The sequence below is a fragment of the Bradyrhizobium barranii subsp. barranii genome (assembly GCF_017565645.3).
GTDB lineage: Bacteria > Pseudomonadota > Alphaproteobacteria > Rhizobiales > Xanthobacteraceae > Bradyrhizobium > Bradyrhizobium barranii.
Map to the genome: position 1 here is coordinate 56,126 of NZ_CP086139.1, position 57,671 is coordinate 113,796.

Sequence of the window (57,671 nt, forward strand, 5' to 3'; positions counted from 1 at the left end):
CGTTCCAGCAGCGCGACCTTCCGACCTGGATCCTCCGGCTGCTCAGCCAGGTCCGCGGCGTGCGCGCCGAAGAAATCCCTGGACTGCTCACCAATACGTTCGGCGGCTACTCCGCATCTCTGGCGAATCCGCACTGGATCCGGCAGGTCGAGAGCGACGTCGCATCGCTCGTCGACCGATTGCTGCAGGCCGGCCTTGCCGAGCGCGACGGCGACCTGATCCGTCTGACGCTGCTCGGTCGCGCCTGCGGATCCTCCTCGCTCGCCTTCGAGTCCAGCCTGCGCCTGATCGAGTTGATGCGTCAGTTGGACATCGCGCGCACGGACCCGGTCAGGGTGCTCGGGATCGTCCAGGTGCTTGCCGAGATGGACGCGATCTACACGCCCGTGATGAAACGCGGGCGCGCCGAGGGCATCCGCGCCAGCCAGGTCGGACAGCGCTTCGGGGCCGACATGGCGCACTTCCTGCAGCGCTATTGCGATGGCGAGTTCGAATTCCTGGCGAGGTGCAAGCGTGCCGTCATCCTGTACGACTGGATCGAAGGCGTCCCCGTCGACGAGATCGAGCGGCGCTACACGACGACCCCGTTCCAAGGCGCCGTCAGCTACGGCGACATCGCCCGCATAACGGACGGTGCCCGCTTCCATCTTCGATCGGCCCACCAGATTCTGTCTGCCCTTTTCCCTTCGCATCCCGACTTTCTGCTCGCGCTCGACGGGCTGCTGCGGCGTCTCGAGTTTGGTCTCCCGACGGACGCGCTTGGACTGATGAGACTGCCAGTGGCCCTGTCGCGCGGCCAGTACCTCGCGCTGGCGGCGACGGGCGCGCGGTCGGTCGATGCGGTCCTGTCTCTCGGCGCCGAGACGTTGATACGCTGCGTCGGGGATGCGGCCGCAGAGGCGATCGGCGTGATCGAGAAAGACGGGGCGTCGGCCTGATCGTCGGGGCACGATGCGGAACGCGGCGGGCGCTTTTTGGAACCCGAACCCTACCTTAGCACCGCATGTGTAAGAAATATGAAGCATATTTCTTACGCAGATTGACCCCTGTAAGAAATTTGATACATATTCCTTACATGAGGACCGCGACATGGCCAGCAGTACAGTAGCCCAGATCTATAATCGGATGAGCCACGATGCCCAGCCGAGCAAGGTATGGACCGCACGCGACTTCGCCGATACCGGCTCCCGGTCGGCCGTAGATGTCGCGCTCCATCGCCTCAGGAGCGACAACCGGATCCGACGCGTCGACCAGGGTCTCTACGACCTTCCGCGCACCAACCAGCTCACGAAGAAGATTTCCCCGCCCGACTACAGGTCGGTGATTCAGGCGGTCGCGCGACGGGACGGCGCCAAGGTGTTGGTCGACGGCATCACCGCCGCCAACAACCTGGGCTTCACCAACGCCGTGCCGGCCAAGGTGGTAGTGTGGACCGACGCGCGCGTGAAACCGATACATCTCGACAAGATGGTCATCGACTTCAAGAAGGTCGCGGCCAGCCGGCTTGTATGGGCGGACCGCCCGGCGGCTCAATTGGTACAGGCTCTGATCTGGCTGCGCGATGTTCTACCCTCGGACCACGACAAGATCGCGAAACGCCTCAAGGCTATCCTGAACGACGGCGATGACGGACAGCGCATGCGCAAGGACCTGCAGGACCACTTGGGCGATCTGCCGGACTGGCTCATTCCGCTGGTGAAGGATATCCTGAACGACGCGACGCCACCGGCTCCGCCACCGCTGGCTCGCACTCCGTGAGAGGCGATCATGAGCGACCTGCAGCAGATCATCCGGGCCAGCGCTGACGACCGCCGAGGTCTGTTCCAGACGACGGGACAACGCCTGTCGTGCGCACCGGAGAACGTCGAAAAGGATTTCTGGGTCTGCTGGACGCTCGATGCGCTCTACAACAGGGCGGGCATCGGGGAGCGCCTGCTGTTCAAGGGAGGCACTTCGCTTTCGAAGGCCTTCGATCTGATCCAGCGGTTTTCGGAAGACATCGACATCACGGTCATCCGCGACGACCTGCCGGGCGATCCGTTTCCCTCCGACGACGAACTGCGTGCCATGGGATCGAACAAGCGCAAGCGCCAGCTCGACGAGATCAAGGATCGCTGCAGCCGCTACATCCACGGCCCGTTCCAGGCCGCGCTCTGACCAAGTTTGCGGCCGCCGACCTCGAAGGGGTGAAGTTCAAGATCGAGCCGGATCCGGACGACCCCGACGAGCAGTCCATTCTCTTTCACTATCCGAGCGCGTTCACGGATTCCGACGAGGCGTACATCCGCCGCGTCGTGAAGATCGAGTCAGGAGCGAAATCGGCGCTCGATCCGCATGAGACCAAGACGATCGTTCCCTACTCCGCGTCGGACACAGATGGACTGGATCTCACCGTACCGAACGTGCTGACGATCAAGCCCGAGCGGACTTTTTGGGACGAGATCATCATTCTGCACGGACAGCGGCACTGGTTTCAGAACAGGGGCGAACTCTACAAGGACGGGCAGCGGCTGTCGCGGCACTACTACGACGTATTTCGCCTTCTCGCCTCCGAGCACGGCAACGCCGCGCTTGCGGATCTCGAGCTCGCGGATAGCTGCGTAGAGCACGCACGCCTCTACTTCGACCGCAAGCCTCTCGATCTCGACTTGGCGACGCCCGGAACGTTCGGCATCGTACCCGCCAACGGCATGCTCGATCCGTTGAAAGCGGATTACGAAAAGATGGCTGGCATGATCTTCGGCGACGTCCCGCCGTTCGACGACATCCTCGCTAAGATCGAGGCGGCCGAAGCGACATTGAACGCAGCGTGACCTGCTGCGCTCGCACTTCTCTCCGATGGCGCCGAAGCTCCTCCCGACGGCCTAGCCGACGGCAAATCCGTAGTCTGCACTTCGAGAGCGGCGGGCATTCATTGGACCGTGATCGCCCGCCGACGGATCGCCGAACGGTTGTCACCCGGCGCGCTTATGGTATCCAAGCGGCAAGAATTTGCTGCTGATTGACGTCAAGAACGGTTATCTCGCCCTTGAGCAACCGAAGGAGAAGGGGCTTAGCGCGCTCCTGTAGTCTACTCATCCATTCATTGTTGCACGCTCGGCAGACGACTTGAAGTCGCCGGCTCCGCAGATCACCGCCGACGGTTTTGCGGGTGAACTCGGAATGATGCTTATGAACCGTCGCCGAAAGATAGGAGTAGTTGACCGAGGTTTTTGGTATGTACCGCTTTAACCAGTCGGCCCAAACGTGCTCGCGTGTGGTGGGTTGAGACCCACAAAAGATGCAGTACTTGGAGGCGCGAGCCATGGCAAGAAAATCCAACGATCAATGTGATCCGACGTAAGCTAAACAGAACCCTTGCGGCCAAGCGATTTCTATTAGGTACTGGTGGAAGGGAAGCTCACCGACAGGCACTTCGCCTCCAAGATCCATTGCATTGACGACGAGATTTTCGAGTGGCTAGAGCGGCGTGAGTGCGAGACGAAGAGTGGGCACCAATGACTAAGGTGGTTTAATGGTCATCGGAGTCAGGGAAAATCACGCAGCTTTCCGGATGCATCAGAATGAGATATCCTCGCGGCAAAACACTGATCGGCCAAGTCTGCCGAGGTAGGTGACGTGCGCCTATTTGAGAGCCTGCCTCACTCATAGGCTGACTCGGCGTTGAATGTCACCGCGACGATCAAGATCGATCCCTCGCAGGGTCTGCAACGCCCGTACGAACGGTTCCAGAGCCCAAGCCGGGACGAACCCTTCGGGCTTCCAGACGCTCGACCCCACTCCCTGGAGATACAAATTGCTTTCGAACATCTCCTGATGTGCAGGAGCATCGAAGTGGTCCTTCCTGAAACCAGCGCAGATAACGCATCGTCCAGCCTTCTTGCGGGAGTTAGGTGCGTGCACTCTTGAGCATGAAGGCGCTCACCTGTTGGCGGTGGAACCGCAGCGTCCGCCACGCGGTCGCGGACGAGATCTCGCATCGCTTCGAGGCCTCCATTGGGAACCCGGGGCGGGCGCAGGAAAAAATCGGATGAAGACCAGCCGGGAAGTCGGGAAGAGCTTGAACTCCGTCGAGTCGCTTCGAAAAGCTGATCAATCAAATTAATGACAGAATCGCGATGCTCCTCCGACGAGCAAGGCTCGATCGCTTTGCTTGGAAGTTGAAGAGGAGGAACTCAGTTTGGATGGGCAGTTACAGGGGTTTATCGACGCGGTCGATCTGGCACGCGACGAGCGCTCCATTCGCAACGCGATCAAGAAGTTTGCTGTCTCATCCGGCTTCGATCGTTATGCCTACATCCATGTTCACGGCGACGATGCGGTTGTTTTCAGCGATTATCCTGCGGAGTGGTTGAGCCTTTATTTTGCAAAGCATTACACAACCATCGACCCCGTCGTGACGACCGCCAAGCGCACCATGCGGATGTTCGCCTGGTCAGCGGAGGAGCGCGAGCTGCGCAGGAGTTCGCGTGACATCAAGCAATTCTATTCCGAGGCAACTGACTTCGGCATCCGCTCCGGCGTTTCCGTTCCGATCAGGACAAGTTATGGCCGAACCGCGATGATCACACTCGCATCTGATCGGCAGCGGGTCGAGGTCCCGCCATGGGATCCGATGCAGGCGGCGCTGGCGCTCGCCTATATTCACGTTCGCCTCAGCCTGGCGTCTGGGTCGTCCTTCAAGACAGGGAACGTGACGCTGTCGACGCAGGAGGCGACCTCGCTCAGTTGGTCGTCACACGGCAAGTCAATGAATGTGATCGCGGACTTGCTTGGGATCAGGCCACGAACGGTCCAATTCTATCTGGACAATGCGCGCGACAAACTCGGCGCCAGCAATCTCCAGCAAGCCGTCCGTATCGCCATGGAGAAAAAGTTGATCTAGTCCACTGTGATACGTTACCGGACGACCCTGCTCTTCGATCAACGGCGACGCCCGGCCCAGAGTCGTTGCCATGACGATTATCCGGCGGGAACTTTGGGAACGTAGCCGAGGCGATCGATCAGGCTGTTGAGGACAAGCTGACGGGCCCGATGCTCGGTCTCCGCATGTTCATTGATTCGTTGGAGCTCCGCGCGGCGCTCGGGACAACAGTCTGCGTCAGCCTGTGCGGCGACCCGCTGCAATCGGGCCGTCTCGGCGAGCGCGACGCTCGCACGGTATTCGCGAATGGCGTCGATGGTCAGCCGTTCAAGTTCAGGTTGCGCCATTTCCCCGAAGATGTGCTCAAGCTCGCAGTTGAGCCCGGCTCCGGGCGAATCATCATCATTGTTCGATGTCACAAATTCTCTCGCAGACTAGGTCCGCGGTGCGCCCCCGCCGACGATAATCCCCTTGATCCCAAGCCGGGGGTTAGAAAACCGCGATTAGACGGTCCCTGTGACCTTTAGCACCGAGGCGCCTGGACATACGTCGCAGGCCCCCGGCCGTTAGGTCAGAGGATCCCGGTGCCGTCACGGCCGGCACCAACCGCTAATCGAGGGGTTTCTAAGCCCCGAGGCAGCGCGTACTGCCCTGCGGGTCTTTATAGATTGAAGAGGGATTCGGCGCCAGCCGTGGAGAATGCGGCGACTTCAACCAAAGTTGGTAGGGTCTGCGGCCAACAGCCCTGGCGACATGAAACGTGCACCGATGGTGACGTCCGTCGCCCGGCACGGGGCGCAGAGGAGAGAATGACGGGCTCGAGCGCGACCTTGCGTCGCCAAGCCTCGTGCGATTACCGATGTGATAGCCTAGCGGCGACCCCACCTCCGCAGATTCGGCCGGATGCGAAGCGCCTGCACACCACCATCAAGGATGCTCTCGGCCGACAGCGCTGCCGCCTATGCACTATATTTGGCTTTCCGGCCGAGGTCGTTGCAATCCGAAGGCTTATTTCGGTTTGTTGACGCCAATGCCGGTCAGATCGATCCTGATGCCCGCCTTGTTGGGATCATCCGGCGCTTTGTCCTGCAGGATCCCATTGTCCGAACGCTTCGCAGGCCTCGCTGCGTCATTCCCGTCCACGGCCTTGTCGTCAGCGTCGGACGCCCCCTTGTGAGGTGGCAGGCTATCGGGATCGGGCTCGTCGAATACATACTTCCCCTCGAAATACCCGCTCTTCCAGGCTTCGATCGCGTCGCCGAACGCCTCGTCGACCGGCGTGCCTGACGATGCGATAGACCTTGCCGAACAGCGCGGTGCCCATCCTGATATTGGCGCAGGCCTCGACGAGGTCGGGCTTGAGCTCGGCGACATCGGTGACGCCGAGGCCGGCCGGATATTGGGTTACCCCAACGCGGACCATCGCCTGGCCAACGTAACGGCGGACCAGCTCCATGGCGTCGTCCGCGGTCTTGGGCGGTGTCACCAGGATGACGCGGTTTCCGGTCCGGACCGTGACGGCAAGCGGATCGGGTACCCCGACCGCGCGGACGAATTTCTCGACGATCGCGGGCTTCAGAGCAGGATCGGCGCATTGGTGAATGGTGGCGGCATCGATCATCCGGATCCCCTTCAGGTGTTGAACGAGCGCACGAGCGGCAGCGCGAACAGGCGCGCCCAGGCTTGAGTGCTGGCTTTTTGAATGGCGAGGACGTTGGTGCCGGCGGTCCACCAATCGTTGCCGATGGCGACAAGTATGTCGGGCGACTGGAGCATCGACTGCAGGACGGGCCAAACGACCAACTGCTCGTAGCAGATCAAGGGCGCGACGCGCCGGCCGGCTGACTCGACGACGGGGTTGGCAAAGAAGCTGGCCCTGGCGCCGCCGCCCTGCCCCGTCCAGGCGAGCCAGGGTTGCCACATCGAGACCGGCACCGGCATGCGCTCGCCATAGAGCCGGCGAGCGCGACCGGTGCTGATCTCCACCATGGCATTGTCATAGCCTTCGCGATCGACGATCGCGGCACCGGCGATCACCGTGATGTTGGAGCGGCGAAGGCCGTCCATCCAGAAGCCGCTCGTGGTCGGCGTCCACATCCCGGCCGCACTCTCGGGAAGCACGACAACGCGCGCTCCCGCCGCGCCCGCTTCGCGCACGTGCTGGAGAAGCGCTTGGGATTGAGCGAGATCCGGAGTCCGCCCGAGTGCGCTGCCAAGCTTGGTATCGAGGCCAACCCATCCGCCCGGTTGCGACGGCACGATCCAGTGCGCGGCCGACCAGGCCGAGAGGCTGGCCGCGACGATCGCTGCGATGGGCCACGCGCCGGTCGTCATGGCGACCAGGATCGCCGCGGTCGCGGCCAATCCCCACCATCCCCAACCGGGAAACAAAATGCCGGCCGCGGTGATCGGCTGTGCCCATCCGACGATCCCAAAGGGAGGCGCGCTCATCAGGATCGCGGCAAGCCCAAACGAAAGCGTCCGCCCCCATCCCGGCCGACTCTGCCACAGCATGGTATGGACAAGGACGAAGGCGGCCGCGGCGCCAATCCACAAAGCGATGCCGACGCCGACATCCGTGCCGTAAAAATTGACGACGCCCTGCGGCAGCCCGCGCGATGCCGCGAGGAAATAGGCCGCGCTCACTGCCGCTGAGATCACCCGCGTGGGCGCGAACGCCCACAGCGTCGGAAAGGCGCAGGCGAGCGGCAGGGCGAGCGGGTGACCACACCAGGCCGCGGCCCCGACCGAAGCCGCGGCTACGACCATCGCCGCGGCACGCCAGGCGCTAGGGACCGAAGGTGAAGACGGGCCGGGCGAGGCCGAGAACGCCCGATGACGGGATCGGGCCAAAATAGCGGGAATCATAGGAGCCTGCGAAATCGGAGTGGAGATAGAGCTCGCCGTCGGGAATGACGCCGCCGGCAAAGGCTAAGAGAGGACGGCCGGCGGCATCGGTCTGCCGGACATCGGAATCGGGCAGCGGATAGCCGTCGATCGAGACCTGTTCGGCGACATCGACCTTTTGGCCACTGACGGCGACGACGGTCTTGATGAGCGGGCTTATGCCCCCGGCGCAAAGTCCGCGCCGGATGTAGCCGCGCGCGAAGGCGCGTTCGAACTCGGCCGTGTCGGGCGGACAGATGAAGACGAGATCGCCGGTGGCGGCGGCTCGATCCAGCGTCTCGATCCGCCAGAGCCCACGCGGGTAACTCGCCGTCATGTTGATGCGCAGTCCGGCGCCCCAGCCGGCGCCCGCCATGGCGGCGATGAGGCCGGCACCAGCCATCAGGATCACGAGAGGGAAACGCCGTATGCTCATTTCAGGGTCTGTCCCTGGCTCTGGGTCAGGCGCTGCCCCTCGGCCTGTTTGAGGGCCTGCGCGGTGCGCTCCCCTGCTGCGAGCTGCTGTGCCGCACGCATGGCTGGCCAGGCTTCTTTCAGCTGCTCGCGCCGCGCCGGATCCATGCCGGCGGCCGCCTTCTCGAAAGGCTGCCCGTTGGGTTCCCTGGCGGCATTCGACAGGAATGTCCGATCGCCAAAGCGCTCAGCGACGGCCTTGTTGAAACCGTCGATCTCCGCCTTCACCATCCTGTCCGCAAGCGCGAATTCGAGCGCGCTCGGCAGGTCGTTGCGGTCGATGGCATCGCGCACGCGCTCGAGCACGCGACGGGCGTCGCGCGACAGAGCGGGAATATCGATCGCCACACGATGCCGGACGGCGCGTTCCTCAGCCTCGTGCTTGTGCTCGGCCTCGGCGCGCAGACGCACGTAGCGCTCGATGTCGCGCTTGAGCGCCGACACATTGGCCTCCGCGCGCTGGCGCTCCTGCTTGTCGGCCTTGCTCGCCATCAGACCGGTCTTGCCGCGCAGAGCCCCGAAGGATTCTGGGCTCGAGGCAAGACGGGCGATCGTCGACGACGCCGCGGCGGCATCCTTCAGCATGGCGTCAAAATTCGTCGCCCTGAACGCCCGCTCGGGATCGGCAAAGACGAGGCGGAATCGGATGGACACATCCTCCCACTGCTTCTTGATGGCGGGGTCAGCGAGGATCCTGTCCTCGACGGTATCGATGAGGGATTTGGGGAACGTCGTTACGCCTGCGATCATGGGCTTCGCCTCCTTGTGTGCGGTGCTGATGATGGGTTTACGGCCATCGACGAGGCCGAGTTTTTCGGCGAGCGCACGCAGCCGGCGCGCGACCTCGGCGAGGCGCTGCTTCTGGCGAACCGTCCAGCGCAGGCGATCGTTCACGAGCGTGCGCGCCACCCGAACGACGTGCAGTCCACGGTTTGCGGCAAAGCGCAGCGCAGCGCGATAGAGGGCGCCGCGTTCGTAATCGAGCGTGGTCTCCTTGGCCCGGCGCTGCGACAGGATCGGGATCAGGCCGCCAGCTTTCTGGAACGAACGCCGGCCGTAATAGAGCGCGACATCCTCGCGATGGCGGGTCAGCGCGACATAGGCGAGGTGTTTGTCCAGGGACAGCGTTGCCAGCACCTTGACCCGGTCGACGGTGGCTCCTTGCGCCTTGTGCACCGTCGTCGCATAGCCGTGGTCGATGTTGCGATAGAAGCGCTGATCGACCTCGACGCGGCAGCGGCACTCGCCCTCCCCGATCTCGGCGACCAGGCGCGCAGTCCCGGCTTCCACAACTTTGCCGATCATGCCGTTCTTGACCCCGAGCGAGCCCTCGTTCTTCAGGAAGACGATCTGGTCGCCGGGCGCAAATCGGCGCTCGCCGTCCTCGGTCCGGAAGGCATGTCCCTGTTCGAGGAGACCGCGCTCGACGAGCTTGGCCCGCGCCATCTCGTTCAGCGCGCGGATGTCGCGGCGCAGATGCCCGAGGATCAAGGTCGACTTGGATGGATCGTAGTCCCGGTTCCAATCGGCGATGAGATTGTCAATCGCCTGCGCCTTCAGCTCCGAGCCAAACACACGTCCCTGCTGGCGATAGGCAGACAGAGCCTGCGCCGTCCGGCCACGGGCAAGATCGAGCGAGGCGTCGCGCATCCATTGCTGGCGCTGGCGATAGATCGTCTCGAGTTCGGCGTAGCCGATGCGTTCGACGATCGCGCGAAACGCCGCGCCGGCTTCGATCGGCTGCAGCTGTTCCGGATCGCCGACCAGGACGAGCTTGGCTCCCGCCTTTGATGCTGTTTCGACGAACAGCGCCATCTGCCGCGAGGCGACCATGCCGGCTTCGTCCAGGACAAAAACCGTTCTGTCGTCGAGGCCGTCGCGACCGCTTTTCCAGCGCAATTCCCAGGAGGCGAGCGTGCGGGATTGGATGCCCGCCTCCTTCTCCAATCCCTCGGCCGCCTTGCCCGCCAAGGCGCCGCCGACGACGCGGTAGCCTGCGGCCTCCCACACCTCGCGCGCGGCCCGCATCATCGTGGTCTTGCCGGCGCCGGCACGGCCGACAACCGCCGCGATCCGGATCCCGGACGCCAGATGCGCGATGGCGGCGCGCTGCTCGGCCGAGAGGTTGGCGTGACGCGCGGACATGGCTGCGAGGACCGACGGCTTGACCGGGAAAGCCCCACTGCCGGAGAGGTGGACCGCGCGCCGCACCATCTCGGCTTCGAGCCGGATCAGCTCGCGCGTCGTGTATTTTGCCGGCGCCCGCGCGCCCGTCGCGAAGTCGACCTGTTCCCCTTCCAGTTGGAGCACATCGGGGCTTTGCAGCACCCGCGCCATCAAGTGCTGGAAGGTTGCGGCATCGTCGACATAGCGATGCAGGAGCTTGCCGACATCTCGTTCGTCAAAGACGCTCTTCTCCCGCGAGATCATGTCGAGCACGATCTCCGGACGGCGCTGGATCCGCCGCAACGTCTCGGCCCGGTTCTCGTTGAAGACGCGCAGCCGTTCGAGGTTCGGATCGCGCCCCTCGCGCTCCGCCCGGCGCTGGATGGCCTTGGCCGCGACGCCGATATGGGTGGTCGGCACGACGTCGATCCCGCGCTCAGCGTAGGAGCGCCCATCGACCCGAATCTCGTGGCCGTTCAGGGCGAGGTGCTGGTTCTGCAGGTCGAGCCAGCCGTTGCGCTGCTCCAGGAATTCCTGCTTGTCGCCGGCCCAAAGCCGATAGGCGATCTTGCCGGATTTCATGCGCAGCGGCTGCCCGTCTTCTCCGATGACGGCGACCCGCTTCGGCCCGAATCCGTCCTCGGTGAGAGGCCGCAGCGTCGTCATCATGTGGACATGCGGATTGCCTGGCTCGTCGTGATTGACCCAGTCCGCAACCTGCCCTCGGGATAGTACCTGCTCGACCACGAACTGGCGCATCAGCGCGATGTTCTGCTCGCTCGTCAGCTCGACGGGCAGCGCGATGATAAACTCCTTGGCGAACTGCGCATCCGCTCGCTTCTCGAAGGCTTCGACCTTGTTCCAGAAGGCCTCCGACGCGCCCGCAACGGAGCGATCGGCGATCATCGTCCGAAGCCAGGCGGGGGCGTCGGCCGGGACCAGGAATTCCTCGTGGATCATCCCGCGCTTGTTGGAATAGTCGACGGTGCGGCCCTCGGCCTCGAACTCCATCTTCGCGCAATGCCGGTAGGCGGCGGCCAGCACGGCGCTGCGGCCATCGCCGCGTCCGATGAGCTGGGGTGTGAAATGGGTGATGGCCACGGCTGGAAGCGATCCTTAAGACGAACGAACATGCTGTTCGTCGGAATCGGCCGGCCCATTCGTGGGCGGGAAGCAGGACGTCGCGTCAGCGACGTATTACTGCGCCCTTGGAAGCCGCTCCTTCGGAACGGCGGGATGATCTTCGAAAGCGTCGGCTCCGCCGACCCCGTTAATTACCCGGGTCGCGCTTCGCGCTCACCCCGGCTTTCCTATTTGGCGCTTCGCGCAAATTAACAAGAAAGGTCTTCCGGAATGAAAAAGCCCTCGCGGCAGATCAGGGACGAAATCGCCAGGCTCCAGGAGCAGCTGAAGCAGGCTGAAACGCGGGAAGCCGAGCGCATGGGCCGCATCGCGCTGAGAGCCGGGATGGGCGAGATCGAGATCGACGAAGGCGCGCTGCTGTCGGCGTTCGAGGAGATCGCCGGCCGGTTTCGCAAGGGCGGAAGCCCAACAGCGAAGGCGGCCGCGGCCGTCGCGTCTGGCGCGTCTTCGGGCGTGGCTGAACAGGGCTGAACGCATGCGCCGCTCCGATTCAACTCACGCCCGCAAGAAGGACACGCGGGAGAAGATCGAGCTGGGCGGCCTCATCGCCAAGGCCGGGCTGCGCTACGAGAAGCGTGCGTTGCTGCTGGGTCTGCTGATCGACGCCGCCGACCGTCTCCGCGGCAGCGAGGTGGAACGCGAGCGCCTCATGGCGATCGGCGCGAAGGCGTTCGGTCATGAGAGCAAATAAGATCGCCCTGGCGATCGTGCCGGCCGTGCTGATGGCGAGCTTATGCCTTGTCCTCACCGGCATCGAAGCCTGGCTTTCGAAGTTCGGGACAACCCCGAACGCGCGCCTGGTGCTCGGCCGGGTCGGCATCGCCCTGCCCTACGTGGTCGCCGCGGCGATCGGCGTGGTCTTCCTGCTCGCGGCGGCCGGTGCGACGGCGATCCGCTCGGCCGGCTGGAGCGTCGTGTTCGGCGGCCTGCTGGTGGTCGCGATCGCCGTCTCGCGCGAGATCGCGCGCCCCCATTCCTTCGCCAATGCCCTGCTCGCTGGAGACCGCCTTCTCGCCTATGCCGATCCCTCGACCATCATCGGGGCGACAATCGCTGCGCTCGTGGCCGTGTTCGGGTTGCGTGTGGCTATAAAAGGCAACGCCGCCTTCGCGGCCGCTGCCCCGCGTCGCATCCGCGGCCGGCGAGCCATCCATGGCGAGTCCGACTGGATGGTGATGACCGAGGCTGCGCGGCTGTTCCCGGAGACAGGCGGCATCGTGGTCGGGGAGCGCTATCGCGTCGATCGGGATGCGGTTACGGATCGCTCCTTCCGCGCCGATGACGCCGAGACATGGGGCGCCGGGCAAGTCTCCTTTGCTCTGTTTCGATGCGTCCTTCGGCTCGTCGCACGGCATCGTGTTCGCCGGTTCCGGCGGCTTCAAGACGACCTCTGTCACGGTGCCGACGGCGCTCAAATGGGGCGGCGGGTTGGTCGTTCTCGACCCCTCCTACGAGGTCGCGCCCATGGTGACCGGACACCGGCACGGGGCGGGTCGCCAGGTCTTCGTACTCGACCCGCGCTCCTCAGGCGTCGGCTTCAACGTGCTCGACTGGATCGGCCAGCACGGCGCGACCAAGGAGGAGGATATTGCCGCCGTCGCGTCCTGGATCATGACCGATAATCCGCGCCAGGGCTCGGCGCGGGATGACTTCTTTCGCGCCTCGGCGCTGCAACTGCTGACGGCCCTGATCGGCGATGTCTGCCTGTCCGGTCATACGGAAAAGAAGGATCAGCACCTCCGCCAAGTCCGCGCCAACCTGTCCGAGCCGGAGCCGAAGCTGCGCCAGCGGCTTCAGACGATTTACGACAATTCGGAGTCCGGCTTCGTGAAAGAGAATGTCGCGCCCTTCATCGCCATGACGCCGGAGACTTTTAGCGGCGTCTACGCCAACGCCGTGAAGGAAACCCACTGGCTCTCCTATGCCAACTATGCTGCGCTGGTGTCCGGCTCGAGCTTCACGACGGCCGAGCTCGCGGAGGGCCGGACCGACGTCTTCATCAATCTCGACCTGAAGACGCTGGAGAATCATGCCGGCCTCGCCCGTGTCGTCATCGGCTCGCTGCTCAACGCCATCTACAATCGCAATGGCGAAGTGACCGGCCGCACCTTGTTCCTGCTCGATGAGGTCGCTCGGCTCGGATACTTGCGCATTCTCGAAACTGCGCGCGATGCGGGACGCAAGTATGGCATCACACTGCTGATGCTCTACCAATCGATCGGCCAGATGCGCGAGGCCTATGGCGGACGCGACGCGACCAGCAAGTGGTTCGAGAGCGCGTCCTGGATCTCCTTTTCGGCGATCAACGATCCCGAGACGGCGGACTACATCTCGAAGCGATGCGGCGACACGACGGTCGAGGTTGATCAGCTGAGCCGGTCCTCGCAAATGTCGGGTTCGTCCCGGACCCGGTCCAAGCAGCTCGCCCGCCGGCCGCTCATGCTGCCGCATGAGGTGCTGCGGATGCGGACCGATGAACAGATCATCTTCACCGCCGGGAACCCGCCGCTGCGATGCGGACGCGCCATCTGGTTCCGGCGCACCGACATGCGGGCGTGCGTCGGCGAGAACAGGTTCTACCGGAGAGAAGCCGGTCAGCGGAGCTGATGGTCGTGAAGTCGCCGATGACCCGCGAGAGGAGCGTCACGCGAATGCGCGGAGAATGTTTGCGGGCTCCGGGAGTGCCGTTGCGAGTAGAGCCGTCCCCCGGAGGGGCTCGCCCAAACACTCCTACCGCTGCGAGATCAATTCCAAGACGATGGACGTCCCGAGCAGAGCCAAACAGAGCCAGGTCGAGAGCGATATCCCGCTCCCATGCGGATGTTGGAATAACGGGCTACGCATCCGGGAAATTGACGCGCAAGTAGTCAGTTGCCGCGTCGGCCGTAGCGAACGTCGCCAGTTGCTGCGGCGCCTCGTCCGGCCGCTGCGCCTGCCGGACCACCAAGACCTGATCTGCGTCGAACTGGACACAGGGGCGCTCCCGGAACTTGAGCCACTTCGCTTGCTTTGCTTCGGCCAACGCGCAGGCCGCATCGTAATCATCGGCGATGCCGAGATGGGTCGAACGGTCCCACGCCCCACCATTCAGGCACCGCACCTCGATCCGGCCATCCGGCAACGTGACGCCATAGGGACGATCCCACCATTGATCGAGCTGTGCCTTGCTTCGTGCGTCGTTCGCCGTCGCGTCGAAGGTCTTCGGCAGTTTGGGGTCGAGCGGAAATCTGTTTGGCATTGCGAACCTCTGATCAGACTGAAATTGCCAGAACGCGAGCTGAATTGGGAGAGCTATATCGGGCTGCGCCGGTGACCATTCGCCCACGGGCGGCGCCGCCGCCTGGCTCTTTTCGACTGCGCCGCGACACGCTGTGCGGGGCGCGTCATCGTTTCAGGCGAGATCATAGACCTGTGAGATACCGTCGTCTGAACCTCAGGGAGGCCACCGTGGCGGTTACCGGGTCGTGCCGGACATGCTGACCGAGACGCCTCCTGTTTGCAGCTGCCGGCCGGTATGATCATTCGCCGAAGAAATGCGGCCCTACATCGAAGAGGGGATCGTGAGCTATCGGCTATTGTCGGATCAGCCGGCGGGGTGTGCCAATTTTTCTATCACAAACCCTTGCTCCGTAAGAAAGCGGTCCTATTTCAGGAACGCCCGTGCTAGCACTCACGGGTCTTGACTGCTAACACTCATGAAATCCGTCACCAATACAAATACTTAGGAGAAATGCATGAAATTCCGTCCGCTTCACGACCGCGTCGTGGTCAAGCGTATCGACGCCGAAGAGAAGACCGCTGGCGGCATCATCATTCCGGATACGGCCAAGGAAAAGCCCTCCCAGGGCGAAGTGATCGCCGTCGGCCCCGGCGGCCGCGACGAGAGCGGCAAACTGATCCCGATCGACATCCAGGTCGGCGACCGCGTGCTGTTCGGCAAGTGGTCGGGCACCGAGGTCAAGATCGACGGCCAGGACCTGCTGATCATGAAGGAAAGCGACATCATGGGCGTGCTCGAAGCTCCCGCTTCGAAGAAGAAGGCCGCCTAAGTCAACGCTCGCACCGCTCACCCTGAGGAGCGCCGGCCGGGCGCATCGTCAAGGGTGAGACAAGCCGTGAAGCAAAATCCAAGCACTCAGGGAAACCAATATGTCAGCCAAAGAAGTCAAGTTCGGCGTCGACGCCCGCGACCGCATGCTGCGCGGCGTCGACATTCTCTCCAACGCCGTGAAGGTCACGCTCGGTCCGAAGGGCCGCAACGTCGTCCTCGACAAGTCGTTCGGCGCTCCCCGCATCACCAAGGACGGCGTCACCGTCGCCAAGGAGATCGAGCTCGACGACAAGTTCGAGAACATGGGCGCCCAGATGGTGCGCGAAGTCGCCTCCAAGTCCGCTGACGCGGCTGGCGACGGCACCACGACCGCGACCGTGCTCGCGGCTGCGATCGTCCGTGAAGGCGCCAAGGCGGTTGCCGCCGGCATGAACCCGATGGACCTCAAGCGCGGTATCGACCTCGCGGTCGAGGCCGTCGTTGCGGACCTGCAGAAGAACTCCAAGAAGGTCACCTCGAACGAGGAGATCGCCCAGGTCGGCACCATCTCGGCCAACGGCGACGCCGAGATCGGCAGGTTCCTCTCCGACGCCATGAAGAAGGTCGGCAACGAGGGCGTGATCACGGTCGAGGAAGCCAAGTCGCTCGAGACCGAGCTCGACGTGGTCGAGGGCATGCAGTTCGACCGCGGCTACATCTCGCCCTACTTCGTCACCAACGCCGACAAGATGCGCGTTGAGATGGACGACGCCTACATCCTCATCAACGAGAAGAAGCTCTCCTCGCTGAACGAGCTGCTGCCGCTGCTCGAGGCCGTGGTGCAATCCGGCAAGCCGCTGGTCATCGTCGCCGAAGACGTCGAAGGCGAGGCGCTCGCCACGCTCGTCGTGAACCGTCTGCGCGGCGGCCTGAAGGTCGCGGCCGTCAAGGCTCCGGGCTTCGGCGATCGCCGCAAGGCCATGCTGCAGGACATCGCGATCCTGACCGGCGGCCAGGCGATCTCGGAAGACCTCGGCATCAAGCTCGAGAATGTCACGCTCAACATGCTCGGTCGCGCCAAGAAGGTGATGATCGACAAGGAGAACACCACCATCGTCAACGGCGCCGGCAAGAAGGCCGACATCGAGGCGCGCGTGGCGCAGATCAAGGCGCAGATCGAGGAGACCACCTCGGACTACGACCGTGAGAAGCTCCAGGAGCGTCTTGCCAAGCTCGCGGGCGGCGTCGCGGTGATTCGCGTCGGCGGCGCGACCGAGGTCGAGGTGAAGGAACGCAAGGACCGCGTGGATGACGCGATGCATGCGACCCGCGCGGCGGTCGAGGAAGGCATCGTCCCGGGCGGCGGCGTCGCCCTGCTCCGCGCCACCGAAGCGCTCAAGGGCCTGCGCACCAAGAACGACGACCAGAAGACCGGTGTCGAGATCGTGCGCAAGGCACTGTCGGCTCCCGCTCGCCAGATTGCGATCAACGCCGGCGAGGACGGCTCGGTGATCGTCGGCAAGATCCTGGAGAAGGATCAATACGCCTACGGCTTCGACTCGCAGACCGGCGAGTACGGCAATCTAGTCACCAAGGGCATCATCGACCCGACCAAGGTCGTGCGCACCGCGATCCAGAACGCCTCCTCCGTGGCGGCGCTCTTGATCACCACCGAGGCCATGGTCGCCGAGCTGCCGAAGAAGGCCGCTGCCGGCCCCGCCATGCCCCCGGGCGGCGGCATGGGCGGCATGGACTTCTGATCCAGCTGCTGCAGCGAACTACGACATACCAACCCCGGCAGCGATGCCGGGGTTTTTATGCGCTCTGGCAACTTTTGACCTCGTCAGATTATTCTACCGCGCGAACCGTATCGGCGTTGAAGTCGGCCAGTCGGCGATCCCGCAAGGAAAGATCATAGGCACGCTTCAGACATTTGAGATCGTTAGACCACGCGCGTTCGATATCGTACGCCAAAACCCGCCGGAGGGTGCCCCGCCTCATGCCGCCATCATCGCGGTCGCGGGAGTTCTGGACAACATCGGCGATACCTGCCGGAATGTCCGGGGAAGACTGGGCGCAGCGGGCGCCCGTTTCGTTTAGGCCCGGTTCATGCGCAGCGTAGGTATCCTGAACGACTCGCCGGCGAGCGCGAAAGACATATTCCGCTTCGCAACGCCCGAATGCTTGGCCAAGACATCCTTAATGACAGATACGTCATCAGTGAAAGTCAATTTATCGAGAAATGGCCGCAATGCAGCTTCATCGGGACTCAATCGGCTGCAGATCCCGAACTTGAGGATCTCGGGGACGGTTTCGTCGAGTTTCAAGCCATAGCTTGTAACCTTGCCGCGCTCGTAGACTGCGGAGCGCAGCCAGTAGCCGCCCCTGTCGAAGAATATCATTGGAGTGAAATTTTCAGCGTCCTTGGCGTAGTAGTTCCTTTCCACGTCCTGGAAAATCTCGCGCAGCGTTCCGCCGCCCCCTCGGCCGTAGATGATCCCAGCCCGCGAATTGTTGACGAGCGCCTCCTCGCGAAGACTGTTCTGATAATATTTGGCGTAGTGCGTCGCGAACGGCATCGTGGGCTCTGCACCGTACAGCCAGGTCGGAATGGCAAGGCTGAGAGGCAGCGTCGACGGCGCGGCCGAACGCACGTCGAGTGCAGCCGCGAGCCAGTCGCGGGCGGCCATCACGTCCTTCCGCTTCGATTTCTTAAGGCTGCCGTCGTTCTCGAAGAGATCGTCCAGATCGCCATAATCCGGGGTCGCCGCCAGATTCGCCAGGGCCCTTTCGAGATCGTCCATTCCGTTTCTGCTGAAGGCCACTCCCACGTGCGCAGCCTCCATCACGCCGGGACCGCCTCCGGTCACGATGAGGTACCCGTCCTGCGCCACGCTCCAGGCGAGCTTGGCGATGTCGGCGAACGCCGGCGAATTGCGCTTGGCGGCGTGGCCGCCCATGAACCCCACGAGTGGCCGCCCAACGTCCTTCAGAAACCTCTTGAGGGCATCGGCGATCGTCGCGTCGTGCCGCGCCTGCGACAGTCGCGTTTCCAGAGCGGACGGCACGGGTCCACCATCGGACACGAACTGCCGGAACACCTCGAAGTCGCGGGTGAGCGTGAAGCCCAATTCGTCGAACGGATTGAATCCATCGAGGAGGTCGGAGGCCGCGTACAACCTCTGAAGCATCGTCGGCAGCATCCAAGTTCTCCCTTCGAGGTCTAGTGAAGCGCCGTGTCCAGCACTCTCGCGAGCCTTGCCGCGGCAAGGGCTGCGCGAGTGCGGGCGACGTTGCGCGCGTTCGTCTCATAGTCGCGCGTAAGTTGGACCGCGGCCGGTCCGGGCGCGACCGGCTGAGCGTATGCGAAGCTCTTTGCGGCCTCGAAACTCTCCTGCGCCCATCGATCGGGATCGAGCACCTTCTCCGCGTCGGGGTCGACCGCGACGGATCCGAGACCACCCCGATCGTCGGCGTCGAAAATGGCCCCGAAAACGGACGAATATCCGCCGAAGAGACGATCCCAATAGGCGTGCAGCGCGATCGTCTCGCCGGTGGCCGGAACGACCATCTCGGCGTTGCCGCCGCGGTCGCCGTGCGGAAGCTCGGCGGTATAGCGGGCAATCGCGTGAAGTGGTTGATGGAGATCCCCGACGAGGTGCAGCAACCAGACGAGGTCGTAGGACCGGAGTTGATCGGAGGCGCCGGAGGCCGCGGGCAGTGTAGCGATCATGATCTTCGCCATCTTCGCGGCATCGACCGGATCCGGTGCGGGCAGGCTCGTGCCGTCCGGCGAGAACAATATGTCCTTATAGTGCCAATAGCTGTGCTTGAGCTTGTCGTAAGCTACGTTCTGGCCCGCAGTCGCGTCGCTGACGTGATCCTCCCGGTAGTCGCTCTTCGTCTTGATGTCGTCGGCCCAGGTCGCCGCGTGGACGAAGGCATAGGTCCTTCGGGAATCGTCGTCCTGCGCACCACACGTCCAGACCTGATAGTCGGGATTGAGCCTAAGCAGGCCGTCGATCTTGTCCTTGATCGCGGGATCCAGCCGCTTGTAGGCCAGATAGGCGATCTGCATATGGCCTTCGTCCCACCACGCGGACGCCGGGCCGGGCACGAGCGCGACGAGGCAGGACAACGCCATCAAAGCGGCTTTCTTCATGCACGTTTCTCCGCGATCGTGCAGTGGATTAGATGTCGGCCCCTGATCGCGATCGTCACAGGTTCCGAGGCAGGAGATCGGACTCGGATTTCACAGGAACCGCCGGCCGCGCCTCGCCTACGACAGGCTGATCTTTGGTCTCGAAAGTATCGGCCGACCTGACCTGATCGCCGAAGTCGAGGCCCGTGCGGCGTTCGATCTCGGTGATGGCGACGCGCCATTGCGAGACGTCGACGAAGGCCGGCGGCTTCGGCGGGATTCCGCCTTTGCGCTGTTCGGACAGCAGTTGACGCTGATCGACGACGAGGCCCACGGATTTCACGCCGTTCTTGCCCTTCCAGGCGATCACTTTGAAGAACGACGACGGAATCTGGATATCGTCCGCCCAAAGATCGACCTTGTCGTCGAAGATCGGTCCCTGGAAGACGCAGATGCGGTTGGCGGTCTCTTCAGCGATGGCCCCGTTTTCGAGGACATATTGCTCGGCGCCCTGCCAGAATTTCGTGCTCTCGTTGAAGCGGAAGTGCTGCGGGGTGCAGTTCGTGAAATGATAGGTGTCCGCATTCGCCCGTTCAGCTGCCTCCTTGCTTCCCCAGTCCGGATCCATACGGCGGGTCAGATGGCCCCTGTCGAAGAGATTGGACCAGCCCGAATAGAAGGTCTGGTCAATGAAGAAGCTCGCGCTGATACGGGGATCGCCGTACCAGGTCTCTCCTTCGGCGCCGTCGGTGACCTCCCCCGTGGAGCGGTCGACGTTCAGGAAGCTCTTGCCATCGATGTTGGTCGCCGTGAACAGAGCCATCTTCTTGGCCTTGTTCATCTTGATGCTGAAGTGCTCGTATTTCAGCTCGCCGGCCTCGGCGTTCTGTTCGCCGGCCCGCAAGGGAGCCACCTGCTTGGCCAACTTGCCGATTGGCGTCGGCAGCGGAAACGTCACGCCGTGCACGAATCGCGGGTCGTAGCCGTCGCGATTCGAATAGTCCTGGTCGATCGATAGTTTTTCCGCCGCACGTGTGAGCGTCTTCTGGGGCGCGGGTGCGGGCGCGACGGGAGCGGCGGCCACGTAGCTTCCGCCTACCCGAACGCTCACTTCGATCGGAATCGTCACCTTGATCTCGTTTCCGCCGGCTTCACTGGCCATGACGCCCTCCTCCCCGATCACCAGACTCTCTTGTGCATCCGCGGAGGGATGCGGCGGCGAGAGTCGCTTGCCGCCCGTTTGAACGAGAGCCGTCTTCGACAGTTCGAGCGCGGCCCGCAACAGGTCGCGATGATCCCCGTCGAGAGTCGCGAGCCTGTCCGAAAGATGCCGGTAGATGGCGCTGATCCGCACGCCTTCGTTGACGTTGGTAGGAATGGCATTGCCGCTTTCGTCCTTACGTTCGAGGAACGGCTCCCCGAAGTGATGAAGCGCCACGAGCTCCCACGCATCGTTGAAGACTGCCGCTCCCGACGAACCGTGGTCGGTATCGGTCTCGTACAGAAGCGTGCGCTCCGTCCGATACTGCAGGATATTGTTCCGGATCGCGATCATCTTCGGCAGGCCGTTCGGGTGCTGCACGATATTCATGTTCATGCCGATCACGTGCTTGTCGGGCCGATCGGACAGGACGCACAATCCAAAATCCCGCGGGTCGCTATCGCCGGCAACCTTCTGCCCGAGAGCCACGATCGCGTAGTCCAATTCCTCCTGCTGTGAGAACAGGGCGAAACGGTCGGGCGCCAAACGGAAGACGGTGGTGGGCCGCATCGAGCCGTCCTCGCCCATTTCCCGATCGAACGTGATCTGGGCCGAAAGCGCAGCGGCTTCGTCCTGGATCACGTGCTGGTTGGTCATGAAGAGCGTGGGGCTGATCAGAAAGCCGGAGCCGGCCGTCCACTTGCCTCCAGCCGTCGCTTCAACGAACGCGATCGCCCGCCGTGCCGTCGCGCCACCCGGCAGGAACCACGACGCCTGCATGTCGTCAGGACCCTGCACGGCCTCGGCGCCGCGCGGCATGGTCTGTCGCGCAGTCCGCAAGCTGAACATCGCCATGCGCGTCCGGTCCGGCTCGGCCTGACGCCACTGCTTGGCTTCCACGAGCTTGCGCACGCGATCGCGATCCTCGCGCGTCTGCTCGACCACGTTTCGAAACCGCGTCTGATCGATTTCCATGATTAGCCCGCCCTGATCGAAAGCGCGTCGAGCCGACCTCTGAATGCCGCCGCGCTGCTCATGTCCAAACGTCCCGCCGTCATAGCAACGTCACAAAATGCCGCCATAGGCGCTCCACTGGACATCGCGCTGAAAGTTGTCGCGTATTCGCCCAAATGTTCGCGCTTCGTGAAAGCGCCGGGCTCTCCAAGTGCCGCGACATGTCTTGCCCCGCAATAGATTCCGATCAAAAAATGCATGCAATCTTTGATTGCTGATCCTACATATATCGCGCGCGCGGTCAAGTTCGCCTGACAACAACGAAGAAACGAACGCGGCCGGTTGACGAGCGAGCTAGGGGCGCTTGTGATCGCTCCTTGTTAGAGAGACGTCCCATCCGTTTCGGAACGCCAAACCGTCGTAATTCTTTCATGACATTTCTGGGTGCGACCGTGGCCGAAATCGAACTGTCTATCGCAAGCTTGAGGGAAGAACTGCTGTCCGCGATCGAGAACGCCGAGACCAGCGAGCTGAAACTCGGACCCGAGAAGCGAAGTTGGGCTGCCGTAGGTCGCCCTTAATCGGAACTCGGTAAGACCATCACGGGGCAAGTCTCAAGGTGGGCGGAAACAGGATCGGGTCTTGACGGAAGAATCAAAAGGAACGTTGAAGGACTTTCGCCAAGGCGAAGATCAGTCCTTGTGGCATGTCCAACAAGCGCCACGATCAACGCCCCCCGAGGAGCTTGTGGCACGCCCCTGATAGACGGAGGACAGAGAGGTGGTCGGACTCTTACCGTTTTCCAAATGGGGATACGTAGGTCTCCGCCCAATTTCATCACGGCCTCGCTCGCACCATCTACGAGCCGCCCAATTTTTGCTCGTTCAAGCTGGCACAATTGCTCAAAGATTTGCGAGGAGAAGAGCAGGTGAGCGACAACACAGATCTCGAAAGCAGGGTCGTCGAAGCGATACGATACTATCGCGAGGCACTCGCAAGGTTGGAAACTCTCGAACGAGAGGAAGCTTGCACGCATCGAGCGCTGACGAGCACGCTGGTGGATTTAAGTCGTGCCATGCGAGATGAAGCGTCGCCGCATCTCAAGGACAGCCTACTCCAGATTAGCTCGGCTGCGATTTCGCAGGTGGACAAAACGTCGGCCGCCATGGTCGAGGCGACTGCAAAATTGGAGTCAGCTCGCCTAACGTTGGCTGCATTGGAAGGTCAATTGGGATATATTCCAAGAGTCCCGTCGGGGTCGTATCACGAGTAGACCGGTTGCTATCGGACCCCGCAGCTCGTTACATCAGGAGGCGAATGCGCGGAGTTCGCCGTGGACGGCCCTGCGCACGGTTGTCTCCGCCCGGCTCAGAGCGACAACATGGAAAACGGAGACCACGATTCGCCCGCACTGGCTTTCGGAGCTGGCTTGGCTCGCATCCACATCAAAAACGCGTCAACATCAAAAACTTGAATCGCTCGGGCGGAGTAGACGTCTCAGGGCGCGCAGGTTTGACGATTATCCAGGTGCGCTATCCATGAATGATCAATCAACTGGTCCAAGTAGAGAGTGCCAGCAACTCTATCGAATAGAACGACCTTGTCCCGAAAATTCTGTACCTATCATTGCCAGCATGCCACACAGCGGCACCTTCGTTCCGCCATCAATTGCCGATGCGTTCACCCCACTTCATTTAAATTGGCTGAGAAACACCGACTGGCATCTCCCGCAGGTCTACGATTTTCTGCCTGAACTGGGCGTGACGACGATCGCGGCGACACACAGTCGGTATGTCACAGACCTAAACCGAAATCCCGAAGGATTATTATTTGGCTCCTTCAACGAGGCGGTGATTTCCGACTCGATGTTTGATGGAACGCCCATTTATCGAAAGCCTCCGGACGAACAGAGTCTTCGACAACGACTGGTGAAGTATCATTCACCTTACCATGAAGAGCTGTCCAATCTTATTGACCGCATGCTGAGAGTGTGCGGGCGGGTTCTGCTCCTTGACTTGCACGCATTCTTTGGACCGATCGCGGACGATGTCTGCATCGGTGACCTGCGTAGCACGTCGTGCCGGCAAGAGACGACCACTTTGGCAAGCAAGGCTTTCAAGCGACAAGGCTTCCGGACGGTCTGCAACGAGCCTTTCTCGGGCGGCTACTTGATCCGGAGACACCACAACTCGTCAACCGAGGCGCTACAGATCGAACTGCGCTACACAACGTATCTGGATTGCACTCACATCGACAAACCGATCCGACCGCAACTCGATCCGATGCGGCTTGCGAAGCTAAAGCCACGGCTTCGTGAAGTATTCGGAGAAATTGTTGACCTTTGGCGCAACACATAATTGCGCGTCCTGAGAGACCGTGTTGGGAGATAATTGGGCACATCACGTTTGAGTTGAGGAATGCCCAGCGTGAGGATGGTCTAGCACGATCGAAGCAGCCCGATCATTTCGAAGGGACGGCATCTCCTTCGACAGCCGCGCGTTCCAGCCAAAACCCCGCCGCTTGAAACCAGACATTATCAGCATCGTCAGGCTTCGGATCACCGATGTGCAGCGCGCGAATCGGGACTTTGCCGGGCGGCAGGCCTTCGAGCGCGGCATGCAGATGTTTTCCCGCCTCGTCATCGCGCCCCCCGATGCAAGGATAGACGGAGACGGCGCCGATCGAAGATGCCTCGAACCGGTTTCGACGCCGGATCACGCGAAGCAGAAAGCCCCGATTCGTCGGTCAGCGGCATCAAAAGCCGGCCGCCTTCGATCAGGCGATCGAGCCAGCAGCGAGATGGGTGGGTGGATCCGGCGAATACGATGACGACGTCAAGTTCACCAACATCCACCGTCCGGCCGTCGCCTGAGATGACATCGACCTGCGGCCAGTTCACGAGATTCGCTTGGGCCTGCGAGGCCAGCATCGGATCGGTTTTAACTGCCGTCACGCGCCCCGCGGATCCGACAATCTCAGCCAGCACCGCTGAATAGTATCCGGCCCCGGCACCGACCTGGAGCACGCGATCGCCGCGCGCGATGTCGAGATGCTCAAAGTTGCGGGCCCAGAAGCTGGGCATCCCGTTGTTGAGGTTGCGGCTCACATCGATTGTCACGAGGACGTCATGATAGAGCCAGCGCGGGTCGGTATCGGGGTCAGGAATGCGTCGCTATACGGGTCCGAGATGATGCGCCACGGTCCGGGGCTGACGAATTTCTCGCGTGGAACAGAAGCAAATGCCTCGATCAGCTGCGGGTTACGCAGGACCGGAACCTTGTATCGCAGGTCTTCGGCATACCAGCGGCGCGCCGCTGCCAACGTGTCGTCCATGAAGGCTCTCCTGTTGCGATACAGACGATGCGCCTGGAGTCCGCCCACGCGGACATGTCAAAATATTCTTCCATCCGCTGTCCGCATTGGGCCCGGTGAAGCGCATATTGTTGTGACCATGGAACGATTGACGATAACTCCCAGGCCTGATGTCGCGGTTGCCCCAGCCGCCGACGTCGCGTCCGCCATCGATGCCCTGTCGGATCTCGAACTCGTGCGGCTAAAGGCTCTGGCACGGTTTTGGAGCCGCGACCTGCCGGGAGGATTGGGCTGGAGCGACCTGCTTCACGAGGCAATCGCACGCGTCCTCGATGGCTGCCGCCCCTGGCCGCCCGGCGTACCCATCCTGGCGTTCCTGGCGGGCGTCATGCGCAGCATCTGCAACGACCATTGGCGGCGTGCGCGGCTTGAGCGAAGGCTGCTTGTGAGCCGCGATGATCCGGACCAGCGAAGCTGGCCGGGTGAGGCGGTCGACGAGGTGCCCGATCCGGAGCGGGTCCTGGCCGCCGCACAGGCGCTGGCCAATGTCTATCGGTTGTTCGAAGCCGATCCGCTGGCGCTGAAGATCATCGCGGGCATGGCCGACGGCATGGCGGCCAGAGAGATCTGCAGGATCTACGATATATCCGAACTCAACTACGACACAACGCGACGGCGGATGCGACGCGCTCTGCTGCGCGATCAACAGAACTGGAGCAAGTGATGACACGCTGGGACCCAAGTCTCGATCTGGCCTGCCTGCTCGAAGCACTGAGCGAGGAAATCCTCGCCGCGACCGATGAGGAGGTGCGGGAGACATCCGGCCTGCAGGGATGGACAATCGCCAACACGGCCCTCGAGGTCAGAAGCCTGATCAGGACCGCGCGCGCGAATGTAGAGGGCAATCTTGAGCAAGACTTTGATCAGAACTTGAGTGACGAGCTGGGCAAATCTGGAGCAGGGTCGCGCCCGGTGCGGCGGCCCCGGTTCTGGTCGCACAACCAGCGGCATTGAGCCCGAGCACGGATGACGCCAGGCGACGGCGCGTCTACGTGGCTCGTCCCGCTTCATGTTGATCGGGATTGGCCTGCTGCGCGTGCATCCAATCGGCGATTTGCTGAGCCTTGCTGAGGCCGTGAAAATGGTGAGCTCGTCCAAGCACCTTCGCGATGGGGCGGCCATCGCACGATCGGGCCAAATGAAATAATATCGGCGCTTCTCAGTGGACGTCGAGCTTATCCAAAGGAAGCTGAAGCTCCGCCGCCCGCTCCTCGCGATCTTTCCTGCGGAATTCGCTTTCCTTTCGTTCGAATTTGACCATTTCATTCATGGCAACTTCCAGTAGCCGGCCGCGCCTGTCTGCCTTCGGCTGCGTGCTTTCCGTCATAACCCAATTCCTCACTATCGCCTCCGCAATCCTGGACAATGTCGCAGCCCGCAAAAACCTCCGGTTCCGATAGATTACGGAATTATGACGGCACGAAAGCTTTCTCGCAAGCTGCCGTTTATGAATGTACCCCCCGTTCATCATTCTCGACATTTGACCAATCTTCTTTCGCGAATCGAGATTCGTAAGTCCGGTCTCGGCCGCGCGGCGCGAGAATGCTGCTCCGATGCATGTTCCTGTTCCGGCTCTTTTTTGAGGATGCCGCCTTTGGACTGATTGCTCTCGATGAAGCGGGCCGCCATACTGACCCTGGGCTACCGAAAGTATTTCGAGACCAATCTGGGCTGACGGCAGCATGAGGCCGATCACGTGTACTGTGGCTACCCGATTCGCTGGTGACGCCGGACTTCAAGAAGTTGAGACCATTTTGGCCCGCAGCATGATGACCGAATGAAGAAGGTCGGTCGGGGCGACGCTGGTGATTCCACAAAGTCGATAAGCAAAGCGATTCTTTGGAGTGCTGCTTTTCATGATGCGCGATGGCAAACTATCCTTCAGGGCCGCTCGCCACGAGGACGCGGAGACGGTTTTCAGTATCACGAAGGCGTCAATCGCCGGACTTGGGGGAGCATCCTATTCTCGGGACCAAATCGAGAATTGGATGGGCGAGCGGACGTCCGCATTCTACGAAGAACTCATCGCCAAGGGACGAATGACGGTGTGTGAGCACGAAGGTGTTGTGGTTGGATTTGTCGACGCCGAGCCGGGCGAAGTAACTAGGCTGTTCATATTGCCGGAGGCCGCAGGTGTCGGACTCGGTCGTCGGCTGCTCAAGATCGGGATAGCGCAAGCACGGATGGGCCATAGTGGGCCAATCAGGCTCGAGGCGACGATCAACGCCGAAGGCTTCTACCAAAAATGCGGCTTTCGAAGCGTGGGCCGAGGCCGTTTCTCTCATGGACTCGGCGGCGAGCCTATTGAGATCGTGCGGATGGAATTCTTGTGAACTTCGACGTTCCAGCGTCCGTGCGGGCGTTGTCGGTATCGTCAAGTACCCGGCTCGGGCGCTCGGCGTTTCCTTTGGGTTTTCCGAATCTACCCCTCTTCCGGAAACCGGAAGTGGTACCAAAACGAAATTATGACTTGAGTGGTGGCACGGAGGCACCTGTCATCGATAGCTCTGGCAGAACCTTGATGCGTGGGGGGCCAGTCTCTCGGTGAGACTCTCGTAAAGGAAGGTCTCGCGCGATGATGGGACGGACCAAGCATCCATGGTGCGGTGAGGTATCGAGAGATTGAATCGTTTGGCCCTGATCGATTCATAGAAAGCATTGGACCTTGCTTTTGCAGGAAGCGAGAATCCGCGCATGCCGAACTTCAAGCCCGCGCCGCTTCATCTTCGCCGCATCGACGCCACGCGCAACATGCGGCGGTTCTACTTGCTTTCGATCCAGCCGACCTTATTCGGCGGGGTCTCGCTGATCCGCAACTGGGGCCGGATCGGCACCAATGGCCAGACGATGGTGCAGACCTTTGACGGCAGCGATGAAGCGGGCGACGCATTCGGACGATTGGAGCGCGCCAAACGCAAACGTGGATACGCGGCTGTGGAGGAGAAGGTCTGATAGTTCGTCAGTTTTCCGGGGATTGTGGCTCTGCCTGTGATATCGGCCCTACCCGTCCGGCGCTCTTCATGTCAGACGGAGGAAAATCACAGCAAGATGGAGCCTGTTCCATGACCACCGCGAATGAAATCGCCGACAAGATCGCCACCGAGAACAGCCTGACAAAGACACAGGCGAAGGCCATCGTCGACGGCGTGTTCAAGGCGATCGCCGATGCAGCAGCGAGCGGGGCCGAGACAAGTATCGCCGGTTTCGGAAAATTCAAGGTCAAGGATACGCCTGCCCGCGAGGGTCGTAATCCGTCGACCGGCGCACCGATCGCGATCGCGGCTGCCAAGAAGCTGACCTTCACGCCAGCCAAAGCCATCAAGGACGTCCTCAACGGATGAGCGGAGCCGTTGCACCGTCGTGGTGTAAGTCGCTAGACGAGGGGGCTCACGCCCCCTCCTCCTCGGCCGCGAGTGCTTCGTCGCGCCGGCGGATGAGCTCGGCCAGTTCGGCTTCGAGCGCCTTGCGCTCCGCGGGCGTGAACAAGCAATCCCGCAGCTCGGCGCGCAATTCCTCGATGGTGTCGATGATCATGAAGGCGTCTCCGATTGAAAGGAAGAAGGCCCCGCCTCGCGGCGGAGCCCTCTGGCGGAAGCCTCAGTCCCGGTTCGGCCGGGACCAGATCAGCTGCAGGCCTTCCTCGCCCTCAACCTCGATCAGAGTGGCGTAGATCGGAGCGGGGAAGCTCGGGTCATCCAGCTTGACCGAGAGGTAGTCGCGGCCCTCGTTGGAGACCTTCTGCCAGGCAGCGCCGAGTTCGACATTCGCTCCTGCGAAGATGCGGAAGTGCGGTCCCTTCTCGGAGGGGTTCTCGACGCGGACCAGCTTGGCCTTGACGTTGAGGTTGAGAGTCTTGATCGTCCCCGTAAAGCCGCCGTTGCCGTTCGAGGTAAAGGTGCCGATGGTAGCCATTGTCTCATTCCCTTTGTTTTCTCGGGCCGCGCCTATCGCGACCTCGATGGCGGTCGTGAGACCGGAGGCGATCGACCTGCACCCGAAGGGCCGAAACAAAGTGAAGGGCGGCCGGAAGCGACTTTCTTGAACCGCGAGGAATGGCGCGCAGCGACAGGGGAAGAAAGTCGAGGACGGACGTTGCGGGGACAAGATCGAGAGCACGCGTAGCGGGATCGGCCTTCGGTCAGACCAGCCTCTATCGAGGACGCAGATGGGTGTGCCCGTCACGAAAACACGGGGAATGAAGACAGGCGCCGCGGGCCATTCGGATCTCGAGGCAAACGAGTGCGGGGTAACGAGACGCGGTCGTCCTCAACGTGGCCACTTTAGCGCCGCGCATCCTCTGTGAGAGGGGATCGCCGCTTTCAGCAATCTCGGCGTATCCGTCGAGTCGCTGACGCAAGATCGCCAACGAACTGCCGACGTGCTTGTCGTGCGGATGCAACCTCGCCGCACAAGATCCATGCCGCCGATCAACTTCGGAAGGCACCATCGCCAGCGATCTGCCATAACGCAATCACGAGCGGCATCCGCAAGAGGGCTCCGCCGCGAGGCGGCGCCGCTTTTCTGTTCGAACGTGGCGTGCCACCTACAAGACGCAAGCGCAACAAGCGCTACTAGCGAGGTGGAATGCACGATGGCGCGAAGGAAAATCGTGCGCACCGCGATTGGGAAGGGCACAACGCTCCCCCCTCGGATGCACGGAGCATGAAACATCAGGCGGCCTCCTGCTCGTTCTCGGCCTTCGGCTGAAGGCTGTGCAGATACGCAACCGCGCGCTGCGCATGGGCCGCAGCCGAGAAGATTGCGCGCCGGTCATTGGAAAGCACTTTGATCCAGCTCGCCACATACGCCGCGTGGTCGGGCCTCGGCTCGAGCTCAGGGACGATGCCGAGATCTGCGCAGACCAGGGCGGATCCTATTTCTGCTAAAAGTTCTTCGCGGGCTCGCTCACTACGATCCTTCGCGTAGCGGCTGAGATCGCGGCCAACACGGCTCGCCGTCCAATGAATATGTTCATGGGCGCTCACCGCCACATATGACGCGGCATCACGGAAACTTTCGAAGATGGGCATTTGGATGCTATCGCTCGATGGTGAATAGAATGCCCGCGAACCGCCATGCCGGATTACGGAGCCGGTGTTGGCGAAGAAACGATCGGCGTGCTCGATCCGCGCGACGGGATCGAGGATCGGCGTCGGTCGGTGATGAAAGTGTTCGGGCAAACCTGTGATCTGCTCGACGTTGAACACGCTGTACGTCTTGAGAAACGGGATGTCCCGCTCGACCTCGCCGCCGTGTTCATCCGTCTCGGTCTTGGTAAACCGGCTGGCATAGATGACGGTTGATCCCGTCTCGCCCTTGCGGACATGGGCTCCGAGCTCGATCGACTGCCTGAACGTCATCCAGATCGGCGAGGTAAAGCCGCGGGCCAACCCTTCCGACCACAACAGCAGCACATTCATGCCAGTGTACGGTTCGCCATTGTGGCGCAGCGGCCGGGTGATCCGGCCGGTGGCGTTGCCGGCGTTCCAGGGCTGCACCCAAGGGCGCACACCCTTCTCCAGATCGGCGACGATGCGTTCTGTGATCCGCGCATAGATGTCGGCGCGTCCGCCTTCGTTCTTCCTATTCATTTTCTTGAACCTCCGTCTTGGAGCCGCGCCCATCGCGGCCCGTCACGGCGGTCCGTTGCCGGGGAATTCAGGAGGACGGCGCACCCTGGCCGCAACGAAGTGGAGGGCGGCGAAGCCGCTGCGCCGGCCTCCGGCCCTGGCAGGACCGACAGCCGGGACGGCCGCGGGGGCGCGGCCTGCTCCCCTTCGCCCGCCCTTCCCCTTGCTCTTTTCGAGCATCGCGATCTGGACGTTCGGCGAACGCGCGCGCTGCATGGCGACGGCCGCGACATGACAAAAGGCCGGACCCATGCGGGTCCGGCCCGGAGATGCAGCGATGGAAAGAGGGCGAGGCCGAAGCCTCGCCCGGTGCGGCTCAGCCGAGAGCTTCCATCTGGAGCGCGGCCGCCTTGCGATCGACGGCGTTGCCGGGATTCTCGATCGGACGCTCGAAAGGCTTCCAGTGCTCGCCGACGACCTGCTCGTAGGCTGCGATCGCGCCTTCGGCAGCCATGCGCAGTGCGTGTGACTGAAGCGCCATGTCGGCGGCGAATTCGCGCTTGCGCTGCGCGGCGCCGTCGAAGCCGACCGGACCATCGAGGTCCTCGTCGCGAGCGTCGTTGGCGGCCTTCGCCGTAGCGTCGCGGGCTTCCGTCACCGCGCGGCTGTAGAACTGGCCCGCGCCGTGGGCGGAGCCGACATAGGCGCCGACGATCCGCTGCAGATGGATCTGCATCGCGCGCTCGCCGAGGCCTTCGCTGAGGCTCGTGGCCGTCTCGACGATCAGGCGCTCATGGAGATCGCGGATGCCGTCACTATCGAGGACGGGAAGGCCGAAGCTTTCGGAGATGCGGGTGGCCTGGGTAGCGTCGGGGCAGGCGAGGCGGACCATTTCGAGGGTGGTGCCCTTGCGGAGCTGGACGACCTTGGCGGACTGGCGGGGAGCGCGAGCGGTCTTGGTCATGAAAACATCCTTTCCTTCGGTTTCTCCCTGAAGGCTTGGGCCGGCTCCTGCCGGTCCTCCCTTCGGGTGCGATCGAAAAAAACCGGCGGAAAGACGGGCGCTTCAGGGTCCGGGGCTGCCGGATCGAGCGGAGCGGGTTTGCGGACAAGCAGGGCTTTCAGCCCTCGCGCGGGACGCGGACCCGCTTTGCCGAGATCGGCGGACCCGGCCGCAACGCGGCGCGACAGCGGCCTTGAAGCGCCCGGCCGCCGGTTTACGAGCGCGACAAACCCGAGGGGAGATCCGGTGGACCGGAACGATGAACGAGAAAACCGCGCGGCAAGGATCGCCATGACCTGTCACGAACCCACGCGTCGCTCCAGATATCGCGATCGGCAGCGATAGATATCGGACAAGTCGAATCCACCGAGGCTGTCGGCGTTCCGCCAAGTTAAGATGAAGTTCGCGACGCCGCACCATTGGCCGGCATCGATCATGGCAATGCGAAGCCGCTCGAATGCCGCGCGCGTTGTCATCCATGGTGCCGATCCCCATGGCTGCGCGATCGCACAGCAAGGCCGGCCCGATTGCACGGGCCGCGCGCGTCAGGCCAATCGAAGGCAAGTCCGTTGCGAACACAGTACGCCGCGATAGCCGCATCCTGCCGCGCGAGCTTGCGGGCCAGTGCGTCGATCTCCGACTGGCGTTCCGCCGTGATTGCAGCGAGAAGCGAGCGATACCGCTCGAGGAAGGCACTCGGGTCCGGCGCCCTGCCCCGCCGATAACCGGCGCGTTTCGGCTTTAATTGCGGGATCAGCGCTGTCATCCGCCGCGTGATCTGGCGGTCGATCAAGTCGAGCTGGCGCTGAATCTGCCGCCGAGCCTCCTGCATGCGGCGAAGGCGCGCCAGACAATCCTGGGATGCGCTCATGTGACCCTCCCGGTCTGCCAGCCGACGAAGTCCGATGGCCCGCCATAGACCTGGTGCCGGTCCGGGTCGATCACGAAGCCAAAGCGTCCAACCTCATATTCGGAGGATGGAACGAGGAAGCGCCGCTCCTCCGTTCCAGCTCCGCGCCTGCCGCCTGGCGTTGCAACGCACTCCACGAAGCCTTCGCAGCGACTTGAGGTGATCGCCGAGATGACGATCCAATCATTGGCATGTGTCAGCGCGAAACTGCGACGATCCTTCTCGTGGGACTCGCCCAGTGCGAGCACAGTGCCGAAGATCGTCTCCCAGGCGTCCGGCCATGAATTCTTGATCGTGCGTTCGGCGCAGCGGCGCTCGAACGCGGTGAAGAGATGCGGAAAGGTGATCGCGACGATCGCCCATTCCGCATCTTCCTTATATGATGATTGGTCAAGCCATCGGCTCTCCATTGTTTTGCTCCATTAGTTTGGCCTCCAGTATCCAGGTGAACCCAGGTCTTTCCTCGACCGGTAAACAGCCGGGACAACCTTATATCCGGTCGCTGCGCCAAGCAGCGGCACCACATTCCCGCATTCGATGGGCTGGGCTCAGGAAGGCGCTACCATCCTCATACTCGGCTGTTTAAGCCAAAGAAGACTTCCGGTTCGCCCGCCTGGATCTGCTGAAGCTGATCAGGCTTCAGTAGATGACGATGTGGAGCAGTTTCTACGCATTCTTCAGCTTCGCCCCGTCAATCACGACGCCAACCGTCACATATTTCCACAAAGCAACGAGTAGTTTGCGGGCGAGTGCGACAACGATTTTCTTGCGCTGGGCAGAACCACTCGATGCTGCTCGCTGCCGGAACCAGCGGGTTAGCGCAGAATCAGGCTGATGGCGCAGCCAGAGCCAGGCCAGCTGTATCATCGTGGTGCGTAACCGCGGGTTGCCAGCTTTCGACACTCCTTGATCACGATCAACGGATCCGCTCTGCCACGGTGTTGGTGCTAATCCCGCGTAAGCCGCGATTTGTCGGCGATTGTCAAAGTGCCTGTAAAAGCCTTCCGTCCAGAGCAGAGATGCGAACTCAGGTCCGATACAACGCACGTTCTCGAGCATGGAAATGGCGCTATTTGCCTCTTTCCGTTCGGACGCCAGAAGCTTATCGCGCTCCGCCTCGATCACTTTGATCTGCTCGATCACCAATTCAAGACGGTCAAGTTCTCGCGATATCTGGGCTTTCAAGAAAGGTGCGAGCGGCCGACCATCGCCAGTGCGAAGCCCTTCGAGGCGAGATCGTCGATCGCGATTCAGTGGTCGGTAGCCCGAAATACCTTGTGCGAACAGAAGTCCCTCAATCCGGTTGACGTGCGTCAGTCGCTCGACAACCAGGGCTTTCCTTTCCCGGACGAGCCGACGCCGGTCTTCCTCGTCATGGGATGGAATCCGAACCATCGCACATGTTCGTGGCTCACCCCGTTTGAACGACATAAGTGCGCGGACGAGTGTTTCTCCGTCGATACGATCGGTTTTAGCTCGGCGTGCTTTTCTGGGCACCGCTATCGATGTCGCATCCACCACATGGCTCTCAACACCTTCGTCGGCCAAGACGCGATGGACCCAGAACCCATCAAGGCCTGCCTCCTGGATAACGATCACGGGGAGCCAAGAATCGGTCTTACGGTGCGCCCTGGCGCGGAGCTCGTTGAGCAAGCTGAGCAGCCGTCCGATCTGGCCGGCTGGGAGACCCTTCCGCGCCATCTTGGTATCGATGGCCGGCACGAATGAAGTCACCAGCCAAGTTGACTGGCTCAACTCCACCGAGACGTAAATTGCCTTGGCTACATCCATCCGGGTTTCCGCTGCTTGCTGAGACATCACTTTCATCTGTACTCGCTCCCCATGATTACGACTTGCCCAGCCTTTCGCCGGCCGGCGCCGACGTCAATCATGGGACTCGTACCAGCCGCCCTTCGATCGCAGTGTGGGATGGACCTTGCGGTTTCGCTCGGCCGAGAGCTTGAAGCCGCCATGTCCAGCGGTCGAGTGCCGCTCGATGCCTTCCGCATAGAGGGTCGCGCCCTGCGAGGCGCCCCAGGGCGTATGGGCACGCGAATCCACCTCGACCCGGCCGAGCATTTTGCGCTCGCGTTGATGCTCGGCGTTTTCGAATACGGCGGCGCGGAATGCCGCCTCGTCGGCGAGCTCGCCGGAATGGCCGTAGAAATCGTTGCGCTTCCATTCGTCCATTGGTCGAGGAATGCGCCAGGCTGTGACGAGATAATGCCGGCCGTCGCGGCCGGGCGCCATCGCGAACGCCGTCTCGCCGACAAGTGCGACGAGAAGGCCGTCAGCGCCGCGGCCGAAAGCGACTGTGGGAAATTCAGGCACGGTTTGGTGCTGGCGGGCGGGAGATGACGCATTCAGCCTGCCGTCCAGTCCCTCGGTGACATGCGCGGACATCGTGTCCTCCGTGTTTGCGGGTGTGGAAACAGTACCGCCGCCGGCCTGGCCGGCGGCGGCAGATCGTTCGGAGCAAGAAGGCGGCGGGCTATTATTCAGCCGCCTCCCTGAACGCCTCGGTATCATCCTCGGCCGGGTCATCGGCGATATCAGCGGTTTCCTCGTCGCCCTCGTCGGCATCGTCCGAGACGGTCGTGCTGGACGATAGCCATGCGGAAAGCTTCGCCGTATCAGGTGCGAAGAGCGCGGCCGGGTGGACAAGGCGTCCCTCCTTGAAGTGCTCGACAAGCGCGGCGCGGGTGTCCTTAGCGCGCTGGCGCGGAAGGACCGGCGTGTCCTTGCACGACGCCTCGAGCGCGGGGCGCGACAGGCAGGAGAGAAAGTCCTCAGTACCCATGTTAGGCAGGAACTCGTCCGCGCCTATCATCTCGCCGGCAATACGCGCGACAATGCCGCTGTTGGTTGCATTCTCGCGGCACGAGAACACGTCGATCAGCATGGCGCGAGTTGCAACGCGCAGCGCGTCCCTGTCGAAGGCAAGCTTGCCGTCGCCGTCGAACAGCACCGCCGTGTGCCTCGCCAGGGGGCTATGGCCGTTGTGGAAACCGCCGCCTCCCGTCGTGACGGAGACGTTCTGGCCGGCGAAGGCGAGGATCAGCAGCGCCATCAGCGTGTCGTCCTCGATCGGTGCGCGGTCGAGCGCTTCGCGCAGCGCGTCCGTCCGGTAGTCGCCGATCATCTCGACGCCCTTGCGCGTCACATCGGGACGGGGCTTCGAGACTACGCCGGTGTCGTCCGGACCGCTGTCCGAACCCGAGACAGCTTCGCCTTTCGGCTTTTTCGCCGCAGGCAAGCGGTAATGCACCGTCTGCACGCGGCCCTCGCGGTCGAGGTACATGGCGCTGCAATCGGACTTCGTCGGCTTGCCGTGGACCCGTTCGGCCTTCGGCGGCAGCTTCACCTCTCCCCAGTTCGTAGTCTCAGCGATGACGCCCTTCTTCGGCAGGTTGTTCGCCATCCACTCATGCTGCGCGCCAAGAAACGCCTCGACATTCGTGGTGCAGCGGCTGTCTTCGTCGGCCGGAGCGAACAGGTCCTCCACCCACTGGATTCCGTAAGCCTGCGCGAGATCGTCGCCGAAGCTGGCGTGACGGGCGTACATGCGCGTCTTCTGGAGGCCCTGGGCGACACTCCACCAGGCTACCTGCGGGTCTGCCTTCGACGGCTTGTGCTTCTTCTAGACCTCCTTCTGGTCGTCGAGCGAGGCGGCGGCGATGGTGCGTAGCTGCTGCTCGTTCGGCATGTCGCCCTTGACCATGTGGTCAAGCATGGCGGGCAGCACATTGGCGAGCAGGCGCAGCTTCCTGATCTGGCGCACGGGAAGCGCAAGCGCCACCCCGATGGCCTCCTCGGTCCAGCCGAGCGCGACCAGACGCTCGATCGCACGCCACTGGTCGACCGGGTTGAGCGATTCATGCGCCAGCGTTTCGACGAGGGAGCGCATCGCGCCGCCATCCTCGGCGCGCTCGACAACAAGAACGGCGATCTTTTCGAGGCCGGCGGCAATGGCCTGTTTGACGCGCCGATGACCGGCATCGATGACATAGCCGTTGCCGCCGTTAGTCTCTAGTGAAACCACGGGCGGCTGGACGATGCCAACTGCCTTGATTGTCGCGAGCAGGAGCGCATCGGATTGGGGATTGGACCTGGAGCGCCGCGCCTTGTCGGGATTCTCTTTCAGCGCACGCGGATCGACGAATTGCAGTTCCATTGTAGATGCTCCGTTTTGGAATTGGGCGCGCCGCTTCGGCTGCCCTTCATCGTCTTCTTTCCGAAGACATCCCCCCGGCCCGCGGAGCGGACGGGCCGGTGCAACTGCGGCCGAGCATCCCTGCCCGGCAGGACCAGCGGGGCCAAAGCCCTGCGCAGGACGACGGGCCGGGATCGCGCAGGCGGCGGTTGAGCGTCAGCGCCGGCGGCCCGCCCGATCTGCGAGCGGGTTTTTGCTCTTTTCCTCTTCTCATTACCCTGGCCGCCTCTGCAGCGAGCGCAAGCCGATAGAGGCGTGCCGAGGACGTCTAAGCGGCGATCGCCCTCGCCACGCCCGTCCCTTCGATGTCGGAGGCGAGCGCCTTCTCGACCTCGACGAGTTGCCGGCGCTTCTCGGCGAGCTCGCCGGCGAAGGCGAAGTCGCCGCCCTCGCGCGACTGATAGGCAGCAACGCGCCGACGTGCGTCGGCGAGACGCTGACGAAAGCGCTCCCGCTCCCCCTCGAAATCATCAAGCGCGTGCTCGAGGCGCGAGACTGCGCCAAGCGGCGTCACCGTGACCGGCAGTTCGATCTCATATTCACCGGCGCTGCGCACCAGCATGGTGGCGTAGCGATAGCTCTCGCGTCCGAAACGCTCGCCCGCATATTCGAGGTCGAAGCCGCCGATCGAGGCGATGACGGTCTCGCCTTCCTGCTGAATCTGCACGAGAGTCAGAATTTCCTTCATCAGCGCGCGGCCGGCCTCCTTGCGTTCCGTATAGGCCCTGCCATTCACGCTCATCGCAAAGGCCTCGCCCGTCGTCGGCACAAGCCGCTCGATGTCCTGTCCGATCTCTGCGATGCGCCGGGTCGAGAACTCAATCTCGCGCTCGGCGTCGCGGATTTGGCGGCGCACGGCATGCTGATCATCGACATGGGCGGCGCGCGAGCGCTCCAGCCGTGCGATATCGGCCTCTAAGCCCGCCTTCTGCATCAGGCGCGGATCACCCGATGCGATCGCCTTGGCCATGCCGAACTGGTTGGCCTGCCCCTCGCCCAGGTCCTCGAGCCGCCGGATCGAGGTGTCGCCCGAGAGCGCGGCCGCGATGAAGCGGGCCTTGCGCTCGTTGTTCTGCCACATCGTGGCATCGAGCGAGCCTTCGGTCGCATAGGCGAAGATATCGACTTCGTCGTGCTGGTTGCCCTGGCGCACGATGCGGCCCTCGCGCTGCTCGATCTGAGACGGCAACCAGGGCACGTCGAGATGATGCAGCGCCTTGAGGCGCAACTGGGCATTGACCCCGGTGCCCATCGTGTCGGAGGAACCGATCAGGAACCGCACCTTGCCGGCGCGCACGTCGCTGAACAGGCGCTGCTTGGCCTCGGACTTCTTGTAGTCCTGCATGAAGGCGATTTCCGATGCGGGCACGCCCATGCGGATGAACTCGTCCCGAATCCAGCGATAGGCCGAGAAGCCTCTGGTTTTCTCCACGCTGATCGTGCCGAGATCGGAAAAGATCATCTGCGCGGCGCCGGCAAGCTCGAACGGCTTGCCGTCCGCCCGCACATAGGTGTTTTCCGCGGTCTCCTTCCAGATGCGGTAGGCGTTGGCGATGAGATCGTTGAGCTTGTTGTCCTGCTCGTTGTCATTGTCGGCATCGACGAGACGTAGGTCGATCGCCGCGTGACGACCGTCAGTGATGACCGAGAGCAGGATGTCGTCGCCGGGTTCGGGCGGGCGATCGCGCATCTCGATCGCCTTGATGCGCTCGCCGAGCAGCACCTGGTAGCGCTTGAAGGCCGCGGTCGGCTTGGAAGTCAGAACCTGGCGCCTGCCGGTCGAAATCACCGGCACCTTCACATGTTGACGCAGATCCTCCGGCATCACCACGTCGGCGAAGGAGCGGAACATGGCGATCAGCTCCGGCACATTGACGAAGGTGGCGAAGCGCGTGACCGGCTTGTATTTGCCCGGAGGGCTGGAGCTCGAGCTCGGTCGAGACGTCGCCGAAGGTTGACGCCCAGGCATCGAACTCGTGCAGGCCGCGTTGCGCGAGCGCCTCGTGACCGAGATAGCGTTGCACAGAGAACATCTCGCCGAGCGTGTTGGTGATCGGCGTGCCGGAGGCGAGCACGAGTGCCCGGCCGGGGTTCTTGGTTTCGATGAAGCGCGACTTCACATAGAGGTCCCAGGCGCGCTGCGAGCCGTTCGGATCGACACCCTTCAAGGTGCTCATATTGGTCGCGAAATTGAGCTTGCGAAACTCCTGCGCCTCGTCGACGATGATCTGGTCGACGCCGATCTCGGAGATCGTCAGAAGATCGTCCTTGCGGGTCGACAGCGATTCCAGCCGCTCCTTCAGGCCCTCCTTCAACCGTTCGAGCCGCTTGCGCGAGACACGGTCGTCGCTTTCGACCTTGGTCAGCAAGGTTTCGTAAAGCTCCAGCTCGTCCTGGATCATCTGCTGCTCAAACGCCGAGGGTACGGCGATGAAGCGGAACGCCGAATGCGTGTATGATCGCGTCCCATGTCGCCGTCGCCGCACGTGACAGGAAACGCTGCCGCTTGTCCTTGGTAAAATTAGTCTCATCGGCGACGAGAATGCGCGCCGCCGGATACAGCGCGAGGAACTCGCGCGCCGCCTGCGCCAGGCAATGGCCGGGCACGACCAGCATGGCCTTGGCAATCAGGCCGAGCCGCCGCTGCTCCATGATCGCGGCCGCCATGGTCATGGTCTTGCCGGCCCCGACCGCGTGCGCGAGATAAGTCGAGCCCGCCGAGACGATCCGCCAGATGCCACGCTTCTGATGTCCATAAAGAACAAAGGCGCCAGAGGCGCCCGGGAGCTTCAGATGGGAACCGTCGACGGCTCGTGGCGCGATGTTGTTGAAACGGTCGTTATAGACCCGTGCCAGCCGGTCGGTGCGATCGGGATCGGACCAGATCCAGCGTTGGAAGGCGTCCTTGATCTTTTGCAGCTTCGTCTTCGCTGCTTCGGTGTCCACGACGTTGAGCACGCGCCGCTCGCTCATCTCCTCCTTGATGGTGTCGAAAGTCTGCGGAACGCGGCTGTTCAGAGCATCCGAAAGAAGCTCGCCAGCATGCCGGCGATCCGTCCCCCATTCCGACGTACCGGCGGCCAGCCATCCGAGCTGACGCGCCTCCACGGTCCAGGAGGCCAGTTCCGGCATGTGGCGGATCTTGATCTCGGCGTCCATCGTCTCCTTGACAAAGGCGACGATATCAGCCGCCGGAATCCAGGGTGCGCCGAGCCGTGCGGTGATATCGGAGGGGCGCAAATCGGCAGGCTGCACACCCTGCAGCGCCGTCACGTTGCGCTCATAGGACGGATCGAGTGCGGCCACCGCCTCAGCCGCCTTCAGCTTGTCGCGGACATGGCCCGACAGATAGGCATCGGCGGTCTGCCACGATCCGTCGGCCGGATCGCGAAAGATGGCGCTGCCGAGTTCGGCGACGACGTCCTGGGCGTCGCGATGCAGGAGCTCCGCGATGTGGTCGATATCGACACGCCCGCGCTCATTGAGCACAACGGCCAGCGCGTCGGCTGCGCTGGTGATCACCGGCGGCGAAGGCGGCGAGATCACGCGCTCGGTGAAGATTGGGCCGGGCTTTGCGGTATTGGTCTCGAGGTCATAGTCCTCGATCGAGGCAACCAGCCAGCAATCGGGATCGTCGAGGAACGGCTGGATGTTGGGGCGGCGGTGCGTCTCGCGGACTTCGCTGGTTTCCTCGTCCTCCGACAGCGAGACCGTGGTGAAGTTGATCGGACCGAAGTCGCGGACGAAGGCGCCCCAAGCGATGCGCAGCCTGACCTGGGCCTCCTTCCAGGGCCGGTCGAGCTCCTGCATGTTCAGCACTTCGCGTACCGCATCGCGGATCGGGATCAGCTTCCTGATAATCCGGACATGCTTCTCCGGGATGCCGTCGGCACTACGGCCCTTGCGGGCCTTTACCGCGACGGACTGGCCGTCGAGAACCTGCATCAGGCCGTGGGCCTTGTCGAAGAAGAAGCTGCCCTCACGCACATGCCGATCGGATGGCAGGTCGACGGGAGCCGGAGCAGCTGCGTCCTCCAGATCGGGATCGATCATGTCGGGTTCGCCGTCGTAGATCGCTTCCGGAAGGAGAGCGATGACGGCTGAGAGCGCGACCTCGAGGTCCTCGCCATCGCGGGGACGGCATGTGTAGGTTTCGCCGAAGGGACCGGAGACGAGGTCGTGCGTGCCGAGCACTGACTGCGGATGGTCCGCGAACCAGCGGTTCACGCGGATGGCGCCTTCATCCTCCGTCGCACGCCGGACTTCTTTGACGTCGAGCCAGGACCGATCGCCTTCGGGATCTCCGATCTTGCGCTTCCGGAAAAACAGGATGTCGACGACGACATCGGTGCCGGCGCTGGCGCGGAAACTGCCCTCGGGCAGCCGGATGGCGGCGACGAGGTCAGCGGTCTTGGCGATATGCCCGCGCGCCGAGCCGTCCGCCTTGTCCATCGTGCCCGAACTGGTCACGAAGGCCGCCAGCGCGCCCGGCTTCAGCAAGTCGATCGCCCGCGCGATGAAATAATCATGCAGGCGCAGGCCGAGCGAGCGGTAGGCGCGATCCGAGCGCACGGTGCGATCGGAAAAGGGCGGATTGCCGATGGCGAGATCGAAGTTTGCGGGCAGCGCCGTGCACGCGAAATCGCCGGCGATGATCCGGGCCCTCGGCTGCAACAGACGCACGATGCGCGCCGTGACAGGATCGAGCTCGATCCCGGTGACATAAGAGAGGTCACAAAACCCTTCCGGCATCAGCGCAGGAAACAGCCCCGTGCCGATGCCGGGCTCGAGCACGCGGCCGCCGCGCCAGCCCAGACGCTGCAGGCCTGTCCAAATGGCTCGGACGATGAACTCGGGCGTGAAATGCGCGTACTGGGTGCAGCGCGCGAGCGAGGCATGGTCGAGATCGCCGACCGCATCCTCAAGATCTGATCCGATCGCCTCCCATCCCTTGCGAAACTCGGCCTCGCCCGGGCGACGGAATACGTAGTTGGCGAGCTCGGACGCACCGAATCCGGTGAAGCGGATGAGCTGCTCCTGCTCCGTGAGGGTCGCCGGCCGCTCATCGGCCTCGATGGCGGCGGCAAGCCCGATCGCGGCGATATTGTCGCGCGCGCGATCCTTCCAGCCCTTCGCCAGGGTGCGGTCGCCGGCGAGATGGAAGTTCGCGCCGCGCGCACGGCGAGCGGATGAAACCGCGGCCGCCGCGACTGGCGTCGTGGGCGGCGGCGTCGATGGATCGGGATCATCGTCATGGTCCGGCCGGGCGGTGAGGCCGCCGGCGAAAGCGGTGACCCCGAGGTCAAGGCCGGACGACAGTGCTGTATTGCCGAAGAGGTCGAGGGTGAAGGGATCGTCTTGCGCCATGAGAATTTCTCCTTGAGGGCGCGTGCCGCCGTCCCGCCGAGCTGCCTCGGCGGGTGCGGATGGTCACGGTGGATTGGGGGATGGGAGGCGCTAGCGCACGATGAGCGACAGCGAGATGTCTGCCTCGCTTAGCTGCAGGCGCAGATGCGTGTATCGAAAATCACGATTGATGAGAGGGATGATCCGCTCAGCCTCGATGAACTCGATGCCGTCATCGCCGCCAAAATGGCGGCGCTTGTAGTCGAACCAGTCCGGATTGCCGACCGGATGGCATTCCTCGGAATAGACCACAAGCGGGCGACCGCCGTCGCTGAGCTTGCCGTTCGACATGATGTAGACGCCGTTGTCACCGACAAGCCAGAGGCTAGCCCGTCTTATTCGCGAGAGGGCGCCTGAGAGGCTGGCGAGCGTGGTGTAAAGCGCTGATGCGGCGTAGGATTCGGTTGCGAAGCCACCCCATCACCTTCAACCGCGAACGCCACGCCCGCCATGACCGATGATACGATTTCAGACCACTATCGAGAAGCAAGAATTCAACACAAATAAAACCTCTGCCTCGCGCTCGATCTCTTCATGCTTGATAGTCTCGTTTCGGAGGCTGATCACCTACCGCGTCTAATAGGCCGCTCGCGCCGGTTTCTTTGGACGCGGCACGACCGCGACTCCACGTTTCGGCACAGAAATGATCGGGAGTCACTCAATCTTTCTTCAACTTAACCCGTCTTATTCGTAAGAGTGCGCCTGAGGGGTAAAGCGCTGATGCGGCGTAGGATTCGGTTGCGAAGCCAACCCCATCACCTCCAACCGCGAACGCCACGCCCGCCATGACCGACGATACGATTCCGCCCTTCTCGTTTCCAGCCGTTCACGCCAAGAAAGTCACAGCTGCCTTCGATGGTGGGCGCCTAACCTCGAACGGGGGCGTGATGCTTCTGGCGATGGCCGAGCGGCGTCTCGGTTTGGCCAACAATCTGGCCCGGGTGTTCCCGGATCGGCGCGATCCGACGCGGGTCGTGCACAGCCTGGTCGATATGCTCCGCGCTCGCATGTTCGCGATCTGCTGCGGCTACGAGGACGCCGACGACCTCGATCATCTGAGGTCCGATCCGGCATTCAAACTGGCCTGCGGACGGCTGCCGGACACGGGCCGGGATTTGTGTTCCCAGCCGACGCTGTCGCGGCTGGAGAATGCTCCGCGCCTGCGCGACGTGATCCGGCTGACCTACATTTTGGTCGACGCATGGATGGATAGCTACCCCCACGAGCCGGCATCCGTCACGCTCGACATCGATGATACCTGCGACGTCGTCCACGGCCATCAGCAGCTCTCGCTGTTCAACGCTCATTATGACGAACGCTGCTTCCTGCCGATCCACGTCTACGACACGGAGAAGAGCCGGCCCGTGGCCGTCGTGCTGCGGCCCGGCAAGACGCCGGGCGGCGTCGAGGTGCGTGCCCATCTGCGCCGCCTGGTACGGCATATCCGGACGCGATGGCACAACACGCAAATTACGTTCCGTGGCGACGGGCACTATGCCCGGCCGGAGGCCATGGCGTGGTGCGAGACCAACGGCATCGACTACATCTTCGGTCTGTCCGGCACCAAGCCTCTCGCCAGAAAAGTCGACGAGGTCGCCGACGACATCCGCACGCGACGCGCCATCGAGAACCTGCCGGTTCTGCGTGGCTATACCGAGACGCGCCACAAGGCAAAGTCCTGGGATCGCGAACGGCGCACTGTCGCCCGTATTGAGGCGACGATGCTCGGCCTCGACATCCGCTTCGTCGTCACCAGCCTCGATGTCGGCTCGGCCGAGTGGATCTACGACAGCCTGTATTGCGCGCGCGGCCAAGCCGAGAATCTGATCAAGCTGCATAAGACGCAGCTCGCCTCCGATCGCACCAGCTGCCGTTCGGCGCTCGCCAACCAGGTCCGTCTCGTGCTCCATACGGCCGCTTATTGGCTGATGCTGACCGTGCGCGACGCCATTCCCAAAGCCCGGGAATTGGCCGCTGCCGAGTTCGCGACGCTGCGTCTTCGTCTCTTGAAAATCGCCGCCCGTGTCGTCGAGACCACGAGCCGCATTCGCCTTGCGTTTGCCGCGGCATGTCCCGAAGCCGACCTGATCTGCGGCTTGCCCGGCGCGCTGCTGCCGCTCGGTCCTTGACCGGCGGGGCGTCCGCCCCCGTTCGCCCAACCCATCCCTCAAGCGCGTTGCAAAGTACCGGTCGTCAGGCGGCGAAAAGCCGAAGGCAATCCTGTGCGCCTCGTCAGACAAGATGTGCGGCCGCATCAATCGGGCCCAAAAGCCGCACTCTCACGAATAGGACGGGCTAGGCTTCTCGCCCTCACCAGGCTTGAGGCCGTAATAGGGATTGCGGAACCCGCCATTGGCGGCGGCGTCGGATTTTCCGCGTTCGATCACCGTGCGGACGGCGGGGATGGGGAATGTGAACATCACCACCTCCCTCACGCCGCGATCGCGTCAGGCAGATAGCGCAGATGCACCGGCAGCTTCGCCGCGATCTCCGCGTCGGTCAGCTGGTCGAGCAGCTTCAGCACCGTGCCGCGCTGGCCGCCATAGACCAGCACCGTGCGCTCGCCACGCAGATGCTCGGCCCAGCGGTCTCCAGCGTAGCCGCGATAATCGTCATGCACGCTCGACCAGATGTGCTCGAGCCGCTCTTCGCGCGTCATCGCCTTCACGGGCCGCGATTCGCGTTCGATGATTGCGGCGCGCATCCGATCCGGCGAGTTCCTGCCGCGAAGATCGCAATAGCCGTGGAAGTAGCGCGGTCGGCCGTCGATCCTCAGCGCGTAGAAAACGCCGGTGATGCTGCCGGTGAGGAATTCGCGCAACGCGAACATCTCCGCCTTCATCCAGAGCGGCGGCAGGATCTCAAACATATAGTCGTGGTCGGCCAGGCCGATCTCGAACCATTCGCCGCGATAAAGAGCGCTGTCGTCGTTCTCGGAGCGGTTCGGCCGCTGCGCGTGGCGATCGAACATGCGGAACATCTGCCGGCGGTCGGCGATGCCCTGATAGACCTTGCGGATCGGAGAGAGGGTCATGAGCGGGCTCCTTTCAGCCTCGTCGGGCCGGAAGCGCGGCTCATCCTTCCGATTTCGCCATCGTCTTCAGCCCTTCCTGACCCCTCCTCCGCAGCCGCCTCTCCGATCGGCCGGGTCAAGGGCCGCGGCACGCGGGCGAAGCTTCACCCTTGACGCGGTCGGCGGGCATGCGGCAGCCGGGTTTTTTTCTCGTCCCCCTCCTTCTTCCTCTTGCTGCTCGGATGCAGCTGTTCATTCAATCCTCCGGCGCGGGCCGCAGCCGCTCATAGTCGCAGCCCACCTCCTGCGCGATGGCCGCGAGGCGATCGGCATAGACCTCTCCCTGCCGATTGTTGTCGGTCGCCGCGACGAGCCGCGCGCCCGGCCGCGCGCTCAGCGCGCAAATGGCGGCGACCGTGGCCGGCGCCCAGCCGCCGCCGGTGCTTAGATAAAGAGTATCCGGCCGCTGGTCTTCGATCGCAGCCAGGCTCATGGCGTCGATCGCGGCCTCGGTGATGCAAAGCCGGGTCGCATTCGCCGGTCCGAATCGGAACAGCACCTTATCGCCGCCGGTGGCGAAGCCGCGCCACTCTGGACCGCGCTCCTCCCAGCCCGTGACCACGCCGTCATTGTCGAGATGGGCCGCCCACATGCTGCCGTAAGGGCCTTCGCGCAACCGGTCGTGCCGAAGCGCAGCACGGATGACGGCTTCCGGAATGCCACGCTCCTCGCGCAGATAGCGCCAGGTGAGAGAACCTGGCCAAGGCGAGCGCCGGGCCCGCCAGCGATCTGCAGCACCAAGATCAGAGTCATGCGTGCGGGATTCTCGGGACCAGATGGGCTCCGTCGGCACAAAGCCAACCAGATCGGACACTCGCCGCAGCCCCTCGGGAAAGTCGATGCCGTCGAGATGTTCTACCAGCGAGAAGACGTCGCCTCTGGCGTCCGACAGCGCGTCGAACCAGCCCCTCCCCTGATGGATCACGATGATGATGTCGCCGCCGCGGCGATATTTGACGGCCTTGCGTGTGCTCTCCTTCAGATCGATCGCAAATCCGGCCTTCTCAAGCACAGCGGCGCAGGCCACGCGATTTTTCAGCTCTTCGATATCCCTCTTTTCCATCTCCGCTTCCCGGCGTACTGCCGCGCGCCGACCTTTCCCGTTTGAATTTCCTTGTCCCGCACCTTGCGGGACCCGCTAGTCCCCGCCGCGAAGAGCGAAGGGGGCAAGGGCGCGGCTGGCAATTGATGAATTATGCGGGGCACCCAGCGTCGGTGCGTCGGCCAGCCGCGGCGGCAGCCTCCCTTGCCGCCGCCCGCTCGCAAGCGGCACCCAAAGAGAAAACCCGGCTCATTGAGCCGGGCCGAAGTCGTGCGGATCGTATTCGTGCACGACCACGACATCGGCATCGTCGAGTTCGTCGCTCGGCAGCACGCCGTAGGTACCTCCGTCGACCTTGAAGAGAGTGACCGGGACCATCAGGGTGCGGGCGAGCTCGAAAGCGCTGGACTGGGCCAGCGAAAGATCGTGTGACATTTGAGGGCTCCATCTTGAGCGAGGCCGATCCCCGCTCGATGGCGTCAGTGTCCTCAACCGGCCGCGATCACCGCGGAGCCGTAGGCGCAGCGGCGGCATGCCCTGCATAGCCGACCCCTTGGGGGTTGATCGTGGAAGGCCGGGCGGAGGACCAGGAAAGCCATCCATGGAGAGCGGGATCGAGGCTTGCTCCGAGTGGTCAGCGCCCAGGGGCGCGCTCTTTTCCCGGCAGCAGATTCAGGCGTCGCCCTCGGCTGCTAGTCTCGCGTCGCGAATTAGGTCAAAGCGAAAAATGCGTTAGCGGCGAGGATATTGGCGCGGTGGTCCAATCGGTCATCGCCGCAGGCATCCGTTCGTTGCCGAGTCTCGCTGTCGACTATCGCCTGGATCACTCATCGTGCCGCGCGCTTCGGTCCGACTTTCGGACAGAAGCGCGGAGCAGGCAGAAGCAGTAAGCGGCAACGATCGTCACCCGAAGGGCGGAGACGCTTCGCGGCTCCGGCCGCGAGCGCGCGCTTGCGGCTAGAGCGTGACCGACCGGCAGGGAGGGGCCGCCTAGCACTTCTTACGCTTATGTCCGAATAGGTGACATCGGCGGGCTCGACAGTGGCGACGGACCTAAGTGCCGACGCTCGACTCTCTCGGGCGATAGTGATCCACTAACAATAGAGCCGGAGCAGCTGCCGCAGCTCGTAACGTCGGATCTTCGCCAAGTCATTGTCATTCTGCTTCGGTTTCGTTTGTCTACTTCGTCGCAAGGCAGGCTGGCTTTCGTGTCGCTCGAGCGGAAATGGGTTCCAGAAATAACTAATTCAGTATCCAGAGAGACTGCGCTATTTCGGCGCTCAGCTCTGAGCCAGTAGATTATCTCGGCCGGCGACAGCATTAATTTCGATCCCGAAAAGAGCGTTCGAACCAGATCAGCTACCTTCGGCTCCTTTCATGAAGGACGACAGCCAAGGCTTCACTGCTTGGAGCGTTCGGACGTCGCCCAGTTCATCAAGATCTTCTGGGGAAAGCTTGCCGGTTCCGCTTAGCGTGTTGGTGAGCGCGGACGCCGTCGTAGCCGGCAAGAGTTCTATGATCGCCCGAGCCAATCCTAATGGTCTCCTTGTCATGATCGGGTGTGCCGAGGATCTCTTCCAGCAGCTTGCTTACGTCGCAACCGGCTCTGCTGAGGGCTTCCGCCTGAACAGATTTGAGTTCGACGTTTCCCTGTGTGTCCAAGCGTTCAATGAACAGCAGCGCGTCCTCGCTCAACCCTTCGAAGCTGGATGCAAAGAGGGCATGAACCGCCTCCGCCAGGGCACTCGGCAGAGCTGCCAGAAACTGCAGATGAATGGCCTCGAAATCGACTCGGCCTTCCTTGGCATCGTCTCTTACGGCGGCAAACTCAGACGCCAGATCGCGGATGGCAGTCCAACCGTCGCCGTACCGCAGCAGTTCGACGATGACCTTGTCGGCGCCTGGATAGGCGAGCACACGCTGTGCCTGGCGCATTTCATGCTGCCAAATTTCACGAAGATCATCGTCGACCGCTGAGCCGGTCTTTTGCCAGTATTTGAGCACGACTGGCTGGTCGTCGCGCTTGTCGTGGGCCGAAATGATCGCCGATTTGAGCGGCTCACCACCGGGGGCCGAGAGGTATTGGTCCCCAAGGTCGAACTGATCCGCCAACGGCCGCAGTTTTTTCAATGTGCTCGGCATCAACTATGAGCTCAAATGGAGCATCTGCTTTGGCGCGGCGGGCGTTTGCACATGCAATGATTTTCAGTATTCGCAGCCGACTAACGATGGCATCGAAATTTGCGTCGGCAACGTCCCGAGCAGCGGGATAGCCTGATTCGGCGAGCTGAATTTAACAAGACTTGCCACCGGCATCCGCCGGTCGCAGCAGTATGTCTGAAATATCCCCCTGCGAGCCCTTCCGCGTCCGTACTCGCTCTGGTGGCTACCTGCCCTGCCGGGCCGCAGGCAGCCACCCGGCACCGGTTGAGATTAAGCCAGAAAGCCAGAAAGCCAGAAAGCCAGAAAGCCAGAAATTAGCATTTTATATCAATTACTTATAGATGTACTTGCTGATCCTCATCGCCTTGAAGGAGCTTTTTTCAGGAAAGGAATGTCCGAAAAATGTCGCATAGTTCGGACGGACGATCTTGCCGTCGACCGAAATTTGCATCATATTTCGGACATGCTTGATCAACCAACCACAGACCTCCGGCCGCGGCTCATTGCCCGCATCGACGCAACGCCGACAGAGGTATGGACACCCGGTGATTTCGCTGATCTCGGTAGTCGCGCGGCCGTCGACAAGACGTTGCAACGTCTCGTTGCGGCTGGCGAGTTGCGCCGCATCGACCGCGGGCTCTACGACCGGCCGCGAAAGAGCAACCTCACAGGCAAGCCGATGGTCCCCGACTATCGCGCGGTCATCAGGGCTGTGGCGCGCCGCGACCAGGCCCGCGTCGTGGTCGACGGGATGACTGCCGCGAATGATCTCGGCCTCACCACGGCCGTGCCGGCGCGCATCGAGGTCCTGGTCGACGCTCGCCTGAAGCCGATCACGCTTGGAAAGCAGGTCATCCATTTCAAGTCAGCGGCACCTAGCCGTCTCTATTGGGCCGGACGTCCGGGCATGCGCGTCGTTCAGGCGCTCTATTGGATGCAGGATATGATGACGGGGAAGGAGGATCGACAGGCAGTAGAGAACGTTCTCAGCAAGCTGTTCGCAAACCCGCAGCATGGAAAGGAGATTCGCGACGATCTCCGTGCAGGTCTTTCAGCTATGCCGATCTGGATGCAGGACTTTCTCAGGCCCTTGCTCGAATCTGACGACGCTGCGGAGGATCACTCGTGAGTGGTGCAGCCTACAAGGAGGTCATCTCCGCCGCACCCGGCGAGAAGCTCGATCTTTTCCTGACGACGGCGAACCGGCTCGGTGCGCCGATCGGAAACGTCGAGAAGGATTTTTGGGTCTGCTGGACCCTCAATGCACTCTATCACGAACGGCCCGCAGGAGGTCCGCGCCTTCTCTTCAAGGGCGGGACGTCGCTATCGAAGGCCTACGGGCTGATCGAAAGATTTTCCGAAGACATCGATGTAACGGTGTTTCGCAACGATCTCAACGAGTCTGCTTCCGTCGAAGAACTCGAGATCCTGTCGAACAAGAAACGCCGCACTCGGCTGGATGCGATCAGGGACGCTTGCCGTAGCTACATTAGCGGTCCGCTATACGCTTTCCTGACCGAACATCTCGCCGAAGCGACAAGTGGACGCGGACGTGTCGAGATCGACGAGTCGGATGCCGACGGGCAGACGCTTCTCGTCTGGTATCCCGAGGTCGAGCCGCGTGACGAGGCCTATGTGCGGCCGGCAGTGCGAATCGAGTCCGGAGCGAAGTCGGCGCTTGACCCTAACCACCCCGCGAATATCCGTCCTTACATTGCCGACGACGTGGCAGGCCTCGAATTGACGGTGCCGAACGTCACGACGATCGACGCCGAGCGCACGTTCTGGGACAAAATCGTGATCGCTCACGGGCTGCGCCGCTGGTTCGAGCGCCGCGGTGACCTGCGCCAGGAAGGCCAGCGCATTTCGCGGCACTTCTACGACCTGTATTGCCTTTTCGCCTCCGACGTCGGCCGGTCGGCGGTCAAAGATGCCGAATTGGGGCCCGACTGCGTCCGTCATGCTCTCATGTTCTTCAACCGGCCTGATTACGATCTCGTCTCGGCCGTGACCGGATCGTTCGCGCTCGTGCCGACCGCCGCAATGATCGATGCGCTTGCGCGTGACTATGCGAACATGACACCAATGATCTTCGGCGAGGCTCCTCAGTTCGAGCAGATCCTCGCGTCGATGGACGAGATTGAACGCGCGGTGAATAGGGCGCGCTAGCAAACGAGCAGAATTTCGACAACCTCCGATGATAGGATCAAATCATGGATAAGGCTTCGGAGAACATCCCGGTGCGACTGCCCGATCCCGCCTCGATCGAGGCGGTTCTCGCACGTCTTCCGGCCGGAGCTGATGAAGCGGCGCTGGCGGCCGCGCTCACAGAGGCGTTTCCGGGATTTCCGTTTTCGACGGCGGACACTGACGACCAGTATTGGCGCGACACGCGCTCGGTGATCGCCGCCGACGGGACACGGATCGCAGAATACCGGCCATGGATGGAAGCCGAGCTTGCCAAGGACAACGGCGATATTGGCGCCGTTTGGACGCGATTGCGTGGGAGCGACCTTCATATCTCGGAATGGCATGGCAATAGCGTGTACGCCTTCGCGCCAACTGGACCGGGCGCGGCGGACTATGTGCAAATCCGTCTCGGCCGGGAAGTCGAATGGCGTGCGGGACCGATCGTCAATCCGACATACCACCCTTGGGGCAAGGACGAATTGCTCGATCCGTCATGGATCACGCACGAAGATATCTCAGACGACAAGATACTCGCTGGGCCGCTCTATCGGATGCTCGGGCGTTCAGGCAGCAATGTGACACACGTCCGCAGTTTTCTGACACGGCGCGCCCGCCTCGAGCGCGAGAAACGCGAGGCGCAGCGGCCAGAGATGGAACGCCGTGTGGTGCGTGAAGTGACACGCCAGGGAACGACCGAGACGCCGTTTCTTGAATTGGTGCCGGACTGGTTCGAGTTCGTGCCACGAGAGAATCGCTTCTTCCAGGATTGGGAAGAATCAAGTGCTTCGGCCGAGCGGGTCTACGCGCATTGGGCGCTCGACATTTACGACTACGACGATAAAGGCACACGCGAGATCGGATTCGTGCCGCGCCCGCTGCATCTGCCGAAAGAGAGGCTCATCGCTGGCGACGCCTCGGTTCATATCCTGATGGATCGCGTTGAAGCCATCGACCGTAAGGTCGGCGTCCCATTTGGTTGGTTCTTCTTGATGACCCATGGTAATCGGGTTGAGCCAGAGGTTGGTCAAGCGATCGCCAAGGGCCTGCGTGACCAGCGCGTGGTCTTACCCGATCGGGATGCGCGCGTGCTGCTGCGCTGGGCTGAACGATCTTACGGATTCTGATAGGACATCGGTGACGCCAAGAACCTGGTAGAGGTTGGTCTCGTTGTCGCGCTCCAAGCCTTTTCGCATCATCTCTGGCATCAAGATCGCCGCCCGCAGCGCGCCTGGAGACCGCGTTTCTTGGTCAAGCTCACATGGCCCGTAATGATCGCGGCCGGATCGATGGCGAATGATGGAAGGATCGATGGTCAAAATCGCGCACGCGGGCGCGAAACAATTCTGAATTGTGATCTCCGGATATGCCACTGGCGGTAATCCCGTTCGAACTCGGCCAGGGTGGCGACGATGCCAAACACCATACGGCCCGATGCCCACGTCTCACCACTCGGCTGGGAGTAAATAAACTTCACGGGCGAGTATTGATGGCCGATTCCTTCGCGTAGGATTCCGCCCCTACTTCTTCACAAGTACAGGCTTCCATCTGGCGGAAGCCCTCCCAAAATGCCGTGCCCGCGGGTGGCGCGGTCTGGTCTCCTTCGCTCGGCCAGGTAGCAAAGGTACCCAAGATCCTCTTTCACTCAGCGCTCGCGCGCCGGGATTTCATCGCCTGCGCCGCGCAATCTCATCAGCGACCGCGCTCGCGGCGCGCAAAAGCCGTTCATGCAGGGTCTCGAACATGTCAATGATGTCATCATTTGGTTCATTCCTGCCCTCTTCGATGGCCTCGACAACCAGTTCGTCGAGAGGCGTTTCCTTCAACTGACCTTTCTCGAGAAGGTATTCGAATAGCCCGTAGCTACTTGGCTCCGATTGGATGCGTCCGTCGGAGTTGCACCAAACCCCGAATGTCTGATGCCCCAAAACGGCTTGCTCGACCACCTTCGCCTCCAGTGGGATCAGCGTCCCCCACGCCTCGTCCTCTTCATCGACGAATCCCGCCACGTACATCTCTTGCTCCTCAGCGCCTTCATCGCGAGGGCGGAAGAACGGCGTGAGGACGATTCGAGGGGGCTTTGCCATAATAATCTCTCCAGGGGGCTCAAGCACCAGTTGCATCAGTACATGGCAGTATCAGGGCCTGCGCCGGACACTGGATCATGCGAAAAATGCAAACTGTAGCGGCTGCTGTCGGCGCCCCTCGAAATAGCAGTTCGTTCTCTCATTCTTCGCCCTGGCAGTTAAACTATTCTGACGCGCCACCCCGATCGTATCGGCCAACCTCTGTCCATCTCCTCGCCTGCCAACAATCGACAACGACTTTGGCCGCCTGAGTGAATCAACCGATATTGCCGTCCAGATCGAACGCGCAATACTCGGCAGACGCATCCCGCTCCGGATGAATCCCATCGTCCCGACTGGTGCAGGGGTTCAGTACGGGAGACGAGAGAGTGGAAAGAAAGCCTGCCCATCGATCTCGACGCCTTTGTTGAGTTCGTTGAGCGAGCTCGCCGCCCGGTACTCCGGTAGCCAATGCGACGCATTCAGCCGATGAGTGCGGACTTCACGGCGACGGACGATAAGGAACCGGATGCGTAGCGGCGAGATCGGAAAATCGCGTGAATTCACCCTGGAATGACAGATTGACAGTGCCAGTCGGCCCGTGGCGCTGCTTCCCAATAATGATTTCGGCCTTCCCGCGGGATGCCTCGAGCTCTGCCGCCCATTTGATGTGCGCATCGGTCCCGGCCGCCGGTTCCTGACCTTTCAGGTAATACTCCTCGCGGAAGACAAAAAGCACGACGTCAGCATCCTGTTCGATCGAACCGGACTCCTGCAGGTCCGACAGTTGCGGACGCTTCTCTTCCCGGTTCTCGACCTGGCGCGACAATTGCGACAAGGCAATGATCGGCACGTTGAGCTCCTTGGCGAGGGCCTTCAGGCCGGTCGTAATCTCGGTCACCTCGCGCACGCGGTTCGGCGCGGCACGATGGATTGTGCCTGCATGAGTTGAAAATAGTCGACGACGATTAAGTGGAGGCCACGCTGTCGCTTCAAGCGACGGGCGCGCGCCGCCAACTGGCCGACGGTCACGGCACCGGTCGAATCTATGTACAGCGGAATAAGGCGAATCTCTTGCCGGCGTTGCACGAGGAGCGCGTCGAAATCATTCTCGGAGATATCCCCGCGCCTGATGTTCGAAGACGAGATCTCCGACTGCTCGGCTATGACACGCGTCGCGAGTTGCTCGGTGGACATCTCAAGCGAGAAGAAGGCGACAATGCCGCCCGACATCTCCGGCGTAGAACTACTGCCTTCCCGCGGTGCTTGGTAGGCTCGCGCCACGCTGAACGCGATATTCGTAGCGAGCGACGTCTTGCCCATGCCAGGCCGCCCGGCAATGATGATGAGATCGGAGGGCTGAAGGCCTCCCATCTTGGCGTCGAGATCTTTAAGGCCGGTAGGAAGGCCTGAGAGTTTTGCATTGCGCTGGTAGGCGAGCGCCGCCTTGTCGTCGCCAACGTTTTGCATCAACAAGAATCAAGTTTGTGCTGGAGAGTTTACTGTCGCCGCGCGCGGGATCGCCACCTTCGTCTTTACAAGATCAACCGAAAACGGGTATTGCACAACGCCCCGAATCGCCCGGTGGCGTCGTGCCCGGAGGTGACGCCCTGCTTCATTCGTGCCGATTCTCAGCATATCGCGAGGTTGCAGGCCTTCCCGCTATCAAGCCATCGTGAACACTCAGGCGAACACATGTTGACGTGCCGCCTCGTCTCCGGGCATCTCAGTCGGCAGATCGTACGATGGCTTACGACAGGAGTGGGCTTTGACGTAATGGGAAGACTGAATGACAAAGGCGTTTTGGTGACCGGCGGCTCGCGCGGCATTGGGGCAGCGATTGCTCGGCGGCGTCGGCGCGCGCTCGCTAAACATCGAACTGCAGACGGCTCTGAACCCCGCCGGCGAGCGCAAGGTCAAGCGCTTTGGTTGGACGTTCGCGCCCGGCGACAAAGTGATGCAGATCGAAAACGATTACGACAAGGAGGTCTATAACGGTGACATCGGTTATATCGACGATGTCAGTTCCGAAGACAGCGAACTCACCGCAAGCTTCGACGGCCGCTCGGTCATTTATGAGTTTGGCGAGCTCGACACGCTGGTGCCGGCTTACGCAGCAACTATCCATAAGAGCCAGGGTTCGGAATACCCTGCCGTAGTGATCCCGGTGATGACGCAGCACTACACCATGCTGCAACGAAACCTGCTCTATACCGGCGTCACCCGGGGCAAGAAGCTGGTCGTGCTGGTCGGTCAGAAGAAAGCCGTTGCCATCGCGGTTCGCAACGTTTCCGGGCGGCGAAGGTGGTCGAAATTGAACGAGTGGCTGGCGTCAAGAATAGCATCGATGCCGACAAGATGAGGGCCGACTATGAATGCGGGCAAAGCGCATAAGATTTGGATCGAACAGTGCGAAGCGGCTCAAACGATCAAGGCGCGATTCGGGCTCACGGCGGCCTTCGACTACCTTGTCGGTGAGAAGTTGATGAGTTTTACCAGTACTGCCTCCAGACATCCCGACTTCGCGCGGGAACTGCCGCGGTTTGTTTCCGAGGTGAGACGCATGTTCGCGCCGGATGAGATCGGCGCACAGTTGGCGCAAATCGAGCGTTCGCAAAACGAAAGGAATGTCGATGTTTTGGAGGAGGATGATCTTCTGCCGGAGAGTCCGGCCGCAGTCGCGGAGTGCGTTCAGCAGTTCATGCGGGTCAAGGAGTTGCTGACCGCGCCCATGCTCGGTACTTCGTGACAGAATGGCGAATTACATCTCGATGTGGCGCGCGGCTCACCCCCAAAATCGCGGACATTTCCGGTGGGATCATAAGGTCTCACCGTCATGATGACGCTGGAACCCGTTCTTACCCCGCATGGTTTGCTGACACTGCGACAAACGGCGCAAGCTCCTGCGTTGGAGCTCAATCAGGGCTTGCGGCTGGAGAAAGCATTTTTACGTGGCTCAGGGCACGGATTGTTGTGGCTCGGCGCCGACGAAGTCGCGACGGTTCTCCCACCGGTGTTGTCGTATTGGCGAGCGCTTGGAATGCGCTACATGACTGCGCTGTGCGCGCTTCCTAGTGTTGGAGACGGCCGTACCAAGCCGCCTGTGCCGATCCCCGCCGATGGCGAGTTGGACACGATGGCAGCGGCTGTTCCGCCGATGACCGGCGCGGAATACCTGACGACGTCTGTCCTGGCCAATCTTTGGCAAGGTATGGATGCGGCCTTTGATGCCGAGTTGGTGCAAGCCAAGCTCTCCCTGCAGGAGTTCCTCAAGAGCCGTCATCCGGCTTGGAATTTGGTTGGGCGCGTTCATTTCAACCTCGCGGAGAACCGGAAGGACGATGAAGCCCCGTTCGCGTTTCTTGCGACCTACACCACCCGACTCTCTGCTGAGGCCAAGGCCCAGCATCTGCCGCTTGGCAAAGCCTTGCAGGAGTATTCCGGTGCGAGGAACCGCCAACGCCTGCTCTCGCTGCTGATGCCCGTCCAGCGCGCCGCCGAGAGGAGCCCTTGGTTGAAGACGTTGGTCAATGCCGGCGATATCTTTCACCCGCTGCGCTGGAGCCCACAACAGGCGCTGCAATTCCTGAAGGATGTTCCCGCAATCGAAAGCGCCGGGGTGGTCGTGCGAATGCCGGCGAGTTGGCGCATGAACCGCCCCGCACGCCCGCAAGTGAAAGCAACGGTCGGGGGCAATGCGCCATCACAGCTGGGGATGGACGCGCTGCTCGACTTCCGAATGGAGGTGACGCTCGAGGGCGAAAGCCTCTCGAAGGCCGAGATCAAGCGACTCCTGGCGCATTCCGATGGATTGACCTTAATCCGTGGCAAGTGGGCCGAGGTCGATCATGAACGACTGCATCGCACACTCGAGCAATTTGAGGCCATCGAGCGCCGTGCCGCCGCCGAGGGTCTTTCGTTCGGTGAGGCGATGCGTCTGCTGGCTGGGGTTGGCATTGCCGGAGATAAAACTGCCGCACCAGCCGACATCGATTGGAGCCAGACCGTTGCCGGCCCCTGGCTGGCGGAGACGCTGGCGACCTTGCGCCATCCCGATTGGCTCATGCGGGTCGACCCCGGTCAATATTTTCAGGGTACGCTGCGACCCTATCAGCAGTCGGGTGTGCAATGGCTCTATCTGCTAACGCAGCTCAAGCTTGGGGCTTGCCTTGCCGACGATATGGGGCTCGGCAAAACCATCCAGGTGTTGTCGCTGCTGCTGGTGATCAAGAATGAGGACATGGCACGGAAACCGTGCCTGCTCGTAGCCCCCGCCTCGTTGTTAGCCAATTGGGCCGCCGAGATTTCCCGATTTGCGCCAAGCTTGAAAACAGTCGTGGTCCATCCATCGGCTGCGCCGTCCGAGAAACTGAACACTTACAGTGCGGACAGATGCGCAGATGTCGATCTCGTAATCACGAGCTACGGCTTTCTGACGCGTACGCCTTGGCTAGAAACTACATCATGGCGGTTTGTGGTGCTCGATGAAGCACAGGCCATCAAGAACCCGGGCGCTAAGCAGACAAAATCGGTCAAGAGGCTCAAGGCAGAAATGCGCATTGCGCTGACCGGCACGCCCATCGAGAATCGGCTCGGCGACCTATGGTCGATCTTCGACTTCATCAATCCTGGCCTGTTGGGATCGTCGAAGGAGTTTTCGGCATTCGTCAAACGCCTCTCCGACCGGCCACATAACCCTTACGGTCCGCTCCGCGAACTGGTGCGCCCCTATGTCCTGCGACGGCTGAAGACCGACAAGAGCATCATTGCCGACCTGCCCGACAAGACCGAGGTGAAAACCTTCTGC

Annotated in this window: 44 protein-coding genes and 11 pseudogenes (2 of these 55 running past the window's edge); 24 read left to right on the plus strand and 31 right to left on the minus strand. The window is 62.2% G+C overall.

What is annotated here, in order from left to right:
• The 4 genes from J4G43_RS54735 to J4G43_RS55575 all read left to right on the plus strand — a co-directional run.
• Positions 1 to 938 carry the end of a DEAD/DEAH box helicase gene (locus tag J4G43_RS54735; protein WP_060913256.1) on the plus strand. It extends 2,080 nt beyond the left edge of the window, so 938 of the gene's 3,018 nt are visible here — the last part of the coding sequence; the start codon falls outside the window, past its left edge; it ends in the stop codon at positions 936 to 938.
• Between the two features lie 151 nt (positions 939 to 1,089).
• Positions 1,090 to 1,758: a DUF6088 family protein gene (locus J4G43_RS54740; protein WP_060913257.1), complete on the plus strand. Its 669-nt coding sequence runs from the start codon at positions 1,090 to 1,092 to the stop codon at positions 1,756 to 1,758.
• A gap of 9 nt (positions 1,759 to 1,767) precedes the next feature.
• On the plus strand, positions 1,768 to 2,157 hold the full coding sequence (locus J4G43_RS55570; RefSeq protein ID WP_256461583.1) for a nucleotidyl transferase AbiEii/AbiGii toxin family protein: 390 nt from the start codon (positions 1,768 to 1,770) through the stop codon (positions 2,155 to 2,157).
• Positions 2,158 to 2,186: 29 nt separating this feature from the next.
• Positions 2,187 to 2,813 carry a nucleotidyl transferase AbiEii/AbiGii toxin family protein gene (locus tag J4G43_RS55575; RefSeq protein WP_256461584.1) on the plus strand — a complete coding sequence of 209 codons (627 nt, stop codon included), beginning with the start codon at positions 2,187 to 2,189 and terminating at the stop codon, positions 2,811 to 2,813.
• A gap of 843 nt (positions 2,814 to 3,656) precedes the next feature.
• Here the strand turns inward: J4G43_RS55575 and J4G43_RS56490 are convergent.
• Positions 3,657 to 4,004 (minus strand): annotated as a pseudogene (locus J4G43_RS56490) (IS110 family transposase); the annotation flags it as partial.
• 176 nt (positions 4,005 to 4,180) lie between these two features.
• Between J4G43_RS56490 and J4G43_RS54750 the strand changes: the two are divergent.
• Positions 4,181 to 4,885, plus strand: a complete 705-nt coding sequence (locus J4G43_RS54750) for an autoinducer binding domain-containing protein (protein ID WP_208089698.1) — start codon at positions 4,181 to 4,183, stop codon at positions 4,883 to 4,885.
• Between the two features lie 77 nt (positions 4,886 to 4,962).
• On the opposite strand, the gene J4G43_RS54755 is transcribed toward J4G43_RS54750, so the two are convergent.
• The 5 genes and pseudogenes from J4G43_RS54755 to traA all read right to left on the minus strand — a co-directional run bounded on the left by J4G43_RS54755 (position 4,963) and on the right by traA (position 11,491).
• The gene (locus J4G43_RS54755) at positions 4,963 to 5,283 is read right to left on the minus strand and encodes a transcriptional repressor TraM (protein ID WP_225006066.1); all 321 of its coding nucleotides are present in this window, start codon (positions 5,281 to 5,283) and stop codon (positions 4,963 to 4,965) included.
• 589 nt (positions 5,284 to 5,872) lie between these two features.
• Positions 5,873 to 6,485 (minus strand): annotated as a pseudogene (locus tag J4G43_RS54760) (TraH family protein).
• Between the two features lie 11 nt (positions 6,486 to 6,496).
• The gene (locus J4G43_RS54765; RefSeq protein ID WP_256461585.1) at positions 6,497 to 7,732 is read right to left on the minus strand and encodes a conjugal transfer protein TraB; all 1,236 of its coding nucleotides are present in this window, start codon (positions 7,730 to 7,732) and stop codon (positions 6,497 to 6,499) included.
• Complete coding sequence (traF, locus tag J4G43_RS54770) at positions 7,653 to 8,186, minus strand: conjugative transfer signal peptidase TraF (protein ID WP_038945275.1); 534 nt, start codon at positions 8,184 to 8,186, stop codon at positions 7,653 to 7,655. The genes J4G43_RS54765 and traF overlap by 80 nt, the downstream gene beginning before the upstream one ends.
• Entirely contained in the window at positions 8,183 to 11,491 is a 3,309-nt protein-coding gene (traA, locus tag J4G43_RS54775) for a Ti-type conjugative transfer relaxase TraA (protein ID WP_208089689.1), read from the minus strand. Before traA ends, traF begins: the two co-directional genes overlap by 4 nt.
• 252 nt (positions 11,492 to 11,743) lie before the next feature.
• Here traA and traC point away from each other — a divergent pair, with 252 nt between their 5' ends.
• The 3 genes and pseudogenes from traC to traG all read left to right on the plus strand — a co-directional run bounded on the left by traC (position 11,744) and on the right by traG (position 14,140).
• Positions 11,744 to 12,004, plus strand: a complete 261-nt coding sequence (gene traC, locus J4G43_RS54780) for a conjugal transfer protein TraC (RefSeq protein WP_208089639.1) — start codon at positions 11,744 to 11,746, stop codon at positions 12,002 to 12,004.
• 4 nt (positions 12,005 to 12,008) lie between these two features.
• Positions 12,009 to 12,224 carry a type IV conjugative transfer system coupling protein TraD gene (gene traD / locus J4G43_RS54785; protein WP_038380958.1) on the plus strand — a complete coding sequence of 72 codons (216 nt, stop codon included), beginning with the start codon at positions 12,009 to 12,011 and terminating at the stop codon, positions 12,222 to 12,224.
• Positions 12,211 to 14,140, plus strand: a pseudogene (traG, locus tag J4G43_RS54790) (Ti-type conjugative transfer system protein TraG). The gene traD and the pseudogene traG overlap by 14 nt, the downstream one beginning before the upstream one ends.
• A gap of 229 nt (positions 14,141 to 14,369) precedes the next feature.
• On the opposite strand, the gene J4G43_RS54795 reads toward traG, so the two are convergent.
• A complete protein-coding gene (locus J4G43_RS54795; protein ID WP_202801365.1) occupies positions 14,370 to 14,858 on the minus strand; it encodes a hypothetical protein in 489 nt (162 codons plus the stop codon).
• Between the two features lie 409 nt (positions 14,859 to 15,267).
• Between J4G43_RS54795 and groES the strand changes: the two genes are divergently transcribed.
• Together groES and groL are read left to right on the plus strand one after the other, a co-directional pair.
• Positions 15,268 to 15,582 carry a co-chaperone GroES gene (gene groES / locus J4G43_RS54800; protein WP_038945268.1) on the plus strand — a complete coding sequence of 105 codons (315 nt, stop codon included), beginning with the start codon at positions 15,268 to 15,270 and terminating at the stop codon, positions 15,580 to 15,582.
• 100 nt (positions 15,583 to 15,682) lie between these two features.
• Positions 15,683 to 17,323 carry a chaperonin GroEL gene (groL, locus tag J4G43_RS54805; RefSeq protein WP_208089690.1) on the plus strand — a complete coding sequence of 547 codons (1,641 nt, stop codon included), beginning with the start codon at positions 15,683 to 15,685 and terminating at the stop codon, positions 17,321 to 17,323.
• Positions 17,324 to 17,659: 336 nt separating this feature from the next.
• Here the strand turns inward: groL and J4G43_RS54810 are convergent, their stop codons facing one another.
• Genes J4G43_RS54810 through J4G43_RS54820 form a run of 3 tightly spaced genes read right to left on the minus strand, consistent with a single transcriptional unit; the run spans position 17,660 to position 21,880 of the window.
• Positions 17,660 to 18,766, minus strand: coding sequence for an SLOG cluster 4 domain-containing protein (locus J4G43_RS54810; RefSeq protein ID WP_049807846.1), 1,107 nt, complete (start codon positions 18,764 to 18,766; stop codon positions 17,660 to 17,662).
• A 20-nt stretch (positions 18,767 to 18,786) separates the two neighbouring features.
• Positions 18,787 to 19,725, minus strand: a complete 939-nt coding sequence (locus J4G43_RS54815; protein ID WP_038944358.1) for a S1/P1 nuclease — start codon at positions 19,723 to 19,725, stop codon at positions 18,787 to 18,789.
• Positions 19,726 to 19,780: 55 nt separating this feature from the next.
• A complete protein-coding gene (locus J4G43_RS54820; RefSeq protein WP_038380964.1) occupies positions 19,781 to 21,880 on the minus strand; it encodes a DNA/RNA non-specific endonuclease in 2,100 nt (699 codons plus the stop codon).
• Between the two features lie 907 nt (positions 21,881 to 22,787).
• On the opposite strand from J4G43_RS54820, the gene J4G43_RS54825 reads away from it, so the two are divergent.
• Together J4G43_RS54825 and J4G43_RS54830 are read left to right on the plus strand one after the other, a co-directional pair.
• Positions 22,788 to 23,132: a hypothetical protein gene (locus J4G43_RS54825; protein ID WP_038380973.1), complete on the plus strand. Its 345-nt coding sequence runs from the start codon at positions 22,788 to 22,790 to the stop codon at positions 23,130 to 23,132.
• A gap of 265 nt (positions 23,133 to 23,397) precedes the next feature.
• A complete protein-coding gene (locus tag J4G43_RS54830; RefSeq protein WP_063709315.1) occupies positions 23,398 to 24,216 on the plus strand; it encodes an N-formylglutamate amidohydrolase in 819 nt (272 codons plus the stop codon).
• A 281-nt stretch (positions 24,217 to 24,497) separates the two neighbouring features.
• On the opposite strand, the gene J4G43_RS54835 is transcribed toward J4G43_RS54830, so the two are convergent.
• Positions 24,498 to 24,977, minus strand: coding sequence for a protein-L-isoaspartate O-methyltransferase family protein (locus J4G43_RS54835; protein WP_225006068.1), 480 nt, complete (start codon positions 24,975 to 24,977; stop codon positions 24,498 to 24,500).
• Positions 24,974 to 25,192, minus strand: a complete 219-nt coding sequence (locus J4G43_RS54840) for a class I SAM-dependent methyltransferase (RefSeq protein ID WP_225006070.1) — start codon at positions 25,190 to 25,192, stop codon at positions 24,974 to 24,976. Before J4G43_RS54840 ends, J4G43_RS54835 begins: the two co-directional genes overlap by 4 nt.
• On the opposite strand from J4G43_RS54840, the gene J4G43_RS54845 reads away from it, so the two are divergent.
• Positions 25,191 to 25,895, plus strand: a complete 705-nt coding sequence (locus tag J4G43_RS54845; protein ID WP_225006072.1) for an RNA polymerase sigma factor — start codon at positions 25,191 to 25,193, stop codon at positions 25,893 to 25,895. The genes J4G43_RS54840 and J4G43_RS54845 overlap by 2 nt on opposite strands.
• On the plus strand, positions 25,895 to 26,185 hold the full coding sequence (locus tag J4G43_RS54850; RefSeq protein WP_028152399.1) for a hypothetical protein: 291 nt from the start codon (positions 25,895 to 25,897) through the stop codon (positions 26,183 to 26,185). The genes J4G43_RS54845 and J4G43_RS54850 overlap by 1 nt, the downstream gene beginning before the upstream one ends.
• Positions 26,186 to 26,390: 205 nt before the next feature.
• Here the strand turns inward: J4G43_RS54850 and J4G43_RS54855 are convergent, their stop codons facing one another.
• On the minus strand, positions 26,391 to 26,558 hold the full coding sequence (locus J4G43_RS54855; RefSeq protein WP_085965845.1) for a hypothetical protein: 168 nt from the start codon (positions 26,556 to 26,558) through the stop codon (positions 26,391 to 26,393).
• Between the two features lie 529 nt (positions 26,559 to 27,087).
• Here J4G43_RS54855 and J4G43_RS54860 point away from each other — a divergent pair.
• The 3 genes from J4G43_RS54860 to J4G43_RS54870 all read left to right on the plus strand — a co-directional run bounded on the left by J4G43_RS54860 (position 27,088) and on the right by J4G43_RS54870 (position 28,572).
• Entirely contained in the window at positions 27,088 to 27,564 is a 477-nt protein-coding gene (locus J4G43_RS54860; RefSeq protein WP_028152398.1) for a GNAT family N-acetyltransferase, read from the plus strand.
• A gap of 361 nt (positions 27,565 to 27,925) precedes the next feature.
• A complete protein-coding gene (locus J4G43_RS54865) occupies positions 27,926 to 28,183 on the plus strand; it encodes a WGR domain-containing protein (RefSeq protein WP_038380975.1) in 258 nt (85 codons plus the stop codon).
• Positions 28,184 to 28,293: 110 nt separating this feature from the next.
• The gene (locus J4G43_RS54870; RefSeq protein WP_028152396.1) at positions 28,294 to 28,572 is read left to right on the plus strand and encodes an HU family DNA-binding protein; all 279 of its coding nucleotides are present in this window, start codon (positions 28,294 to 28,296) and stop codon (positions 28,570 to 28,572) included.
• A gap of 46 nt (positions 28,573 to 28,618) precedes the next feature.
• Here the strand turns inward: J4G43_RS54870 and J4G43_RS54875 are convergent, their stop codons facing one another.
• The 11 genes and pseudogenes from J4G43_RS54875 to J4G43_RS54925 all read right to left on the minus strand — a co-directional run.
• Complete coding sequence (locus J4G43_RS54875) at positions 28,619 to 28,765, minus strand: hypothetical protein (protein WP_193375841.1); 147 nt, start codon at positions 28,763 to 28,765, stop codon at positions 28,619 to 28,621.
• 63 nt (positions 28,766 to 28,828) lie between these two features.
• On the minus strand, positions 28,829 to 29,143 hold the full coding sequence (locus J4G43_RS54880; protein WP_028152395.1) for a DUF736 domain-containing protein: 315 nt from the start codon (positions 29,141 to 29,143) through the stop codon (positions 28,829 to 28,831).
• 758 nt (positions 29,144 to 29,901) lie between these two features.
• Positions 29,902 to 30,822: an ArdC family protein gene (locus tag J4G43_RS54885; protein ID WP_028152394.1), complete on the minus strand. Its 921-nt coding sequence runs from the start codon at positions 30,820 to 30,822 to the stop codon at positions 29,902 to 29,904.
• Between the two features lie 355 nt (positions 30,823 to 31,177).
• The gene (locus J4G43_RS54890) at positions 31,178 to 31,765 is read right to left on the minus strand and encodes a hypothetical protein (protein ID WP_028152392.1); all 588 of its coding nucleotides are present in this window, start codon (positions 31,763 to 31,765) and stop codon (positions 31,178 to 31,180) included.
• Between the two features lie 511 nt (positions 31,766 to 32,276).
• The gene (locus J4G43_RS54895; RefSeq protein ID WP_225006075.1) at positions 32,277 to 32,675 is read right to left on the minus strand and encodes a hypothetical protein; all 399 of its coding nucleotides are present in this window, start codon (positions 32,673 to 32,675) and stop codon (positions 32,277 to 32,279) included.
• Positions 32,672 to 33,094, minus strand: a pseudogene (locus J4G43_RS54900) (DUF7007 domain-containing protein); the annotation flags it as partial. The pseudogene J4G43_RS54900 and the gene J4G43_RS54895, both read right to left, overlap by 4 nt.
• 286 nt (positions 33,095 to 33,380) lie before the next feature.
• Complete coding sequence (locus J4G43_RS54905; RefSeq protein ID WP_408581467.1) at positions 33,381 to 34,541, minus strand: IS110 family RNA-guided transposase; 1,161 nt, start codon at positions 34,539 to 34,541, stop codon at positions 33,381 to 33,383.
• A gap of 69 nt (positions 34,542 to 34,610) precedes the next feature.
• Positions 34,611 to 35,081 (minus strand): annotated as a pseudogene (locus tag J4G43_RS54910) (DUF7007 domain-containing protein); the annotation flags it as partial.
• 127 nt (positions 35,082 to 35,208) lie between these two features.
• Positions 35,209 to 36,888, minus strand: a pseudogene (locus tag J4G43_RS54915) (ParB N-terminal domain-containing protein).
• A 307-nt stretch (positions 36,889 to 37,195) separates the two neighbouring features.
• Positions 37,196 to 42,294: pseudogene (locus J4G43_RS54920) on the minus strand (helicase-related protein).
• Positions 42,295 to 42,384: 90 nt separating this feature from the next.
• Positions 42,385 to 42,666: pseudogene (locus J4G43_RS54925) on the minus strand (DUF3085 domain-containing protein); the annotation flags it as partial.
• A 452-nt stretch (positions 42,667 to 43,118) separates the two neighbouring features.
• Here J4G43_RS54925 and J4G43_RS54930 point away from each other — a divergent pair.
• The gene (locus J4G43_RS54930) at positions 43,119 to 44,462 is read left to right on the plus strand and encodes an IS1380-like element ISBdi2 family transposase (RefSeq protein ID WP_208084195.1); all 1,344 of its coding nucleotides are present in this window, start codon (positions 43,119 to 43,121) and stop codon (positions 44,460 to 44,462) included.
• 168 nt (positions 44,463 to 44,630) lie between these two features.
• On the opposite strand, the pseudogene J4G43_RS54935 reads toward J4G43_RS54930, so the two are convergent.
• From J4G43_RS54935 to J4G43_RS54955, 5 genes and pseudogenes are all read right to left on the minus strand, one after another.
• Positions 44,631 to 44,753: pseudogene (locus J4G43_RS54935) on the minus strand (DUF3085 domain-containing protein); the annotation flags it as partial.
• An 11-nt stretch (positions 44,754 to 44,764) separates the two neighbouring features.
• A complete protein-coding gene (locus J4G43_RS54940; protein WP_028152387.1) occupies positions 44,765 to 45,367 on the minus strand; it encodes a DUF1419 domain-containing protein in 603 nt (200 codons plus the stop codon).
• A gap of 235 nt (positions 45,368 to 45,602) precedes the next feature.
• The gene (locus J4G43_RS54945) at positions 45,603 to 46,469 is read right to left on the minus strand and encodes a DUF3991 and TOPRIM domain-containing protein (RefSeq protein WP_038944349.1); all 867 of its coding nucleotides are present in this window, start codon (positions 46,467 to 46,469) and stop codon (positions 45,603 to 45,605) included.
• A 228-nt stretch (positions 46,470 to 46,697) separates the two neighbouring features.
• Positions 46,698 to 46,883 carry a hypothetical protein gene (locus J4G43_RS54950; RefSeq protein WP_028152386.1) on the minus strand — a complete coding sequence of 62 codons (186 nt, stop codon included), beginning with the start codon at positions 46,881 to 46,883 and terminating at the stop codon, positions 46,698 to 46,700.
• Between the two features lie 999 nt (positions 46,884 to 47,882).
• Positions 47,883 to 48,590, minus strand: coding sequence for a hypothetical protein (locus J4G43_RS54955; protein ID WP_038944348.1), 708 nt, complete (start codon positions 48,588 to 48,590; stop codon positions 47,883 to 47,885).
• Between the two features lie 484 nt (positions 48,591 to 49,074).
• On the opposite strand from J4G43_RS54955, the gene J4G43_RS54960 reads away from it, so the two are divergent.
• From J4G43_RS54960 to J4G43_RS54970, 3 genes are read left to right on the plus strand one after another with little or no spacing between them, the layout of a single operon-like run.
• Complete coding sequence (locus J4G43_RS54960; RefSeq protein ID WP_028152384.1) at positions 49,075 to 49,740, plus strand: DUF6088 family protein; 666 nt, start codon at positions 49,075 to 49,077, stop codon at positions 49,738 to 49,740.
• Positions 49,737 to 50,780, plus strand: coding sequence for a nucleotidyl transferase AbiEii/AbiGii toxin family protein (locus J4G43_RS54965; protein ID WP_028152383.1), 1,044 nt, complete (start codon positions 49,737 to 49,739; stop codon positions 50,778 to 50,780). Before J4G43_RS54960 ends, J4G43_RS54965 begins: the two co-directional genes overlap by 4 nt.
• A gap of 44 nt (positions 50,781 to 50,824) precedes the next feature.
• A complete protein-coding gene (locus J4G43_RS54970) occupies positions 50,825 to 51,925 on the plus strand; it encodes a hypothetical protein (RefSeq protein WP_038380981.1) in 1,101 nt (366 codons plus the stop codon).
• A gap of 540 nt (positions 51,926 to 52,465) precedes the next feature.
• Here J4G43_RS54970 and J4G43_RS54975 read toward each other — a convergent pair.
• Positions 52,466 to 52,885: a hypothetical protein gene (locus J4G43_RS54975; RefSeq protein ID WP_028152381.1), complete on the minus strand. Its 420-nt coding sequence runs from the start codon at positions 52,883 to 52,885 to the stop codon at positions 52,466 to 52,468.
• Between the two features lie 481 nt (positions 52,886 to 53,366).
• Positions 53,367 to 54,316, minus strand: a pseudogene (locus J4G43_RS54980) (DnaB-like helicase C-terminal domain-containing protein); the annotation flags it as partial.
• Between the two features lie 394 nt (positions 54,317 to 54,710).
• Here J4G43_RS54980 and J4G43_RS54985 point away from each other — a divergent pair.
• From J4G43_RS54985 to J4G43_RS54995, 3 genes and pseudogenes are all read left to right on the plus strand, one after another.
• Positions 54,711 to 55,226 (plus strand): annotated as a pseudogene (locus tag J4G43_RS54985) (ATP-dependent DNA helicase); the annotation flags it as partial.
• Positions 55,227 to 55,235: 9 nt separating this feature from the next.
• Complete coding sequence (locus J4G43_RS54990; protein ID WP_018273921.1) at positions 55,236 to 55,613, plus strand: hypothetical protein; 378 nt, start codon at positions 55,236 to 55,238, stop codon at positions 55,611 to 55,613.
• Between the two features lie 87 nt (positions 55,614 to 55,700).
• Positions 55,701 to 57,671, plus strand: partial view of a DEAD/DEAH box helicase gene (locus J4G43_RS54995; protein WP_208089691.1) — the 5' portion only. Its footprint extends 732 nt past the window's final position; the window shows 1,971 of its 2,703 coding nt (coding positions 1-1,971); its start codon is at positions 55,701 to 55,703; the stop codon falls past the right edge of the window.

What these genes read in the sequence shown, in the direction of transcription:
- J4G43_RS54740 (WP_060913257.1), top strand. Translation starts at nt 1,090, where the DNA reads ATGGCCAGCAGTACAGTAGCCCAGATCTATAATCGGATGAGCCACGAT.
- J4G43_RS55570 (WP_256461583.1), top strand. Translation starts at nt 1,768, where the DNA reads ATGAGCGACCTGCAGCAGATCATCCGGGCCAGCGCTGACGACCGCCGA.
- J4G43_RS54765 (WP_256461585.1), bottom strand. Translation starts at nt 7,732, where the DNA reads ATGATTCCCGCTATTTTGGCCCGATCCCGTCATCGGGCGTTCTCGGCC.
- traF (WP_038945275.1), bottom strand. Translation starts at nt 8,186, where the DNA reads ATGAGCATACGGCGTTTCCCTCTCGTGATCCTGATGGCTGGTGCCGGC.
- traC (WP_208089639.1), top strand. Translation starts at nt 11,744, where the DNA reads ATGAAAAAGCCCTCGCGGCAGATCAGGGACGAAATCGCCAGGCTCCAG.
- traD (WP_038380958.1), top strand. Translation starts at nt 12,009, where the DNA reads ATGCGCCGCTCCGATTCAACTCACGCCCGCAAGAAGGACACGCGGGAG.
- groES (WP_038945268.1), top strand. Translation starts at nt 15,268, where the DNA reads ATGAAATTCCGTCCGCTTCACGACCGCGTCGTGGTCAAGCGTATCGAC.
- groL (WP_208089690.1), top strand. Translation starts at nt 15,683, where the DNA reads ATGTCAGCCAAAGAAGTCAAGTTCGGCGTCGACGCCCGCGACCGCATG.
- J4G43_RS54810 (WP_049807846.1), bottom strand. Translation starts at nt 18,766, where the DNA reads ATGCTGCCGACGATGCTTCAGAGGTTGTACGCGGCCTCCGACCTCCTC.
- J4G43_RS54815 (WP_038944358.1), bottom strand. Translation starts at nt 19,725, where the DNA reads ATGAAGAAAGCCGCTTTGATGGCGTTGTCCTGCCTCGTCGCGCTCGTG.
- J4G43_RS54820 (WP_038380964.1), bottom strand. Translation starts at nt 21,880, where the DNA reads ATGGAAATCGATCAGACGCGGTTTCGAAACGTGGTCGAGCAGACGCGC.
- J4G43_RS54830 (WP_063709315.1), top strand. Translation starts at nt 23,398, where the DNA reads ATGAATGATCAATCAACTGGTCCAAGTAGAGAGTGCCAGCAACTCTAT.
- J4G43_RS54845 (WP_225006072.1), top strand. Translation starts at nt 25,191, where the DNA reads ATGAAGGCTCTCCTGTTGCGATACAGACGATGCGCCTGGAGTCCGCCC.
- J4G43_RS54840 (WP_225006070.1), bottom strand. Translation starts at nt 25,192, where the DNA reads ATGGACGACACGTTGGCAGCGGCGCGCCGCTGGTATGCCGAAGACCTG.
- J4G43_RS54850 (WP_028152399.1), top strand. Translation starts at nt 25,895, where the DNA reads ATGACACGCTGGGACCCAAGTCTCGATCTGGCCTGCCTGCTCGAAGCA.
- J4G43_RS54855 (WP_085965845.1), bottom strand. Translation starts at nt 26,558, where the DNA reads ATGACGGAAAGCACGCAGCCGAAGGCAGACAGGCGCGGCCGGCTACTG.
- J4G43_RS54860 (WP_028152398.1), top strand. Translation starts at nt 27,088, where the DNA reads ATGATGCGCGATGGCAAACTATCCTTCAGGGCCGCTCGCCACGAGGAC.
- J4G43_RS54865 (WP_038380975.1), top strand. Translation starts at nt 27,926, where the DNA reads ATGCCGAACTTCAAGCCCGCGCCGCTTCATCTTCGCCGCATCGACGCC.
- J4G43_RS54870 (WP_028152396.1), top strand. Translation starts at nt 28,294, where the DNA reads ATGACCACCGCGAATGAAATCGCCGACAAGATCGCCACCGAGAACAGC.
- J4G43_RS54875 (WP_193375841.1), bottom strand. Translation starts at nt 28,765, where the DNA reads ATGATCATCGACACCATCGAGGAATTGCGCGCCGAGCTGCGGGATTGC.
- J4G43_RS54880 (WP_028152395.1), bottom strand. Translation starts at nt 29,143, where the DNA reads ATGGCTACCATCGGCACCTTTACCTCGAACGGCAACGGCGGCTTTACG.
- J4G43_RS54885 (WP_028152394.1), bottom strand. Translation starts at nt 30,822, where the DNA reads ATGAATAGGAAGAACGAAGGCGGACGCGCCGACATCTATGCGCGGATC.
- J4G43_RS54890 (WP_028152392.1), bottom strand. Translation starts at nt 31,765, where the DNA reads ATGACCAAGACCGCTCGCGCTCCCCGCCAGTCCGCCAAGGTCGTCCAG.
- J4G43_RS54895 (WP_225006075.1), bottom strand. Translation starts at nt 32,675, where the DNA reads ATGAGCGCATCCCAGGATTGTCTGGCGCGCCTTCGCCGCATGCAGGAG.
- J4G43_RS54905 (WP_408581467.1), bottom strand. Translation starts at nt 34,541, where the DNA reads ATGAAAGTGATGTCTCAGCAAGCAGCGGAAACCCGGATGGATGTAGCC.
- J4G43_RS54930 (WP_208084195.1), top strand. Translation starts at nt 43,119, where the DNA reads ATGACCGACGATACGATTCCGCCCTTCTCGTTTCCAGCCGTTCACGCC.
- J4G43_RS54940 (WP_028152387.1), bottom strand. Translation starts at nt 45,367, where the DNA reads ATGACCCTCTCTCCGATCCGCAAGGTCTATCAGGGCATCGCCGACCGC.
- J4G43_RS54945 (WP_038944349.1), bottom strand. Translation starts at nt 46,469, where the DNA reads ATGGAAAAGAGGGATATCGAAGAGCTGAAAAATCGCGTGGCCTGCGCC.
- J4G43_RS54950 (WP_028152386.1), bottom strand. Translation starts at nt 46,883, where the DNA reads ATGTCACACGATCTTTCGCTGGCCCAGTCCAGCGCTTTCGAGCTCGCC.
- J4G43_RS54955 (WP_038944348.1), bottom strand. Translation starts at nt 48,590, where the DNA reads ATGCCGAGCACATTGAAAAAACTGCGGCCGTTGGCGGATCAGTTCGAC.
- J4G43_RS54960 (WP_028152384.1), top strand. Translation starts at nt 49,075, where the DNA reads ATGCTTGATCAACCAACCACAGACCTCCGGCCGCGGCTCATTGCCCGC.
- J4G43_RS54970 (WP_038380981.1), top strand. Translation starts at nt 50,825, where the DNA reads ATGGATAAGGCTTCGGAGAACATCCCGGTGCGACTGCCCGATCCCGCC.
- J4G43_RS54975 (WP_028152381.1), bottom strand. Translation starts at nt 52,885, where the DNA reads ATGGCAAAGCCCCCTCGAATCGTCCTCACGCCGTTCTTCCGCCCTCGC.
- J4G43_RS54990 (WP_018273921.1), top strand. Translation starts at nt 55,236, where the DNA reads ATGAATGCGGGCAAAGCGCATAAGATTTGGATCGAACAGTGCGAAGCG.